This window comes from Botryobacter ruber, assembly GCF_003347595.2.
Taxonomy (GTDB): Bacteria; Bacteroidota; Bacteroidia; order Cytophagales; family Hymenobacteraceae; genus Pontibacter; species Pontibacter ruber_A.
Map to the genome: position 1 here is coordinate 115,344 of NZ_QCZK02000061.1, position 57,671 is coordinate 173,014.

Genomic DNA, 57,671 nt, shown 5'->3' on the forward strand with positions numbered 1-57,671 from the left:
AACCACGGTAGAGGACATTACCAAAGTGCTGAACCGGGTACACAGTTACCTCGATGCTACCACCCCGATGAAGCTGGTCGACAAAGACACCGGAGCGGAGGTGAAGAATTATAAGAAGCCGGGCAATAACGCCATCTTCCAGAAAGGGGATTACCGCCTCATCAGCTACGAGTGGGGCGTAACCTATGCCGGCATGCTCCTCGCTGCCGAAGCCACCGGCGACAAGCGTTATTCCGATTACACTGCCAACCGCCTGAAGTTTATCAACGACCTGGTGCCGTATTACAAAGAGCAGCACAAAAAAGACCCGAAAGCCAGTAACCCTGTGCACTCGGTGCTGGAGCCACGCGCCCTCGACGATGCAGGCGCCATGGCTGCTGCCATGATAAAGGCCACACGAGCCAACATCACGCCCGACATGCGGCCTATCATCCAGAACTACGTGGACTATATCAGCCAGAAAGAGTTCCGTTTAGCGGATGGCACCCTGGCCCGTAACCGTCCGCTGCCCAACACCATCTGGCTCGACGACCTGTTCATGAGCGTGCCAGCCCTGGCGCAAATGGGCAAAATGACCGGCGAGCGGAAGTACTACGACGATGCCGTGAAGCAGGTGGTGCAGTTCTCGGAGCGTATGTTCAACAAGGAAAAAGGCCTCTTTATGCACGGTTGGGTACAGGACATGAACCCGCATCCGCAGTTCCACTGGGCCCGCGCCAACGGCTGGGCCGTGATGACGATGGTAGAACTGCTCGACGTACTGCCGCAGGACCACCCCGGCTATAATAAAGTACTCGACCAGCTGCGCGCCCACATCCAGGGACTGGCAAAATACCAGTCAGGCCCCGGTTTCTGGCACCAGCTCATCGACCGCAACGATACGTACCTCGAAACATCCGCAACCGCCATCTACACCTACGCCATAGCCCGCGCCATCAACCGCGGCTGGATAGACAAGCAGGCCTACGGCCCGATGGTGCTCCTAGCCTGGAACGCTGTTTCTACCAAAGTAAACGATAAAGGCCAGGTAGAAGGAACCTGCGTTGGCACCGGTATGGGCTTCGACCCGGCGTTTTACTACTACCGTCCTGTGAACGTGTATGCCGCCCACAGCTATGGTCCGGTGTTATTGGCAGGCGCCGAAATGATTAATCTTCTGAAAGCCAACAAACACGAAATAAACGACAGCTCTGTGCAGTTTCCGGCAGCCCGGAAATAAGTATTTGTCTGAATCAGGATTTACAGGATTTTAGGATTAGCAGGATTTGTTGATTGATAACAATCCATAAATCCTAAAATCCCACGAATCCCAATTCAGACAAATTACAGCATTCATTGCCTAACCAGTGAACCAATGCAGGCTGCTGGTGCGAGCTTGTAGCTCGTACCTTCTTCTACAGGATAATTCTGTTTTGCAAGTACGAGCTACAAGCTCGCACCAGCGAATAATATAATAATTCAAATCCTGTAAATTCTAAAATTCTGCAAATCCTGATTCAGACAATTTCAGACTAAAGACCTCCTATTTCTACAGCAAAAACAAATGTTCAAAAACAGTTCTTACGTATCTCTTACCCTCCTCTGCCTCTCAGCCCTCACCTTCGGGACGGGCTGCAAAAGTAGCAATACAACACCCGTTGCTGCACAAGAAAACTCCTCTGCTCCTGCCACCACAGCCTCTGCACAGGCAGCAGAAGGCACTTCCTACAAATTCGATTTCGGTACCGGAAAAGTGGCAGCGGGTTACCAGCAGGTGCTGCCCACCACCACCTACACCCCCGAACGCGGCTACGGCATCGTGAGCAAATCGGAAGTGCAGGCGGTGAGCCGCAACGGGAAAGATGCCCTGCGCAGCGACTTCGTCACGAGCCAGGAGCCTTTTTATTTTGTAGCGGATGTGCCGGAAGGAAACTACAAAGTAACGGTAACGCTGGGCGATGCGCAGGGCACTTCCGTTACGACCGTGAAGGCAGAATCGCGCAGGCTGATGCTGGAGGAAGTAAAAACAGCGAATGGCAAAGTGGAGTCGCACACGTTTCTGGTAAACGTGCGCACGCCCCGCATCAATGAGCAGGAAAGGATCCGCCTGAAGCCACGCGAACATAACTACCTCAACTGGGATAATAAACTCACCCTGGAATTCAACAACGCAAAGCCCGCTGTGGCAGCTGTCGAAATAACCAAAGCAGAGGATGTGATTACGATGTTCCTGGCCGGCAATTCTACCGTGGTAGACCAGGAGAACGAGCCCTGGGCGGCCTGGGGACAGATGATTCCGAGGTTCTTTGAAGAAGGCGTAGTCGTAGCCAACTTTGCAGAATCCGGCGAAACACTCAGGGCTTTCGCCGGCGAAAAACGGCTCGACAAAGTTCTCAGCCTCATGAAGCCCGGCGACTACCTCTTCATCGAGTTCGCCCACAACGACCAGAAACCCGGCGGCAACCACCTGGACCCCTTCACCACCTACAAGGAAACGCTGAAACAATACATCAGCAAAGCCCGCGAAAAGGGCGGCAACCCGGTGCTGGTCACCTCCATGCACCGCCGCCGCTTCGACGACAACGGTAAAATCATCAACACCCTGTCCGACTACCCCGAAGCAGTGCGCCAGACGGGAAAGGAAGAAAACGTACCCGTAATCGACCTGAACGCCATGAGCAAGGAGTTCTACGAAGCCATGGGCCCGGAAGAATCGAAAAAAGCCTTTGTACATTACCCGGCAGGCACCTTCCCCGGACAGGCCACGGAGCTGAAAGACGACACCCACTTCAGTACTTACGGCGCTTACCAGCTGGCAAAAGCAGTTGTAGAAGGCATCAAAAAGAACAACCTGAAACTAGTCCAGTACCTCCGCGACGACGTGAAGCCCTACAACCCAGCCCAACCCGACCCGGTGGCAAACTGGAAATTACCGCTAAGCCCGGATGCAACGGTGGTGAAGCCGGATGGGAATTAGTAATAAAGGAGGTGTTGTTTCTGTAGGGGCAGGTCGCGACCTGCCCAATCGTCTGCGAACAAGCCGTGCAGGCACTACGGTAAAGGGAGGCAAACCATTTACCAGCAGAGATAACAGGTGCACGATTCGGACAGGTCACGGCCCAATGTCGCTAATGTAAAAATCCTGCCGCAAGTTTAGCGACAGCGTAACTTGTGGTATTTCATGAGGCCAGTTTGTAACTGGCGAAAGTATTTTGCAGGTAAGCCAGTTACAAACTGGCACCATATCCAACCACCAGTTACCGCTGCGCTCAAACTGGCGGTATGAAAAGATTTTAAGTTGACAGCATTGCCCTCCTGTCCCTACAACAAACAAGCAGCAGTGGCAATGGTGGCAGGTGCAGCAAAACGTTGCAGCGCTAATTGAAATGATAAAAAGATTTTTGATACGCTTTACGCTATAATAACATGAGAAGAAGACTTTTAAACCTTTGCCTTTCCCTGGCGCTGCTGCTAAGCGGCATCGTTCAGGCGCAGGCACAGAAGCAGATGGAAAACCTGGGACGTGGCGTAGTGGCTGTGCCGGAAGGAAACGGGAAAGTGTTCGTGGGCTGGCGCATGCTCGGCACCGACCCCGACGACATTGCCTTCAATCTCTACCGCAGCACAGCAGGTGGCAAAGCAACTAAATTAAATAAGAAGCCCCTTACCCAGAGCACCAGCTACCAAGACCAGGGCGTGGACCTGGCGAAGCAAAACGCGTACTTCGTGAAACCGGTAGTAAAGGGCAAAGAACAGGCAGCCAGCGCTTCATTCACCTTGAAAGCCAATGCCCCGGTGCAGCCATTCCTTTCCATCCCGCTGCAAACCCTGGAAGGCCACACCCCCAACGATGCCGCCGTGGCTGACCTGGACGGCGACGGCGAATACGAAATCGTACTGAAACAGGAGATGCGCCCCCGCGACAACTCCCACCGCGGCCTCACCGGCACAACTAAACTCGAAGCCTATAAACTCGACGGCACTATGCTTTGGCGCGTAGACCTGGGCCCGAACATCCGCGAAGGCGCCCACTACACTCCCTTCGTGGTGTATGATTTCGATGGCGACGGCAAAGCCGAAGTAGCCATCCGCACCGCAGAAGGCACAGTAGACGGCACCGGCACTGCTATCGGCGACACCGACGGCGACGGCCGCACCGACTACCGCAACATGCAAACCGGCTACATTTTGGAAGGCCCGGAATTCCTGTCTGTGTTCGACGGCATGACCGGAAAAGAGGTAGCCCGCACCAACTACATTCCCCGCGGCAACATCTGCGACTATGGTGACTGCTACGGCAACCGTGGCGACCGCTTCCTGATGGCGGTGGCTTACCTCGATGGCGAGCATCCGAGCATCATCATGTGCCGCGGCTACTATGCCCTCACCAAACTCGAAGCGGTGAATTTCCGCAATGGGAAGCTGTCGGAGGTGTGGAAATTCTCCAGCGCTGACTTTCCGGGTTTCGGCGGACAAGGCAACCACAACCTGAGCGTAGCTGACGTAGACGGCGACGGCAAAGACGAAATCATTTACGGCCAGATGACCCTCGACAACGACGGCAAAGGCCTCTACACCACCCGCATCGGCCACGGCGACGCCCTGCACGTATCGGACCTGGACCCGGAGCGACCCGGCCTGGAGGTGTTTGGGATACAGGAGCGCTTCGGCGATGCCGGTGCTAACTTCCGCGACGCCCGCACCGGCGAAATCATCTGGAAAAAAGCATCTGTTAAAGCAGGCGACGACGGCGAAGGTCCGGGTCGCGGCCTGGCACTCGACATTGACCCGCGTTATCCCGGTTACGAATGCTGGGTGGCCGGAGCCGGCATCAGGGGCATGTTCGACAGCAAAGGCAACGTGATCGCCGACCGCACCCCTGCCTGCAACATGGGCATCTTCTGGGACGGCGATGTGCTCAGCGAAATCCTGAACGGCACTAACGTAGAGAAGTGGGACTACCAGAACAGCAAAACCGACCGCCTGCTCAACGCATCTGAGTTTAACTGCGTCCGCAACAACGGCACCAAATCCAACCCCGCCATCTCCGCCGACATCCTGGGCGACTGGCGCGAAGAGGTTATTTACCGCACCACCGACAACAAGGAACTGCGCATCTTCACGACCACCATCCCCACCGAACACCGCTTCTACACCTTCATGCACGACCCGGTGTACCGCATGGGCATCGTGTGGCAGAACGTAGGCTATAACCAGCCGCCCCACACCAGCTTCTACCTGGGCCATGGCATGAAAAAGCCCCCACGCCCCAACATCGTGCTGGTGCCGAACAAATTGAAGGCGGATATTGGGATTAGTAAGCGGTAGGGAAATATAAAACTAAAAATGGCACGGGCGTCCTCGCCCGTGTCTACTATTCCGCGGCCTCTGGCCGCCGTGAACCAAATTATAAAGAATACAATGTTGACAAAAAAGGCACTGCTTACCTTCAGCCTTGCAGCCTGCTTAGGCCTCGGCACCCTAAACACCACCCAGGCACAACGCATCATGGAAAACCTCGGCAGAGGCGTCGTAGCAGTACATGCAGGCAAAGACAGCGTGTACGTCGGCTGGCGCATGCTTGGCACCGATGCCGACGACATCGCCTTTAACCTCTACCGCATTACCGATAAGCAGAAGCCTGTTAAGCTTAACAGCAAACCAATTACCGCCACCACCGATTTTGTCGATACTTCCGCCGACCTCTCCCGCCGGAACAGCTACTACGTGCGCCCGGTGCTGAAGGGAAAAGAGCAGGAAGCAAGTACCGCCTATGCCCTACCCGCTACGGCACCGGCTCAGCCTTACCTGTCCATCCCGCTGCAGGTGCCGGCTCCCAGCGAAATTGACGGCAGAACCTTTACCTACAGCGCCAACGACGCCAGCGCCGCCGACCTCGACGGGGACGGCGAATACGAAATCATCCTGAAATGGGACCCTTCCAACTCCCGGAATCCACCGCAGACCGGGCTGACGGGAAACCAGCTTATTGATGCTTATAAACTCGACGGCACCCGCCTCTGGCGCATCGACCTGGGTAAAAACGTGCGTTCCGGTGCTGCCTACACGCAGTTCCTGGTGTACGACCTCGATGGCGACGGCAAAGCAGAACTGGTGTGCAAAACTGCAGACGGTACCGTGGATGGTGCAGGAAAAATTATTGGCGATGCTACGAAAGACTGGCGCCTGCTCTCCCCTGCCAACAGCTCCATGTACGGCAAAGTAGCCGAAGGCCCGGAGTACCTCACCGTTTTCGACGGCCTGACCGGGGCAGCGCTGGCCTCGCAGGAATACGTGCCCACCCGCTACCCGCTCGATGGCTGGGGTGGCATCGGGGGCAACGGCGGCAACGATAACACCGCCAGCCGCTCCGACCGCTTCACGGCCTGCGTGGCGTACCTCGACGGCAAACTGCCTAGCGTCGTGATGGTCCGGGGCTGGTACGGACGCACTGTAGCTGCCGCCTGGGACTGGCGGGGTAACAAACTAACATCACGTTGGGTGTTCGATTCAGCGAAACCGGAATGGGAAAGTTACTCCGGCATGGCCAACCACTCTGTTACGGTAGCTGATTTTGACTCAGACGGAAAAGACGAAATATGCGTAGGCGCCATGACCATCGACGATAACGGCAAAGGCCTCTACACCACCGGCCTCCGCCACGGCGATGCGCTGCATGCCGGCGACCTGCTCCCCTCCCGCCCCGGCCTGGAAGTGTTTGGCGTGCACGAAAGCGAAGGCCGAACACTGGCGCTTCAAACGCCCGGTTCCGCCATGTTCGACGGGCGCACCGGCGACATCATCTGGTCCAACAACCCGGGCGTGGACGTAGGCCGTGGTATGGCCGCCGACATCGACCCGAACTTTCCCGGAGCCGAATGCTGGGGAGCACCCGGCGGTACTCGTCGTGCCGACACCGGTGAACCCATCTACAAAGAAGTGCCCAACTCCGTCAACTTCGCCGCCTGGTGGGATGCCGACCTGCTGCGCGAGCTGGTGGACAAAACGCAGGTGACCAAATGGGACTGGCAAAACAAAACCACCAAAAACCTGCTGGCCGCCACCGGCGTTTCCTCCAACAACGGCACCAAAGCCACCCCCTGCCTCACCGCCGACATCCTGGGCGACTGGCGCGAGGAAATCATCTGGCGCTCCACCGACAACAAGGAACTGCGCATCTACACCACCACTATTCCGGCTACTAACAGGATGTATACGCTCATGCACGACCCACAGTACCGCCTGGCCATCGCCTGGCAAAACGTATCGTACAACCAGCCACCGCACCCCAGCTTCTTCATTGGCGAAAGCATGAAAAAACCGCCACGTCCTGTTATCGTTTTGCCACAGGTTAGAAAGGAGCAACAGAAGCTGGGTAAGCGTTGAGAGAGGCTTGAAGTAATAATAGCAATAAACAGCTACTTGAAAAGATGTTGGCTTGCCAGCTGAATGTGGATTGTTTTTCTCTATCTACGAAGCACCGCCGCCAGCCAGGTGCGTAAAATGACACTCCACTGTTCGAGCGTTCAGCGAGTTTGGAGGGTCTTGATTTTTTTGGTTCTTTTTTATCAAGAAAAAAAGAACAGAAGGTAGCAATGAAACAGTGAAACTACTTGACATTGAACCGTTGATGACGAAACGTACCCGTAGCAGTAGTATCCATTCTGCAGTTCGCCCACGAGATGCTTTCAGCATGACAAAAATAGAATCTATAGAATGGAGAAAATAGTAACCCAAACATAGAGAATTCAAAGCAGATTTTTTGACCGCTCATTAAACCTTTCTTCCCCAAAACCATCTAACCACCAACACCACAGCACCAACAACCATTCGTTAGTACTATTTATATCAATCGCATGACCAGACTTTTTACCATTATAAATACCCTCTGTTTTACCCTTTTATTTTCCGAAAATATTAGCGCCCAGCGCCAGATGGAATTCCTGAACCGGGGCGTAGTAGCCGTCCAAACCGGCAGCGATTCGGTTTATGTAGGATGGCGCCTGTTAGGCACCGAACCGGAAGACATTGCCTTTAATCTCTACCGCAAATCCGGCAGCGGCAAACCGGTAAAGCTGAACACAAAACCCATTAGCAACAGCACCAACTTCACCGACACTAAAGCAAACCTGAAGGAGAAGCCAGCCTATTTCGTAAAAGCAGTCCTGAAAGGCAAGGAGCAGGAAGCATCGGAACAGGTAGTGGTGTGGGAGAAGAACTACCTGTCTATCCCACTGAAGACGCCACAGGGTTACGCACCAAACGATGCCTCAGTAGGCGACCTGGACGGCGACGGCGAATATGAGGTAATCGTGCACATGGCTGGCCGCGGCCGCGATACCCCTTCCAACGGCTTCACCGACGATCCTATTTTTCATGCCTATAAAATGGACGGCACCCTGCTCTGGGAAATTAACCTCGGCAAAAACATACGCGAAGGTGCCCACTATACCCAGTTTATCGTGGTAGACATGGACGGCGACGGCAAAGCGGAATTTGCCTGCAAAACCGCCGACGGCACCAAAGACGGCAAAGGCAAATTTATTGGGGACGCCACCAAAGACTGGCGCAATGCCAATGGTAAAATCCTGGACGGTCCGGAGTTCTTCACGGTGTTCAGCGGCGAAACGGGCGAAGCGCTGGCAACTGCCGATTACATTGCCCCTCGCGGCGACCTCGGCGGCTGGGGTGGCGTGGGCGGCAACGGCGGCAACGACAATTCCGGCAACCGTTCCGACCGCTTCCTGGCTGGCTCCGCCTATCTTGATGGCAAGCTGCCCAGCGTGCTCATGTGTCGCGGCTACTACGGCCGCTCCGTTATCGCCGCCTGGGATTACCGCGACGGCAAACTAACCTCCCGCTGGGTATTCGATTCTGAAAACGGAAAAAATCCTTTCTCCGGCCAGGGCAACCACGGCCTTAGCATCAACGACATCGACAACGACGGCAAAGACGAAATTGTCTATGGCGCCATGGCCGTTGACGATAACGGCAAAGGCATCTACTCCACCGGCCTCCGCCACGGCGACGCCCTCCATGTCAGCCATTTCGACCCGTCTAACCCTGACCAGTTGGTGTGGGGCGTGCACGAGATTGAAAACGAAGCAGGCCATGTGCAGGAAGGACACGGCGTGGCGCTCTTTAACGCCCGTACCGGTAAAATTTTATGGGGAACTGAAAAGGGCAGAGACGTAGGGCGCGGCATGGCCGCTGACATCGACCCGCGCAACCCCGGGGCAGAGTTCTGGTGGAACGGCGCCGCCGGCCTGCACAACCTGAAAGGCGAACGCATCAGCCAGGCGCCCCGGTCTACCAACTTCGGTATCTGGTGGGATGGCGACCTGCTGCGTGAACTGCTCAACAGCAACTACATCGAAAAATGGGATTACCAGAACGAGAAAGCAAACCGCATTTTCACAGCAGAAGAATGCATGTCGAATAACGGTACCAAGTCAACTCCAGCTTTGAGTGCTGACCTGTTTGGTGATTGGCGCGAAGAGGTAATGCTCCGCACAAGAGACAACAAAGAACTCCGCATCTACACCACCACCATCCCCACGGAGCACCGCCTGGTTACCCTGATGCACGACCCGCAATACCGCATGAGCATTGCCTGGCAGAACGTGGGCTACAACCAGCCGCCGCACACCAGCTATTTCCTGGGCCACGGCATGCAAAAGCCGCCCCGCCCGCACATCGTGGTACTCACACCGCAGGAGCAGCAAAAGAAAAAGCAGGCTGGCAAGGGGCAGGCGAAGAAGTAAAATTCGAAGCGAGAGCCCGGCGGGTTGCGCAGCTTGCCGGCACGCCCTGTTAAGGCTACTGCACCTGCCACCACAGCCTCTGCTTCAGGTTCTTATAAGGAAAAAGAAAAGGTGCTGAAGCAAAAGAAATTTTGCTAGTGCGAGCTTGTAGCTCGTACTTACTTGCCATGATGTAAAGCATGATGCATTGTTTCGTCATGCTGATGTAGGTAGAACTGCAGCAATTTAGTCTGGAAATAAAAGTACGAGCTACAAGCTCGCACTAGCGCACCCGTTTCAGATATTTACCTATAAGAATAGCCTCAAAGGGAGACTTTTCCTGCTATTGTAATTTTTGCACCACAGCAGTAAGTTGAATCTGCATGCAGTTTCACTGCAGGCAAATTTTTATTTCACCATCAGCTCCACCACAGGCTCGATTAATTTCCGGGAGGCTACCGCATCTAAATGCAGCCCATCTGCTGTCATGGTATTGATGTCGAGGCCGGGAGTTTTATAGCCGTTTACAAACAGGCAGCCATTGCGTTTGGCTACTTTCTCGAAAGTTTTGCTCATCTGTTGCACGCGTGCGTCACCACCGGCATACTTTTCTGTAGCCTTTGCTTTTTCGCCGTAAGGAGGAGGCGAAATGATGATGATTTTTGCCTTGCTGATGGTGGGGTAGCGACTGCCTTTTATTTTTTTGATAAGCGTCTCCAGGTTCTGGGGCACTTCCTTTTGCCTGTCAGCAAATACAGCTTTGGCATCGTTGGTACCGAGTTCCAGCACAATGAAATCATACGGACGGTCTTTTGTAAATTCAGCAGCTTTCTTCAGATTTTCGTCCAGTACCAGCAGCGAATTCAGGGTGCTGTCGCCGTTGTTCACAAAACCGATTGTTCTCCCCGACTTACTGATGTTGAAGATTTGCGCCTCCGGCAGCGCCACCTGCAGTTGCTTCGGCCAGCTGTGGGGATAGGTGCCGTTGCTATCGCCAAGAGTAAGGATGTTCAGTTTTCTTTTGGAAGAGGCTGTGTCTTGTGCCGTGAGCACAAACGGAAGCAGGAATAAAAAGGCTAACAGGTACTTCATTTTACGCATCATCATGTCTTTTAAAGGGTACTAGAGATTTTTATGTCATGCAACTTTCCTGCCGAAAGCCTTCGGCGCTTTCGTTGCTGCAACCCAAAGGCAACCGCAGCAGGAGAAAGTACTGGAGTAGGCCACTGCCAGGAGCAGCGGGTTTGGTGACAGCAGCAGAAAGGTAATCAAACTATACAAAAGTAGCACGAAAGTGTGGAAACAAACCGGAAGCAAGCCCTAAACGCTTCCATAAAACGAACAAACGATAGGTTGTATAACTCAGAAAGTATCGGTACTTTTAAGACTAGCTTTTTCTCCGGGATTTCACCTAAAAGAAACAGATTTCCATCAACCAAACAGGCTACGTATGTACCACCTAACCCCGACTCCTTTACCAGCGGCAGAAAACTCTGCAGTACCTGCCACCACAGTCTTTGCAGCTCATCACAAGCCTTGGGCGCTGGTTGTTATGCTGTTGCTCCTGCTGGCATTGCTCCTCGGGCTAACCGCAACAGCACAGGCTCAAAAACAGGCTTCCGCCCGCACCACCACTTCCTTCGACAAGGACTGGCAGTTCCACCAGGGCGAAGCAAAGGGTGCCGAGGCCGCCTCTTTCGACGACAAAGCCTGGCGACGCGTAGATGTACCGCACGACTGGAGCATTGAAGGCACCGTGAGCAAAGACAACCCGACCGGGCGTGGCGGTGGCTATTTTCCTAACGGGGTGGGCTGGTACCGCAAAACGTTTACATTGCCTGACAACTACAACGGCCGCAAAGTGTTTGTAGAGTTCGACGGCATAATGGCCAACAGCGATGTGTGGGTGAACGGGAAGCACCTGGGCAAGCGGCCGTATGGCTATGTGAGCTTTCAGTACGACCTCACGCCGCACCTTAACATTGGCAAGGGTAAAACGAATGTCATCGCCGTACGTGCCGACAACTCCCAGCAACCTGCCTCCCGCTGGTACACCGGTGCCGGCATTTACCGCCACGTGCGCCTGGTGGCGACAGACCCGGTTCATGCCGACCATTGGGGCGTATTTGTCACCACGCCGGAGGTTAGCAAAGAGCAGGCAACCGTACGGGTACAGGCAAAAATTAAGAACGACTCAGGCAAGCAGCAGGAGGTTACGGTGCAAACCACGCTTGTGGATGCAGGAGGTAAAGCCGTGAAGACCGCGGAAGAAACGAAAACGGTTCCAGCCGGCCAGGCGCTGGATTTCCAGAAAGAAGTCGTAGTGGCCAAACCGCAGCTCTGGAACCTGGAGAGCCCGCACCTCTACAAAGCCGTTACACAGGTGCGCGCAGGCAAAACGGTGCTCGACGAAGTAACTACCCCCTTCGGCATCCGCAGTTTCCGATTTGAGCCGGCTACCGGTTTTTACCTGAACGACAAAAACATGAAAATCAAAGGCGCTTGCCTGCACCACGAAGCTGGCGCCCTCGGAGCAGCTGTGCCGTTGCGGGTGTGGGAGAAGCGCCTGGAGCAACTGCGCGAAGCAGGCGTAAATGCCATCCGCACAGCCCACAATCCCTTTGCCCCGGAATTCTACGACCTCTGCGACCGCATGGGCTTCCTGGTGATGAACGAGACCTTCGACACCTGGACCGCCACCAAAAACCACGGCACCTACGGGTACCAGCATTACTTTAAAGACTGGTGGGAAGCCGACACCCGCGATGTGGTGCTCCGCGACCGCAACCATCCCAGTATCATCATCTACAGCGTGGGCAACGAAATCCGCGACAACCTCGACAGCGAAACCGGCTTCAAAACTTTCACCAACCAGCGCGACCTGATTCACCGCCTCGACCCGACGCGTCCCGTCACCATGGCGCTGTTCCGCCCGAACCAGGCCAACGTGTACACCAATGGTTTTGTGGAGCTGATGGATGTGGTGGGGCAGAACTACCGCGAAAACGAACTGGTGCAGGCGCACAAAGACAAGCCGGAGCGCAAGGTCATCGGCACCGAAAACGGGCACACACTCCAGGCCTGGCTGGTGCTGCGCGACAACCCGTTCATGTCCGGGCAGTTTATCTGGACCGGTTTCGACTACCTGGGTGAAGCCGACTGGCCCGCCATTTCCGGCGAGCATGGCATCTACGACCGCGTAGGCGGCACCAAACCTCAAACCTTCGAGCGGCAAAGCTGGTGGTCCGACAAGCCAATGGTGCACATCGCACGCAAAGCCCAGAATGGCGGCGTCGGCAAACTCGTCTCCGACTGGACACCCACCGACTTCGATACCTACGACGAAGCGCACGTCACCATCTTCAGCAACTGCGACGAAGTGGAGCTTTTCCTGAACGGCAAATCGTTAGGCACCAGACCCAAACCCGCAAACGACTCCCCCCGCAACTGGACCCTCACTTTCGAAAAAGGCACCATCAAAGCTGTAGGCCGGAACAAGGGCAAAGAAGTAGCGGTGCACGAGCTGAAAACTGCAGGCGAACCGGCCCGAATCGTAGTAACAGCAGACAAGAAAAAGCTGGCCCACGATTTCGAGGATGTATCCTATGTAACCGCCACCGTGGTAGACGCCAATGGAATCCCCTGCCCCAACGCCACGCCTAAAATCTCCTTCAGCCTGACCGGCCCCGGCACCATCGCCGCTGTCGACAATGGCAATCTTACCAGCCACGAACCTTTCCAGGCAAAGGAAAGAAGTGCTTACCGTGGCGAAGCTGTCGCTATTTTAAAAGCCTCTGCTTCTACCGGTAAAATTGTGCTGAAAGCGACTGCTCCTGGATTGCAGGAAGGCACAGTGGCTATTGAGGCTGGTGCCGGTGAAGGGTTGAGCAGGCGGTAAGGACAAAATGTCTGAATCAGGATTTACAGAATTAACAGGATTGAATTTAAAGCAGAGCAAATCAGGTTAATGATTTTGCTCTGCTTTAGAATGAAAACATTTAAACAAAAGTAACAATACTCCGAATTCTGAAAATCTTAAAATTCTGTAAATCCTGATTCAGACAAAACAATATAAAGTCTCGGCTTCACCCTACTTCCCACTACTCAACAAACTCATCGACTTCACCATATTAATAAACTCAATACGGTAGCCTTCCTTATCTTTACCACGGGCACCTTCGGCCAGTTCCAGCACGGACGCGTAGGTAGCGTTCCCTTTGTGCTCCGAATCGCGGAGGAGCATGCCGAAGGAGGCGACGGCGGCGGCAAAGTTGAAATTTTCTGAAGGTCTTCTATCAATAAGGGCATGATGCCGCACTACTGTTTGCAACAGGCTGCTTTTGTCTCCGTCGGGTTGCTTGTAACGCAGCTTCAGCGTGACGATTTCATCCGTTTTAGCAGCGGCTGTGGTGGCAGGTGCAGTCTGGTATTTTAGGTCGTCAACGGGGTCTGTTTTGGTCGTGCTGTTGGATTTGGCTAATACCAACTCGTAGAGGGCAGTTACGGTGTGGCCGGAGCCGAGGTCGCCGGCGTCTTTTTTGTCGTTGTTAAAGTCTTCGCTCCGTAAAGCGCGGTTTTCGTAGCCAATCAGGCGGTAGGCTTTTACGTTAGCGGGGTTGAACTCCAGTTGCAGCTTCACGTCTTTGGCGGTGGTGAAGAGGGTGCCACCGAACTCGTTTACAAACACCTTCTTCGCCTCCAGCAGGTTATCGACATACGCGTAATTGCCGTTGCCTTTGTCGGCGAGCTTTTCCATTTTGGAATCTTTGTAGTTGCCCATCCCGAAACCCAGCACCGTCAGGAACACACCCGACTCCCGCTTCTCCTCTATCAGCCGCTCCATTTCGGCATCGCTCGACACACCCACGTTAAAATCGCCGTCAGTCGCCAGGATTACCCGGTTGTTGCCTTCTTTTATAAAGTGCTGCTGCGCTATTTTGTAGGCCAGTTTAATCCCCTCGCCTCCGGCAGTGGAACCACCAGCCTCCAGGTTTTCAATCGCTTCCATGATTTTAGCTTTTTCACTACCCGAGGTAGGAGGCAGCACCTGTCCGGCAGCTCCGGCGTATACCACCAGCGCTACCTTGTCCTGCGGCCGCAGCTGCTCTACCAGCAGTTTGAAACCGGCTTTTACAAGCGGCAGCTTCTCCGGCGTGTCCATCGACCCCGACACATCCAGCAGGAAAACCAGGTTGGAAGCAGGCAGGTTTTCCATCGGAATATTTTTCCCCTGCAGGCCAATGTGCAACAGCTGGTTTCCCTTGTTCCAGGGGCAGGGTGCCAATTCGGTCGTCACCGAAAAAGGGTCTTTCCCTTCGGGCTGCGGATATTCGTAGGTGAAGTAGTTCACCAGCTCCTCAATCCGGACCGCATCTTTCGGCGGTCGCTGCCCCATGTTCAGAAAACGGCGGACGTTGCTGTAGGAGGCATTATCCACGTCAATCGAGAACGTAGAGAGCGGGTTCTTCTTTACATCCAGGAAGGAATTCTCATGAATGGCGTCGTAGGCTTCGGTGTTGAAATTCCTGTCATGCAGCACCTCTATGTCAGCGACTTCGACATCGCGAATAACAACAGGTGGCGCAAATTTAACGGCAGGCGCTGGCATAACCATACTGTAAGATTGGGCCTCTTCTTTTAGCAGCTGTGGCTTTTTATGTTTTGTTTCCATACCCACTACCACTACTTCCTCCAGTGCACGCGCATCCGTTTCCAGCTTCACGTTTACCTCTGTGCGGGTCCCGATGTTAACTTCCTTCGTTTTGTAACCGATGAATGAAAAAACCAGCACCTTCCGGTTTTCGGGCACCGACAGCTTGTACTTTCCCTGCTTATCGGTAACAGTACCCGTTTGGGTGCCTTTTACCTGCACACTTACGCCCGGCAGGGGCTTCCCGTCGGCAGTCGAGGTTACCTTACCGGTTACCACGTTGGCTTGTGCCTGAAAATCAAAAAGTAAGTACTCAGCAGGAAAGCACCTACCATAAAGGCGAAGATGTAAACTTGTCTGGTCATGGCTTTAGGTTTTGTTTACAGGTAAGATGCAGAGCCTGAAAAAAATCCATAAAAGAGAGTGCTTTTTATTTTTGATTTTTATTTCTTTAGGATACAATTCTCACCCTGTAAAAAGACTGCACCGGCACCTAACCAGATGTTTATTAAGCTTTTCTCTAAATCGAGGCCGCCCGACGACCTGGAACTGGTGCAGAAGTACCGGCAGACGGGTGACATGCGTATTATCGGGGATTTGTTTGAGCGCCACACCGAAATGGTGTACCTGGTGTGCCTGAAGTACCTGAAAGACGACGAAGACAGCAAAGACGCCACCATGCAGGTGTTCGAAAGCCTGCTCACGCTCCTCAAGAAACACCAGGTAAGCAATTTCAAAAGCTGGCTGCACGCCACCACGCGCAACCACTGCCTCATGCTGCTGCGCTCCCGCAAGTCGAAGAACGGGCAGGAGGAAGAACACCGGGCTTCGCTCGTGGAATCGGCATCGTTTGTGCATCTAATAGAAGAAGACCAGCAAGAGGCCACTTTACAGCTCCTGGAACGGGGGCTGACCGAGCTGCCGCCGGAACAGAAAAATTGCCTGGAGCTGTTTTACCTGCAGCAGAAGAGTTATAAAGAAATTGCCGAAATAACCGGATGGGAGCTAAACAAGGTAAAACGCTACATCCAGAACGGCAGAAGAAACTTAAAAATTTACCTCGAAAGCCATCATGAGAAGCGATAACAGCCAACTCCTCTGGAAAGACGAGGAACACCCACCCCTGGAGGTACTGCGCGAGTACCAGGAAGAGTCGTTGCCTAAACCCGAAAGCCGGGCGGTGGAGCGGCACCTGATTTCCTGCGAACTCTGCACCGACCTGGTGCAGGGCATGAAGCTGTCGGACCGCAAGGCCACCCGGAAAGCCGTGCACGACCTGAACGCGCAGCTCCGCATCCTGGGCCCGAAAAAACGACAGCGCCGCCTCCCCCTCATCCCCCTGCTCGACTGGCGTGCAGCGGCAACCATCCTGGTGCTGCTCTGCTCGGTAGGGCTGGTGGTGTATTTTATTTACGGGGAGATACAGCGCGAACGGTTAGCGGCAGCCCGGAAAGCCGAACTGGCTGCACAGGCAGAACTGCTGGCCATCTCTGCCACAACCGACACCTTATTTATTACGGTTCCGGGGCCGACGGGAAGCACTGCAGCTGCCACCACAGCCACTGCACCTGCAGTGGCTTACCAGAAGCCTGTAACGCGCAAACCATCTGCGGCATCAGCATCAAAAACAGAAGCAAGAGCAGAAGCGTCAGCTAATGCAGCATACTCAGAAGCAGCAGCAGGTATGGTAGCAGGGGTAGCCGTGCAGGACAAAACGGAAGTGAAGCATCCGGATACAGCTTTAAGTAAGAAACCAGGAGAACTGACCGCCTCTGCTCCGGCTGTTGTAAGAAGTAAAACAGAAAGTGTGGGTAACGTTGTGGTAGAAGCCGGAAAGCAGCTGAAGGGCCAGGTGGTATCGGAGCAGGGCGAAGGGATACCGGGGGTGTCGGTTGTGGTGAAGGGCACCAGCAAAGGCACCAGCACCGATAGGAGCGGAAATTTTACGCTTCCGGCCCCGACCGACAACACCACCCTCTCCTTTAACTACATCGGCTACCAGCAGGAGGAAGTGAAGGTGGATCCGAAAACCAACACGGTTAAAATAGAACTCACCCCGGATAACAAAGCCCTGAATGAGGTGGTTGTCATTGGCTACGGCACTACGATGCCAGAAGCCGCCGCTGCCCCTGTTACCGGCATGAAAGCCTATAACCAGTATATCGAAAAAAACCGCAGAACTCCGGCAGCAGCTACATCCGAAAAAATAAGCGGCCGGGTAGTCGTTGGTTTCACGGTTACGGCAAAGGGCACCTTAGAAAACATCCGCATCCTGAAAAGCCTGCATCCTGCCGCAGACGCGGAAGCTTTACGATTGGTAAAAGAAGGGCCACCCTGGAAACCGGCTGTTAAAAACGGGAAAACTGTGCCGCAGGAGGTGAAGATGAGGATCCGGTTCAAGCCCGAGTAAGTGGTTTTGGGATGTGCGGTGGCAGTGGTGGGTGGTGCAATAAACGATTTCTGCCGCTGGTGCGAGTTTGCAACTCGTACCTTTTTGTTGTTGGGCACAATCCATTTATCAACAGGATGATTCCGGTGTTCCAGTTTCCATGTGGTTTGAAAGTACGAGCTAAAAGCTCGCACTAGCGAAAAAACCTTCCCCACAAAAGCTCATCCGGCAAGTAATACCAAATAGTATTTACGCAGTTCCACAAATCATTCCCCGTTGTCATCCCCGAAGGGGATCTTGTGGGCGAACTGCACATTGATTAGCTAAAAGGATCTTCCTTTTAAACCTTCTTATAGCTGGCCTAAGTGCAGCTTGCTCACGAGATCCCTTCCTAATGACAAAAGGAGTGTTTTTTATAGAATAGGTTATTTACTATTTGGTATAAGCTTGTCTTAATATCTTTACAGCTGTAAAAAGTAAAAGCCTCTTACCGGTCTGGTAAGAGGCTTTGTTGCTGTAGGGGGAGGAGTCGAACCTCCACGGAGTAGTTAGGCAAATATCTTTGTACTGGTAAGCTCAAAAAAGCTGCTTTATCCCGGAATCTCCACCCCCGAGAGAGGAGGGCTTGTCTGCCAGTTTCAACACCCTACATTGTGTTGATGATGTTACAAAGGTATACACACCCTCATTTATTTGCAAATTTTTTAAACATTAATTTTTAAATTTATTTTATTTTCAATAAAATCAACATTTCAATATCAAATTCACAAGCAACACTTTAAAACAAAGACTTTTATTGCGAGAAATTCAATGGTGCAACAAAGTAAATCTTTTAAGCCTGTATAGCGCCACCGTTAGAGTTCAACCAGCAGGATTGCAAGAGCAGAGGAAATGGTGGCCGGAGCAGGAAATGTGCTAAACTTTACGAGAGTACGAGGGCTTCGCCGGGGCGTCCATCAGTTGCTGCTGTTTATCCGGGCCATAGCAAAACGCCGGTACAAAAACAATGACAAAATCCCTGTAGCAGGAGGATTTCTGTCCTTTTTCTCCTACAGCCCCGCTCCTACCTTTCGGGTTTGAAACGGCCTGTCCGCAACAGGTATGGCCGGTACATACAGCTTACACATGCGTACTTCTCAAACTGAACTTCTGGCCCCCGTGGGCTCTTACGAATCGTTAACGGCAGCCCTGAAAGCCGGCTGCGACGCTGTCTACTTTGGTGTGGAGCAGCTGAACATGCGGGCGCGCTCGTCAGTTAATTTCACCACCGACGACCTGCAGGAAATAACCCGGCTTTGCCGCCAGGCCAATGTAAAAGCCTATCTTACCCTCAACACCATCCTCTACGACCACGACATCCGCCTGATGAAAACCATCGTGAACCAGGCCAAAGCCAGTGGCGTTTCGGCGGTAATTGCCTCCGACCATGCCGTTATGGCCCACTGCCGCAGCATTGGCATGCCGCTGCACATATCCACACAGGTGAATGTTACGAACATCGAAACGGTGGAATTTTATGCCGCCTTTGCCGATGTGATGGTGCTCTCGCGGGAGCTGAGCCTGCGGCAGGTAAAGGAAATAACCCGCGAAATTGAACGACGTCAAATCAAAGGGCCATCGGGGCAGCTGGTGCGGATTGAGATGTTTGCACATGGCGCACTGTGCATGGCCGTTTCGGGCAAATGCTACCTGAGCCTGCACTCGCACAACGCCTCGGCTAACCGGGGCGCCTGCATCCAGAACTGCCGCAAAAGCTACATCGTGACCGACAAGGAAGAAGGCACGGAACTCGAAATCGACAACGAGTACATCATGAGCGCCAAAGACCTCTGCACCATCGGCTTCCTGGATAAATTAGTGGATGCCGGCGTGCAGCTTCTCAAAATTGAAGGCCGTGGCCGCGCTGCCGATTACGTAGACACGGTGGTGCGTTGCTACCGCGAAGCCCTCATTGCCCTGCAGGAAAACAGCTATACTCCCGAAAAAATTGAGGACTGGACAAACCGGCTTTCCAAGGTGTACAACCGCGGATTCTGGGACGGCTATTACCTGGGCCGGAAAATGGGTGAATGGAACGATTCCTATGGCTCCAAAGCCACCGAAAAGAAAATCCTGATTGGAAGGGGCATCCGCTACTTCAGCAAGCTGCAGGTTGGGGAGTTCAGCCTGGAATCGCACACACTGAAAAAAGGAGACCAGGTGCTCATTACCGGCCCGAACACCGGCGTTATCCGGACAACCGTGGAGGAAATGCGGCTAGACGATGTGGCCGTGGATAACGTAGCCAGGGGCGATGTGTTTTCCATGAAAGTGCCGGAGAAGGTAAAGCCCAACGACAAACTGTATAAAGTAGTGAATGCCTGATGGTCCGGATACTGTTTCAGCGCGGCAGGTGCATCGGGTGCAACGGGTGTGTGGAGGCGGCGCCCCTGCGGTGGCAGGTCTCCAAAAAGGACGGCCGCTGCACCCTCATCGACGGCAAAGAAAAGAAAGGCATTTACCAGGCAGTCGTTCACCCGGACGAGTACCAGGAAAACCTGCAGGCTGCCGCCAACTGCCCCATGCGCATCATCCAGGTAACACTCCTGAAAAAATAATCCTTCCTGGTTTCAGCACCGGCAGCCCCTGGTTCAGCGACAGTTCCGGGGCAAAAACTTTAAGGTGCAGAGGCAAAGGAGGCAGGTGCAGAAGAATTTTTGCATTCAGATTGCTGTTATTTTTGCCATTCCCCCTACTTTATTTCCCTCTAAAGTTAGCTGCTAGCACCCGTCCTCCCACCCCGGGCACAGCAGCACTTCATACATGAAAAAAATCCGAATAAATATTAAAATGCAAACAACTTTTTTCACAAAAAATAGTAACTATCAATATTAGTTTATAACTTAACACACACCCTAAAACTTAAAGCTGTATAGCAACATTGTTGCAATACTGTACCCACTGTTAATTACACGTATGCATTACGCCTGCCTGCGCTCATTATGTTCGCCAGGTAGTATAGTGTGTGCACCTGCTATATAAAATAGCTTTTAGCGTTACCTTTCAAGGCATCGCCTGATTCTACCAACGGTTGCTGCTTTAGTTTAACCGGTAGATTATGTGGTTGCGGATGCGGCAGGCAATGGGGAGGTGGGCCGGTACCAGGAAATCACAGGTAGCTTCGTTTCACAGAATTTATTTCTTTGTTCATTATATATTTTTTTCATCATGGAAATTCTGTTTACAAGAAGCACTAAGCCACACCAGCTTGATCTTAAACTGTTATCGGAAAATGATGCAGCCTCCGCTAGTCAGGCGCTTTCCCAACAAATTCAGGCTGATACTTTCGTTCAGGTTCTTCCCTACCATCCCCCGCTACAGAGTGGTTATAAGCCGGGTGCCAGAAAAAAATACCAGTCGCTTCCGATCAATACTTCGTTTTGAAGGAAGGGCTACCATTTTAAGTACTGCCTGCTTTAAGGGCTGTTAGTTCCCTGCCCGGTAAGGCACCGTATTTTTTTGAATTTCAGAATCAAACATTTTCCATGACTCTCCCTGACTGGTCTGTTAGCCACCCTTCTTACCAGTAAACACCCTCCGGTTTATCAATAGTTAACCGGGAAAATTCTAGCACTAAGTCTTTGTTGACTTAACAATAAAAAAGCTCTGACTGTGTTACCAGTCAGAGCTTTTTTATTTCTTTGTTTGTATTAAGACTGCTTCTCTTTCATCCTGATTATCTCGGAACCGGCCAGCAGGAAGCAACCAAGGCCGTAGTCTTCGAAGTCGGGCTTGCTGGTGTAGGTTACAGGCTGCCCGTCTTTTGGTTCTTTACCGGTGCCCTGCAGGTACCCCAGGAATCCATCCGGGTGCACTGCCTCTGTCGCCATGGCATTCCAGGCTTTGGCAATGATAGGTTTGTAGACTTTCGCATCAAGTAGGCCATTGTTTACACCCCAGGCCATACCGTAGGTAAACAGGGCTGTTCCGGATGTCTCCTTACCACCGTAATGCTCCGGATCTTCGAGGCTGGCATTCCAGAAACCGTCTTCGCGCTGCAGCGGCACGAGTGCTTTCATCATCTCCAGGTAAGTTTTCTTGTACTCTTCGCGGTACGGGTGACCTTCGGGCATTAACTGCATCACGCGCACCAGGGCGCCCACTACCCAACCGTTCCCTCTCGACCAGTAAATATCTTTTCCGGCAGGCGTGGTTACCGGAGGCACAAAGTCTTTGTCGCGCCACCAGAGGCCGTCTTTTTCATTGTACAGGCCGCCACCAATTTCGTTTTTGGTAGCCAGGTACATTTCGTGCATTTTTTTGTAGTAGCTATCGGCGCTGTCGGGGTAAATCTCGGCCAGCTGGGCATAGAGTGGCATGGCCATCATCAGGGCATCAATCCAGTCCCAGTCGTCTACTTTGGTGCTGTTTACCATGTTGTCCATGGCCGCTTTAATCATGCGGATTTTTTCCGGCCTGGGGTCCATTTTATACAGGTCGATGTAGGTCTGGCCTGCGGTCTGGTAGTCGGCGTGGCGTATTTTTTCGCCGCCCGTCAGGCTCCAGTTGTGCTTCTGCCCCCACTCTTCGGCATAATCGATATACCTTTTCTGCGGGTCTACTTTGTAGAACTCCATCAGCCCGATGTAGTAGATGCCGCGTGTCCAGATGTTGCTGGGGCGTGTTTTGTTCGTTACAATTTCCTTGCCCGGGTCAGGCCACTTCTGCATGAAGTAATTGTTGGCCAGGCGCAGTGTTTGCAGTATCTGCTCCTTTTCAGGCAGACTGGCTTCGGCGGATTTGGCAGACTTCTGAGAGGCACAGGCTGCGCCGAACAAGGCAAGCAGGGTTAATAGAGAAACTCTGAAAAGAGAAATCGGTTTTGTTGTCATGTTTATTTGTTGTACTCCTGAATATAAAGTTAGCTATTTTTGTTCTTTGTCAGAAATTATTGGCCGAAGCAGGATTAGTTACCGCTTCATTGCCTCCGATTGGTTTTCTGCTTTCTCGTAGACTTCTATTTCGGTAATGCCCAGCGTTCCTTTGGCTGTTGTGCTTTCTCCTGCCGGTTCTTTCACGCCGGTTATCTCCACAAAGCCAAAAGCATCGCCGTCGATGTTGGCACCTGTCAGTCTGATAGATAGTTTCCTGCCGGTTTTCGGCGCAAACTTAGCCGTAAAGTAGCCCAGGCTGCGCTCGGTGTTGCCGCGGAATACTTCTTTGCCGTCGAGCTCTATCACAATCGGATAGCTGCGGTTGCGCCAGTTGTTCATTTTCATGGTCACTTCGCTCACTGTGGCCGGGCGCTCCAGTTCGTACACAATCCAGCCTGTTGACAGCATACCGTCGTTGGACCAGTTTGATAATTCGTTTTCGTCGAATGATTTTGCTGCATCATCCTGATTGGCGCCGGCGGTTGCTTTTACAATGGCTACCGGGGTACGCGTTACTTCATACGACTGCCCCGGCGGCGTTGGTCCCCGCTCCAGGTACGACGGCAGGTTTTCGCCGGGAAGGAGCGTTGCCAGTCCGTTTTCTACTTTCACAGGTTTGGTTTTTATTTCTGCTGTAGCTGCCTCCAAACCCGCTGCTGTTGCTTTGATGTTGATTTTACCGGCTTTGGTCGTGGAGCGCACCAGCACACGGTTCACACCGCCTTCTACCGGCAAACTTTTGGCCAGGATGTAGTTGTCTGGTCCCTGGGCGATGCCGCCACGCCACTCAGCCGGTCCGTCTAGCGTGAAGTTCACCATGTTCAGGGCTGTCGGGCAGCGGTTGCCTTTGGCATCTACTACCTCCACCTCTACCAGCGCCAGGTCGTGGCCGTCTGCTTTCATGCCTTGCGGGTGCTGCATCACGGTCAGGCGCAGTGCCTCCGGTTTGCCGGCGGTTACTTTTTCGGCTTCGCTTACTTTCTCGCCTGCTGCATTATAGCTTACCGCTTTGAGCGTGCCGGGCTTAAAGCTGATGTTCTTGAAGGTGAAAAGGAAGCGGTGGCTCTGCTCGCCTTTGCCTTTGGATTCGCCGTTAATGAAAAGCTCCACGGCCTGGCCGTTCGATACCACAAAAATATCTTTCGTAACAGTGGGCTCATAATTCCAGTGCCCGATGATGTGCGTGCGTGGCTTTTCCGGTTCTACCCAGCCGTCCCACATTACCTGGTGTGCAAAGAAACCATCTTTGGGAATGCGCATCGGGTCGACTTCGCCGCTGCGGCGGTAGTTCTCTTCGCCGCGGTAGTGGGTGTTGGTATCGGAGAAGACGATGTTTACGCCGCCGGAGCTCACGCGCTTGCCTGTTCCCGGACGCTCTTTCCAGTAGTCGAACCAGCGGATAACGTTTTCTTTGGCGTGCGAATCCTGGTTGCGGTTATAGGCGCGGGCATCCTGACCTTTGTAGAGCGGGCCGTCGCCATCCTTGTGGTACGGAGGCGTGAACTCATCCCAGTACTTGCGCAGGCCTTCGTCGCGGGAGTACTCGGTGGCCCACATCGGGATGTTGCTGCTTTTGTTGATGTAAAGCATCTCGCCGCCGTACTCGGCCACTTTGCTGTCGAGCATCTCGCGGGAGCCGGCCGCGCGGCCGCCATAGGGGTCGTACTTGTCGCGGATGGCTTTCATTTCAGCCATATGTTCTTCGCTGATAGACTCGTTGCCCGATTCGTAGAACACAATGCTGGGATTGTTCTTGTTGTAGATGATGGCATCGCGCATGAGCTGGGTGCGTTGGGTCCAGCGGGTGTCGTTTACGTCTTTTTCCGCATCGCCGGCAGGCATGGCCTGCAGCAGGCCCACCCGGTCACAGCTCTCCACGTCCTGCTTCCAGGGCGTGATGTGCATCCAGCGCACCAGGTTGCCGTTGCTCTTCACCATCAGGCCGTTGCTGTAGTCGCTCAGCCAGGCCGGCACCGACATGCCCACGCCCGGCCACTCGTTGCTTGTGCGCTGGGCGTAGCCGTGTATCATGAGTACGCGGTCGTTGAGGTAAACCATGCCGTTTTTAAACTCAGTTTTGCGGAAGCCGGTAGTTGTTTTCACTTCGTCTACGGGCTTGCCGTCTACTTTCAGGGTAGTATACACGTTGTAGAGGTAGCCGTAGCCCCAGCTCCAGAAGTTGAGGTCATTGACACGGGCGCTGGCTTTTACCGTTTTGGTTTCGCCGGGGGCAATGGTCGTTTTCTCTCCTGCAAAGGTCTTTACCTTTTTGCCCTTCATGTCTTCCACTACCACTTCGTATTGCAGTGTTTTGGCGGTGTTGTGCTCGTTCTTTACTTCTGAGGCAGCGGTAATGGTGGCTGCTTTACCGGGAATATCAAACTCCTGCGCATACACATATACGCCGGTGGTGCCCAGGTTGGAGTAGAGCGGCAGGGTCTGGTAGAGCTTATCGGTGAGGTGCAGGTACACGTTCTTGGGAATGCCACCGTAGTTGGCGTTGAAGTTCTGGTCGCTCCACTGGTACTTGGTGTTGGTGGCTTTTTCGCGGTAGCCCCAGTCGCTGTCGGTGCGCACGGCTACCACGTTAACGGCAGGAGCAGGTTTTACAAGAGCTGTAACATCAAAGCCCACGGCCATAGCGCCGTTTTCGTGCCGACCAATGTGCTGGCCGTTCACGTAAAACTCGCCTCCCTGGCGCACGCCTTCAAACTCGAGGAACACTTTTTTGCCTTCCGACCCTTTGGGCAGCTTGAATTCTTTGCGGTACCAGGCCACACCGGTGGTCAGGTGGTGGATATCTTTCTTGAAGGCTTCGTCTTCGTTCCAGGCCCAGGGCAAGGTGACTTTCTTCCAGGTGGCGTCGTTGAAGTTTGGCGCTTCGGCACCCGACGGGTCGCCTACTACTACTTTCCAGTCGGGGTTAAAATTATACGTAGCCCGACCTGCCGGCTTTGGACCCGCAACTGCCGATAAAGTACAAATTAATAATAAACCAACCAGCAGCTGTAACCTACCAAGGATATCCGTCATGTGCACCATTACTATTTTTGAATTGAATGAAATAACTACCACCGCATCAGCTGAACGAATAGTTGTTCCTGCAATAAACCAAACAACCGAGTAAGATTCCTTCTCTCCTGTTATGGCAATTGCACTACAGTTTCGCAGCTTTTCTTCTTCCCTAAAATTACTGCCTCTGGCGCTATTTTCTATCCTGCTATGTCCTGTAGAAACTGTGCAGGCTGCAGCAGAGGGAATGGTGGGTGGAGCAGTGAGGTTGTCAGAATCAGGATTTACAGAATTTCAGGATTACCAGGATTTAATATGTACTAAATCCCAAATTCATCTTCGCGGCGATACAGCCTAGCACGCACCTTGTGCTATTACAAAAAAATACGCCACTAAAATTCTCGTAATTGTAAAATCCTGATACTGACATTATTTCTAATACTTGCCTTCGGTTTCGCCTTTCCATATGTCGGTGCGGAAGGGGGATGCGGGCAGGCCGGCTTTGTTGTATAAATTGACACGGGGTACATGGCTCCAGCCATAGCGCACTGCTACCGGCTTTTTGACCTGGTCGCTCCAGACAATCACCTCGTTTCCTTCGATCCTGGCCTGGGCCGGTACGAACTGCTGGTCTGGGCCGGCAATGGTGAAGCCTTTCAGATCGCCTCCTTTTGCCTCCAGGCCGCTTTCGGCAAAATCGAAGCTGATTCTGATTTTATCTTTCTGCACCTTCATGGACTTGTACAGCGGGCCGGAAGGCACCAGTTCCTTCTTTCCATAGTGCCTGGCCAGCGCCCACCGGGCCAGCCGCTCCCCTACCACCTGCTTGTTACGCGGGTGAATATCGAGCGAGTCGCCTGCGTCAGTCGTTACCACCATGCCGGTATTGGGCACCGTACGGTAGGTCATCAGCTGTGCTTCTCTGATCTCCGGATGCTGGCTGCGGTGCGGGGCTATCTGCACGAAGTAAAAAGGCAATTGCTTCACCTTCCAGTCTTTGCGCCAGCTCTCTATCATAGCCGGGAACAGCCTGCGGTACTGGTAAGCCCGGTCGGCATTCGACTCGCCCTGGTACCAGAGCACCCCTTTGATAGTATAGGGCACAAGCGGCGCAATCATGGCATTGTACAGCCGCGAGGGCGCCTGATTGTTCCTGGGACTGGAAGCACTTTCGGGGTTAGCGGCCAGCTTTTCCTGGAAACGGTTCAGGATGGGCTGGTAGATGGGGTCTGCGGCCAGTACTTCTTTTTTAGTCCAGGCCTCGGCAGGCGTGCCGCCCCACGACGAATGAATGATACCAACCGGCACCTTCTTCTCTTTCTGGATTTCCCGCGCAAAGAAATAGGCTACGGCCGAAAAGCCGCCTACGGTTTCGGGAGAGGCGGAAACCCATTCGCCGTTTACATCTTTCTGTGGTTCGGCGGCCGATTTCTGCTCTACGGTAAACATCCGGATGGTCGGGTAATTGGCCTGCGCTACTTCCTGCTCATAATTCTCGACGCCGGTGTGCCAGCTTTGTCCTTTTGCCACGTTAAAGTTCATGTTCGACTGGCCGGAGGCCAGCCACACCTCCCCCAGCAGCACATCTTCCAGTTCGATGGTGTTGTTGCCTTTCACCTGTATTTTGTAAGGACCGCCAGCCGTGGCGGTCCGCACGGTTGCCAGCCACTTGCCTTCTGCATCTGCCACCACTTTTACAGGCCTCTTGTCCCAGTCCACGGTTATTTTTATTTTTTCGCCGGGGTCTGCCCACCCCCATAATTTGGCATCGGCTTTTTGCTGCAGCACCATGTTGTTGGCGAACAGCGAAGGCATGGATACATCGGCCCAGCTGAGGTGGCACAGGAGGAGTAACAGCAGGCTGAGTGCTGCCTGCATCATTTTAGGTAATAATCCGGATTTCATTCGTGTTCTTTACTAAACGATTAAAAAATGCCTGAATCAGGGAATATACAATAAAGTGGCCTCAATGCCAGCTTTTCCAGTTTACAAACTTGCACAGCTCGTAAAGCAAACCAAAAAACACAGCATATTCTATAGCTATTATGAATTTTGAATATACTTTAAACAATTGTAAACTACTCTTTTTAAAGTTATCTGATATACTTCCTCCATTTTATTTGGGGTAGCATCCATGGATTGTATAAAAAACTCACCACTGGAATCACATCCTGTTATGGGCTCTCCTGATTCAATATCGACAAACCTTATTTGTACCTGTGCAAAGCCTTTTTCCATTTCGCTGCTCCATGTGGCGGAGAATTCTTTATAGCTTTCCAGGATAGTAACGACTGCCCTGACAGGAGTCCCTGAAGCTAAAGCATTATCCTGTATTACTTTTTCGATAACCGCTTTGTGAGGCGGAGTCAAAAAAGGCCTGTGCCTGATCAGCTGGTCTGGCCTGGACACGATGGGCAGTTTCATCTCTTCTGTAGAACTTTCTACTCTCTCATCAAGTATTTCGATGCTTTGAACATGATAAGCAAGATTTAAGGGGGGCAAAACTTCTTCTTTTGCCCGGGACAAGTATGTTTTGGAAGCGCAACCTGTCAGAAAGGCTATAACTAGTAGAACCAGTGAAAAATTAAAGATTTTAGGATTCATTAAAGGATTTTTAGTTGAAGAAATACAATTGGCTGGAAATTAAATGAATTTTCCTGAAACGAATAGCTGCAGATCAAAAGATTCTGTGTTTTTTATTTTCATATCCCTTCCGAGCGGAGAAACCAACTACCTGCTAAATAAAAGGCTAATATGAAACTTCGCCGTCCTGCATTCCTGTTAAAGGAAAAGCTTCTGCTCATTAATAAAATAGGTTAGCCCTGCAAATACTTCAACTCTCCTCCTCCTCCTCCTCCTGCCGCTCCTGCTCCAGCATCCATTCGATTTGCTCCTGTACCCTTTCCCTGAATTTGCTGTGTCTGAAGGCAAACCAATCGTCGCGGTAATCGCCGGCGTTATCTACAACGTGCCTGAATTCCCGGAACGGCTTTCTTTTCTCTAAAGCTGCCAGAAGCCTGTTTTTCAGGCCTTTGTTTTTCAGGCTATGGGCAAAGTCCTCCATTATCTGGTACGATGCCCCAGACCCGGGCTTTTCGAGTTCCAGGAAATTGTCGCCTTCGGCCTCCACCCGGTCATACTCTTTATCCAGATCGCCTTCGTCATCGTAATAGCCAGGGTCTCTGTTGTCGGGCAGGGAGACCAATTCACCGGTTTTCGTGTTCCAGAAACACCTGAAGCCGCACTCCAGGTTTTCGGCAATCTCGTTTAGTTGTTTGGGGGTTGGTGTTATCATGGTTTATGTGCTTTTGTGTGGCTTTTCTTTCTTTTACTCTTATTCAAGTTCTGCTTGCTCCATCTTTGCTTTCTGTACCTGCTGAAATAAGATGCTCAATAAAAATAAAACAGGTATAGCGAACCAACCAGTAAAGACAAATTCTAATCCATTCTGCCCGTCCGGCCCATAGCAAAGCGTCTTCCCGTTTGTTAAGAAAGACGCAATACTTGCCTGAAGAAATGTATACTCAATTGTATTAAACAGCATTAACCATTTATTCAGCGTCTCATTACTTAATGAAGTTCTTTGGATAAATCGAAAGAATAGCCATGGTGCAAGTATACATCCAGCACTTGTAAATCTAAACAGGACATTCCATGCATCAGAGCATTCAAACCCAAACAGTACTATGAGTGAATTTAAACCTTGGATTCCGATTGCCGTGAATCCAGGTATAAACAATCCTGCGAGAGAGAACCAGCCTGTTGTTTCTACAAAACCTACTTCGGTTTTTCTTGATTTACTCATTATTGGCTGCTCACAACTATTTAGTCGGCACTTGTTAAGTCATACTTTTAATAACTTATAATTGCATTCAACGGGGTGGTATATGCGACTTGCGAGGCTTTAGTCGAAGCATGAAGTATATATTTGGTTATAGTTCGTATATTTTATTATTACACTTATCCCAATAAAATATTTTGTCTCTTTCATAATCAAACCCTTTAAGAAGGCAAGTATCAGTAAAATCGATAGTATCTAATCTAAACTTTTTTACTAAAATGCCTCCCATAACCTTTTTGCGGGCATCAAATACTTCTAAATTACCGAGTGGAATATAGCTTTTCTCAATGTCAGAATAATATTTGCTTTCTACGTTTAGCACACTCCTCTTGGGCTTACTGGCTATCATGTCATATGGGTTTGCTTGCCAGTTAGCGGAATAGAAAAACAGAATAGTGGGTAAATTGATCAGGGTTGCAAATAGAATAAATCTTTTGTTGTTTGTTAATAACCAACAAATAGTGGACACTGAGATTAAAAATAAAATAAATGCTACTGAAAAAATTAAAGGGGTAGAAAATGAGTAATTTGAGAATAATGTAAAGCTGAATGGTAATAGGAAAATAACCGATAAAAGCAGGATTTGCCAGACTTTAAAGTTATACAGCCATTTTCTCAAAAGGAAAGGAACCCATGGAGCCAATACATTTAATATAAATCTTTAAGTATCCATCTTTTATTAATGAACAATAACGGTGCTAGTATATACGACTTGCAAGGCATTAGCCGAAGCATGTAGTATATACAGGGTTAGCACATTTGATTATTAAACTTCTTCTCTCTTTAGAGTTTTAAAGAACACTTATGTTGAACTGACCATCGAACGGTGTTCGGTTTGGCTTTCTCAGGTAATGTATAACCTTAAAAGCTGTACTAAGGACGTTCAAGTTTATTTTTAGCTCGTAATTAATTTGTCGTGATAGCCTTTACTACATGCTAGGTACAATAAAGGGTTCTTCTAATAAAACATCTGAGCGCTTTTTCAGCCCCTCCGGAAGCCGAAACTGATTTAATTTGATAGTGCCTTCAAAAACGTTGGAATAGACTGTATCGCCATTTTGAGCAAGCTTTATTCTTAGCAGTGTCTTGAAACCGCCTACAAAATTAGGGATGCCTAACTTTATGAAGTAACCTGGGGGCAGAAGGAGCATTGGACCTATATATTTTCCCCTTACAAAATCACCGTGCTGAAAATGGGATTTGTTGGCAGAAAAATACTCGATTTGCCTCCAAATCCCTTGCTTATCCTTTGCCTCCACTACAGCCCATAATGTATTGTCATTATCATTAAAATATAATGCTACTGTATCATCTGTAATGTTCTTAATATATACAGGCTTCGCTTCAAATACATCTCTTCTTACATAAACGGTGTCTAACATTCTATCTGTTCCAAATGCTTCTGAACTAATTGTTGCAGCTGTATCAACATTTACTATAATATTCTTAGTCAGACTTACTAGAAAAGAGCCTTTAGAGTTTGGCTGTGATTCAATCAATCTTTGGTAATTTTTATAATTATACGAGATTAAATTATTACTTACTTCTACAATATTATGCGCTTGATTTGACATCTGAGTGGAATCATAAAAAGGCCCAAAGAAATAAGACACTGTATCCATATCATGAACATTGATCCTATTTTCAAAACTTTTATCAGACCTCTTATTACACGAGCAGGCTAGCAGGCAACTGGTAATCAATAAAAAAATGTTTATCAACATATTGGATAGTATCATACCTGTTCTCCTACTTTAACCTTACTTCATGTTTTTATGATATTGATTATTTTCCTGGCCATCTTCTACTACTTATTCACCAGGCGTTGAAAAAATATAACTCTTATTTTCAGTATAAGCTGAGACAGCAAAGACGAGCAGAGATATAGCAACCCTTTTTCATTTTATGATTTTCATTTGTGCTAACTAAAGTGTAAAAGTAATTACTACGTTTATACTCCCAATATGGGAGGCTAAACGTAATACGACCAAACCTACGGTTTACAAACCTACGCTTATCAGCACTATGTGCGCAGGAAGTTCAGCCGCTTGTTGCAATCTTTTTAACTGGAAACGTATTGCTACGGCAGCCTCGTCTTTTCCTTAATCAAGATAGCAATTAGCTAAAAATTTTACAAGAAGCCTTGTTCTATTCTGCCGGATATACAGCAGGGATAATACTACGCTGAACGTCCTCCAATTAAGAGCAGCAGAGGCTGTGGTGGCAGGCGCAGCAGAACAAAACAACTAAAACAAGCACTATACAGGAAGCGAAAAAAGGCAAGCCAGTTACAAAATACCTCTGCACCTGCCACCACACCCTCTGCTGCTCCCAAAATAAAAGCGCCTGCCGCAAAACTGCAGCAGGCGCTTTTCTATACATATTAACGCTATCTACTTCGCATAACTGATGGCGCGCATCTCCCGGATAACGGTGATTTTAATCTGGCCCGGGTACTGCATTTCCTTCTCGATTTTCTGCGAAATGTCGTACGAAATCTGCGATGCTTTTTCGTCGGTTACGTTATCGGCGTCTACCATTACGCGGAGTTCGCGGCCAGCCTGGATGGCGTAGCACTGGTTAACGCCGTCAAACGAAATAGCGGCTTCTTCGAGTTCTTTCAGACGCTTGATGTACGATTCCATTATCTCGCGACGGGCGCCTGGGCGGGAGCCGGAGATGGCGTCGCAGGCTTGTACCAGCGGCGAAATCATGGCCGTCATTTCTACCTCGTCGTGGTGGGCACCGATGGCGTTGCACACATCCGGATGCTCTTTGTACTTCTTGGCCAGTTCCATACCGATGATAGCGTGCGGCAGTTCCGGCTCGTCAGGGGTTACTTTACCGATGTCGTGCAGCAGACCGGCACGTTTGGCGTGCTTCACGTTCAGGCCAAGTTCGGCTGCCATGGTGGCGCAGAGGTTGGCTACTTCGCGGGAGTGCTGCAGCAGGTTCTGGCCATAAGACGAACGGAAACGCATACGACCCACCATCTTGATCAGCTCGGGGTGCAACCCGTGAATACCCAGATCAATGGCGGTGCGCTCCCCTATCTCCACAATCTCTTCTTCGATGTTCTTTCTCGTTTTGGCGACAACTTCCTCGATGCGGGCAGGGTGGATACGGCCATCTGCTACCAGGCGGTGCAGCGACAGGCGGGCCACCTCGCGGCGTACCGGGTCGAAACCGGAAATAATGATGGCTTCAGGCGTATCATCTACGATAATCTCCACGCCGGTTGCCGCTTCCAGGGCGCGGATGTTACGGCCTTCACGACCAATGATTTTCCCTTTGATGTCGTCGCTCTCGATGTTGAAAACCGATACGCAGTTCTCGATAGCGTGCTCAGCAGCCGTACGCTGAATGGTTTCGATAACGATTTTCTTGGCTTCCTTGGTAGCGGTGAGTTTGGCTTGCGCTACAATGTCTTTAATGTGCGATGAGGCGCGCGACTGTGCTTCGCTTTTCAGGGCCTCCACCAGTTGCTCGCGGGCTTCGGCGGCAGTTAAGCCTGCTATTTTTTCGAGCTGGCCAACCACTTCCTCGTGTTGCTGCTCTACTTCTTCTTTGCGTTTTTTCAGTTGCTCCTGGTGCGCGTGCAGCACTTCCTTCTCCTTCTCGACCTGCGCCAGCAGGGTTTCCTTTTCTTTGTCCAGCTCAGTTTCGCGTCGTTTTACCTGCTCCAGCTGCTTGTTTAAGTGCTGTTCGCGCTGCTTTAGTTTGTTTTCATTCTGAATGATGATGTTCTTCTTCTTGCTTGACTCCTCTTCAAATTCAGATTTCAGCTTCAGGTACTTCTCTTTAGCCTCCAGGATTCGGTCTTTCTTGATGCTCTCGGCATTGAGTTCGGCCTCGCGGATAATGGATTTGGCTTTCTGACGGGCTGCTTCTTCTTTCTCCTGGTTGAGCTTGTGCAGCATGTACCGCCCGATGTACACGCCCACTCCGAGCGCTACAACAGCGGTAAGTAAAATGTAAAGGATATTAGGCATCTCTATAAGCTTTTAGGGTTCTAAAAACAGATAGCAGTTACCTGCAGCAGACAGCATTACAGCTTTAGCAGCTTTTGATTACAGCAACCCGGTTTAAATTTCAGGTCAGGGAAAGCAGAACAAAGAACACCCGGCATAAAGTAAAACACACTACTTCTTTATGCAGTTACCTTTCATTCCCTTTCACTTTACTACTTCAAAATAACCAGACATCTGTGTATAAAGCCATGATTCAAACTAACTTACAAAAGTTAATCAAAGTACCTGTCCTGTTTCCCGAACAGGGCACTTCACCGGCATAAAACCTGCTTCCCGTATCCAAACCTTCACGTAACACGGTTAACTACCTGCTGTGATAAAACCGTCCGGCCGGAAGCCTTTTGTAACTTATACTGAATATAACTTATTTAGCTGACGATAAAAGTTCATCGAGAACATGCAACTTCTGGCTTACCTGAGAAAGCTGCGTGCTTTTCTCTTCGTCCATTTTAAGCTTATCCACCATGGTTTCGAATGCGACCATGGCCAGCAGATCCTGCTTATCCTGGATACCAAACTGTTCTTTAAAAAAGCGTACGCGCTCATTCAGCAGCTTACCCACCATCCGGAGCCTTTCTTCCTCGGCTTCCTTTACCCGCATCGGATACTCGCGTTCCGCAATCCGGATCTTTATCGATAATTCACTCATCCGTGCGTAGTTTTAATGGTTTATGGTGATACAAAAGCCTTCTGCCTGTAAAGTTGCTGAAAAAAGTATGTTGCAGCTGTACATGCACCAAGCTAATCCTGTAAGTAAGCGATACACTTATCGATTTCTCTGATATATTCGTTTAACTTCAGCTTTAATTCTGTCGTGTTTGCAGTATTACCTGCTATTGTTTCTACAATTTTAACAATATTCTCCTGATTTTGAAAATTTTTTATTTGCTGATCCTTCTCTTCCACCAGCGCTTCCAGGAACCTGATCTCTTCTTCCGCCTTTATAAGCCGTTGCTGCACGTCGGCAAAGCGGTTTAAGAGCTTGCGCGTTTTGTCTTCAATTGCCTGTAACTGTTGCAGTTGCTTATCCCTTGACATAATTATTTCCGGATAATGGCTCCAAGTTGCTTTTCAAACTGCTGCATCAGGCGATTCATGGTCGCATCAATCACCTTGTCGGTCAGGGTTTGCTGTTTATCCAGCAAGGTAAAGCTCAGGGCGTAGGCTTTTTTGCCTGCCGCTATCTTATCGCCTTCGTACACATCAAACACATTCACCTCCTGCAGCAGCTTCCGCTCAGTGCGCAGGGCAACCTGCTTCACCTGGTCGAAGGAAATGTTCTTGTCGAGCACCAGCGACAGGTCGCGGCGCACTTCCGGGAACTTCGGCAACTCTTCGGCTACCAGGTGGCTCTTGTATTTTTTGAGCAGGTACTCCCAGTTCAGTTCGGCATACCACACCGGCTCTTTTACTTCCACCTGCTTCGTGACGCCGGGCTTCAGCAAACCGAGCGTGGCAATCACGTTATCGTATTTGTGGTAGACAATCCCCTGACTCAACAGGCTGTCGCCCTCCAGCGGCTTTACCGTGTACTCGGCCATCCGCAGCTTCGTGAGCACATTCTGCACCACGCCGGCCAGGTCGTGAAAGGTTACTTTGGCTGCCTGCTGGTTCCAGCTCTCGCTGCTCAGGTTGCCGGTCATGTACATAGCCAGCTTTGTGCTTTCCTGGTACTTGCCTTCTACCTGCTCGTAGGTTTTACCCAGTTCATAAAGCTTCAGGTCGCGCTGACGGCGGTTGATGTTGTGCCGCAACACTTCCAGCCCAGAATACACCATGGACTGGCGCAAGGCATCCAGGTCTTCGCTGTTGTAGTTTACTACCCGCACCAAACCAGCGCCTGCCTCCCCGCCTGCCGTGGCGTAGTATTTTGAGTTGGTGATGGAGTTGGTTATGATCTCATTAAAGCCGTTGGCAGAAATATAATCCAGGATGGTCTGGGTAATCTGCTCCGGGTCGGGTTTCGGGAAATTAGCCAGGAACGCCGCCGACATGTGCTCGCTCACCTCGATGTTGTTGAAGCCGTAAATGCGCAGAATTTCTTCCACCACATCCGACTCCCGCTTCACATCTACTTTAAACGGCGGCACCGACAGCGCCAGGTGCGTTTCCGATTCGCCGGTAATCAGTATTTCCAGGTCTGTCAGGATCGTTTTGATGCGCTCCACGCCAATGTATTTGCCTATGAGGCGGTGCGTGCGGTCGATGTTGAGCGTAACCTCATGGTTCGGGATATGCTCGGGGTAAACATCTACAATCTCGGACGTAACTTCGCCACCGGCTATTTCCTGTATCAGCAGGGCTGCACGCTTCAGGGCGTGCACCACCATGTTCGGATCAGTACCACGCTCAAAGCGGAACGAGGCATCGGTCTTGAGGCCATGTGCCTGCCCGGTTCGGCGTACATAATCCGGGGAGAAGTAAGCGCTTTCGATGAAAACCGCCTTAGTGGCTTCCGTTACGCCAGAGCCTTGTCCGCCAAACACACCGGCGATGCACATGCTTTCCTCGGCATCGCAGATCATCAGGTCGTTGGCTTTGAGTTTGCGCTCCACGCCGTCCAGCGTCACAAAGACTGTCGCTTCGGGCACGGTCTTCACCACGATCTTTCCGCCTTTAATCTTGTCGGCATCGAAGGCGTGCAGCGGCTGCCCCAGCTCGTGCAGCACATAGTTGGTCACGTCTACCACGTTGTTGATAGGCGACAGCCCGATGGCCTTCAGCCTGTTCTGCAGCCAGTCCGGCGAAGGACCTACTTTTACGCCGCTCACCGTTACCCCGGCATAGCGCGGACAAGCCTCGGTGTTTTCCACTTCCACCGCAATGGGGCGGGAGGTGTTGTTTACACGAAAAGTGCTGACATCGGGCACCTGCGCCTGCACTTTCAGGAGCGCCTGCAGGTCGCGGGCCACCCCGAAATGCGAAGCGGCATCGGCCCGGTTTGGCGTAAGCCCAATTTCAAATACTTTATCGGAGGCAAGGCCAAAGTAATCTGCGGCTGGCGAACCGTTGGGCAGGGCTGTGTCAAGCACCATAATACCTTCGTGCGAAGTACCCAGCCCGATTTCATCCTCGGCACAGATCATGCCCTCCGAGGCCACGCCCCTTATTTTCGATTTCTTGATTTTAAAAGCTTCGCCGCCCGCCGGGTAGAGCGTACTGTTTACGGTAGCTACCACCACTTTCTGTCCTGCTGCTACATTGGGCGCACCGCAAACAATCTGGCTGGGCGTAGCTTCCCCGATGTCTACCGTGGTCACGCTCAGGCGATCCGCGTCCGGGTGGCGTTCGCAGGTAAGCACCTCTCCTATCACGATACCCTTTAAGCCGCCTTCTACCACATCAAAATTATGAATACCTTCTACCTCCAGTCCTGCACCTGTCAGCAAGGCACCCACTTCTTCTGCCGTTTTGTCTATATGAATAAGTTGTTTCAGCCAGTCGAATGAAATCAGCATATATAATGTGTCTTGGTTTTTCCGTATAGCCTCAGCCGCTGAAGCTAATTTTCCCAAAATTAAGGATAATTCTGTTACGGGAGGAATGACTCGCGGCGGAAAGGCAAAAGATTTAAGAAGAACCCGATCAGTTGCCTGCCTGTCCTGCACGAAGCAAGGCTTACCCGAAACTTGTACTTAACCAACACCGCCATAACCAAACGCCTTTTCCTGCCTGTAAAGCTACCGTTGTTTACAGTAGCAAACCAAGACCCGCACCCGGAAAACCTCTAAAATTTATCCAATTACTATATATCCTCAAGCTAATAAAATAAAAATATTACAATTTTCTCAGCAACTTTTGAATCAAAATCGTAAAACATACTACCATTCACGATTAAATAATATTTGCTATGAAACGATTATTATACTTAACCTATATAGGACTGCTACTTCCATTTGCATTCGCCTGCCAGGAAGAAAATATAGAACCAAACGGACAGATTATAGAAACGTTCAGCGATACATTGGAAGTAAAAACATTGCCCTGCACCGAGTACTCTTTTTTTCATAAAGACTTTGGGAATGTTGCGTTTGGCAATGCGCGGGGCGATGTACTCTTTGTCGGTTTCTCAACTACATTTCCGCAGCAGGCCAGGACGCCCTTGCTTTTTACATACCACCAGGTTGAAGCTGTTGATAACGCATCCTTTTCAGAATATGGGCCAACAATCAAGATCCAGCTAAAACCCGGCACAACCTGCAACCAGGTAGAACAAATGATACAGAAACTGGAGAAACACCATGCGGTTCAGTTTGCACTGCCAGCTGTCAACGATCCGAACGGCTTTTACTCCTGGCTTGGCTTGACAAACGAATTCCTGGTGTTTTTTTTCGGAGATGAAAACCTCCCGCAGTTTGAAGCGCTTGTCAGAAGCACAAATACGAAAATACTGGCACAAGAAAACTTCGATGGGCTTTATTTCTGTAAGCTAAGTGCCGATAAGCATTCACAGGGGAATGTACTTGCCATGTGCACCTTGTTTAATCAACAGGACTATATTTTTGAAGCGGTTCCGAATTATATTTTACAGTTTCCTCCGTTCGGGCCTTTCGCTGCCCAGGCCACCACCACTACTGCAGAAGAGGTAAAAAAGAAAGGACTTTCTGCCCTGAAAAACCCAAACAAATAACCTGCTTCACAGAGAGACAGGAATAACAAAAGCCCGGTAAACGTTAAAACTTACCGGGCTTAATCTTTTTCACCTACTTCTCATACGCCTTCTCCCCCGCCGGAATACTTACCTGCAGGTAATTCTCTTTGGGCGGCACCAGGCACACATATTCTGCATTATACGCGCAGAAGGGGCTGTAGGCGCGGTTAAAATCCAGCACTACGGTTTCAGCATCCTCCTTAAAGGGCACATCCAGGTAGCGGCCGCCACCATACGTTTCGAAGCCGTTGGTTTTGTCGGTAAAAGGTACAAAAAGTGTTTCTTCGGCTTCTGCTACTTTTTTATACAGCGTCAGTTGCAGGGGCTGGCCCTCCAGCTCGAAACTGGCAAGCGCATAGCGCAGGTACGCCTCGGTGCTGCCGTTGGTCATGGGCATCTGCAGCGTATCCTGCTTGTCCAGCACCTCCACATCGGCTTTCACACGGTAGTCGGGTTTTGGCTCGTAGTACGCCAGGCGCTTAAACGCCCTCCGTTCTGCATCCTCCAGCGGACTGTTCTCCCTGCTCCTGAACGAGAGGTCTTTGTCTTCCCGCTCCTTCAGCAAAGGCTTTGTGTAGTTCTCTTCGTTAAAAAAAGACTCCTTTACAAAGTAAAACAGCACCAGTACGATGCCTGCATATATCACAAGTTTAATGGGTCGTTGCATGTGTTCAGCTAATTTGCCGTAAAGTTCGGAAAAATAGGCGAGAAAGGATTACCCCAACCAGTCCGACCGCAGGAAAAGCAAAGCCAAAGACCTGGGCGGCGATATTTTTATTCATGGCGCCTGCATGACCATTGGCTGCCTGCCCATGACCGACGACAAAATAAAAGAGCTCTACCTGTATGCCGTACTGGCCAGGCAAAGCGGGCAGCAGCACATCCCGGTTTACATTTTTCCGTTCAAAATGACGGATGCCAACATGAAATTATATAAATTGAAGTACGAACATAAAAAGGAGTTGCTCACCTTCTGGAACAACCTGAAAACCGGCTATGATAAATTTGCCAGCACGCGAAGAGAGCTAAATGTAACAGTAGATAAAACTGGAAACTATGGTTTTGAGATTTGTTAGTAACGCAACCAACACCTACTATGCATAAACGTGCAACATGGCTAACGATTAGCTTGACAACGCTGTTGGCAGTAGTGCTTTCAGGTTGCCAGGCTATAATAGCAGGAGTTGCAAAAGAAATGGCCAAGTCCACTAATCCTGTACTTTGGGAAATTCAGTTCCTGACAACATTCATCCGGACAGAAACAGGACAATGGCCAAAAGACAGCACCTCTTACATAATAGCAACCGGCGACAGCACCAACATGCTTTTCGCTGAGTTCAATAAAATTGACTTCCATCTTCTGAATGATACCCTGCTGATTACCTACCTGCTTAAGCCAAAAGCAGAACGGCCCGCGCATACTACTTCGTTTAAAATGGAATTTTTAGATACCGGGACAACGGTAAAAGACACACTGGCATTTAACATCTTCAGTAACGTCCAGCTACGGGAAAAACCAGTACACTTTAGCGTCAACGAAGGTAGGCTCACCTTTTTCGAAGCTGCCGACGATTCGCTTATCATTATACACGAATACGCAACGGGCACAGCAAAAACGAGCATTGCAAAAAAAGCCTGCTAACGGTTAACTTTGGCAGGCAGAACTCGGGGCTTGTAAAAAATAAGCTTCTGCAGCTTCTGCAGCTCCCACCACACCCACTGCTCCTCCTGCAATTTATTCCCCGAACCTGTAACCCTACTTCCGCTGCACCAGTTTGAAAGAGTGCACCTGTACACAACACGACCATGCAGCCAGACAAAAAAAAGCTGGACGAATTGATTACCCAGCTTGAAACCCTGCAAGACGAAGCAAAGCTTCTGGAGAAAAAATTTGCAGCCGTCATCAAAAAAACCCACCCTTCGTTCCGGAAAAGCGCCCGTAACCTGCTGCACTACCTGGCGCTGCGCAAACACGACATCAGGGCATTGCAGGAAAGCCTGGCAGAGTTGGGGCTGTCTTCGCTGGGTAGGGCCGAAGGCCATGTGATGGCCAGTCTGCAGGCTGTTTACCATAATTTAGCCTTCCTGAAAGCACCGCAAAAACGGAATTCCAACAACAACGCATCGTTCCGGGAAAGCAGGGAACTATTAGCCAAAAACACACAGGCCCTGCTCGGACCTAAGCCCGAAAAGCGGCATACACGCATTATGGTTACCTGCTCCAGCGAATTTGCCACCAATTACGACCTTATCTGCCGGTTGCTGAAAGCCGGTATGGATTGCGCCCGCATCAACTGCGCCCACGACGACCAGGAAACCTGGGCCAGCATGATCAAAAACATCCGGCAGGCAGAAAAAGAAATGAAGGTGCCCTGCAAAATACTCATGGACCTGATGGGCCCCAAACTACGCACCGGCCCGCTGGCGCCCGGCCCCAAACTTGTGGTCATTCAGCCTGTAAAGGACCTGCTGGGAAAAACCAGTTCACCTGCCAAAGTCTGGCTGGCTCCCGCCAATGCTGCCCCGCCTTTACCCCTCGATGCCGCCTTACCACTTCCCGCTGCCTGGCTGGCACAGCTCCAGGAAGGCGACAAGCTAACCTTTAAAGATACACGCGGCCGCAAACGCTCGCTCACCATTGTGCGAAAAGAAAAAGACGGGCTGATCGCGCACCTGTTCAAGACCTCGTACATTGCTACCGGCACCCAGCTTTTCCTGAAAGACGAAGCAGCCACCAAACGGTTCACGACAGTCGGGGAGCTGTCGCCCATCGTACTGCCTATCCTCCTCAAACAAGGCGACTTCCTGGAACTGACCCGTGAACCCATACCCGGCGAGCCCGCCCTGTACGATGCCTCAGGCCATACTGTTAAATCGGCGCATATCTCCTGCACCTTGCCGGAAGTTTTCTCGCTGGTAAAGGCTAATGAAACCATCCTGTTCGACGACGGCAAAATTGAAGGTGTTATAGACAAGGTGCGGAAAAACTCCCTGCTGATAAAAATCACCAACGCCCGTGCCAAAGGGAGCAAGCTGCGGGCCGATGCCGGCATTAATTTACCCGAAAGCAAACTCGCCCTGGAAGGCCTGACTGAAAAAGACAAAGAAGACGTCGCCTTTATCTGCAGGCATGCCGATATCGTCAACCTGTCGTTCGTTAACGACACCTCCACCGTAGAGGCGCTGCAAGCGGAACTAGCCCGGCTGAAAGCAAAGAAACTCGCCATCATGCTCAAGATCGAAACCAAAGAAGGCTTTAAAAACCTGCCCCGCCTGCTGCTGGCGTCCATGCAAAGCTACCCGGCCGGCATCATGATTGCCCGCGGGGACCTGGCGGTGGAATGCGGCTGGCAGCGGTTGGCCGAAGTGCAGGAAGAAATACTGTGGCTCTGCGAGGCGGCGCACATGCCCGTGGTGTGGGCCACGCAGGTACTGGAGAGCCTGGCCAAAAAAGGTCGCCCGTCCCGCGCCGAAATCACCGATGCCGCCATGTCGCAGCGTGCCGACTGTGTGATGCTCAATAAAGGGCCTTTCGTGATCCAGGCCATCGAGCTGCTGGACGAGATCCTGCAGCGGATGCAGGAGCACCAGAACAAAAAAACATCCATGCTCCGCAGCCTGCACGTGTCGGATATGTAACTACCCGGGTGCTGCAGGCAAAGGGTAGCGCTTTTCCTCTTTCCAAACACGCAAATAGTTCTGCTGCTCCAGCCACCACAGCCTCAGCTCCTGCTCAGGAGCACTCCACCGGCAAGCAAAACTATTTTTTCTGTAGTTAAACCATTTTGCAAATGCGCCATCCAAGAGTTCAAAACTTATTTAATATATTGCTAAGCTAAAGCAGGTACGGGCGCATACGCAGTACAGGTTTACAGGCTGGCACTTACACACAAGTCCAGGTCAGTTTTAATCATTGATGCTCCGAACCACTTCATGAAAAAGTTAAAGGTACTTTTACTGCTGCTGTCCTTTTCTGCGCTGACTTTTGCTTTTAGAGCAGCTCCCGGCAACGACAACTTTTTTACCACCATTGCCTTTAAGCTCTACGAGTTTTACGCCAAATACCCGCAGGAGAAAATTTACCTGCACCACGACAAAAACCTCTACAGCCTGGGCGAAACCATCTGGTTTAAAACCTACCTGACCCTGGCTCCGTCTGCCGAGGCAGATACCCTGAGCAAAATTGTGTACATCGACCTGGTGAGCCCGGCCAACAAGGTGGTGTTTAACCGGAAACTCCACACGGCAGCAGGCACTGCCCACGGCGACATGTACCTGCCCGATACCCTGGCCGAAGGCACTTACCAGCTACGGGCCTACACCAACTGGATGCGCAACTTCAGCTCCGACTACTTCTTCCGCAGGGAAATAACGATTGTCAACCCCGACGCGGCGGCTGTAAAAGCAGGCATTACCTTCCGCACCCGCCCCCACAGCACCGGCGACTCCATCGTTTCCACGTTAGTTTTTTACCAGCTGCCGTTCGCACCATTGCCTCACCTCAGGCTTAATTTCCAGCTGACCGTAGACGGGAAGAAGCAAAAGAAGCACATCCTCGAAACCGACGAAAAAGGACAGGTACAGTTTGCCGCTAACCTGCCAAAAACAAAAAGCAACACGATGCCTCAGGCGGTTCTACTCGTCGAAGCTGCTACAGGGGGCACGAAGTTCAGCCAGACGTACCAGCTCCCACAGGCCGGCGCTGACCTCGATCTGCAGTTCTTCCCCGAATCAGGCAACTGGCTAACCGGCACCCAAACCCGGCTGGCCTTTAAAGCCATCGGCAGGAGCGGCAAAGGCAAAGACGTGGCAGGCAGCATCTACGACGAAACAGGAAACAAGGTAACTGATTTCAAAAGTGAGCACCTGGGCATGGGGCAGGTCCAACTAACAGCAGAAAAAGGAAAAACATACGAAGCACGCGTAACTCAACCCGATGGCACGGTCTTAACTTTTCCGCTCCCGCAGGCACAGGAAAATGGCGTAAGCCTCAGCCTTGCCCACACGGTAGAAAACGGACTTCAGCTGAAGCTGTTAAACCACCTGGGCAGCAGCACCGACAGCCTTTTTCTGGTAGCCCATGCCCAGGGGAAAATCTTTTATGCAGCCAAGGCGAACCCAAACCGGCAGGAGATTACAGCTTCCCTGCCGCTCAACCGCATACCCGCAGGCCTCGTGTACTTTACCGTTTTCAACAGGGCAGGAAAGCCGCTGGCTGAGCGATTAGCTTTTGTGAACATGCCCGACAAACTGAACGTTGCCATTACCACCAACAAGCAGGTGTACGGGCAGCGTGAGCAGGTAAACATGCAGGTAACGGTAAAAGATGCCGCAGGCAACCCGGTAGCAGGCAACTTTTCGCTGGCCGTCCGCGACAGCCGCAACGCCCCCGAGGCCGCCGCCCTGCACGACGACATCTACACCTACACCTACCTCAGCAGCGAACTGAAGGGGCACATCGAACAGCCCAACTATTACTTCGACACGCGCAACCCCAACGCCATCCCCCACCTCGACCTGCTGCTGCTCACGCAGGGCTGGCGACGCTTTTCCTGGGAGGAGGTGCTGCAGGACAAGCAACCGGCTATCACCCATTTCATCGAGAAGTACATCAGCATTTCGGGTGTCGTCGAAAAGGAATTCGGCAGGAACAAAGAAGCCGGCGTTACCAACCTGAGCATTATTTCCAGCAGTAGTTCGGCTCCTAAAAAAGCGTTTCCTGCCATTTCGGTTGGCCAGACAGCGGCAGATGGCAGCTTTTACATCGGAGGACTGCATTATTACGACACGCTCCAGATGTTTATCCAGGCCCGGACGCCCAAAGGCGGCAAAAACCTCCTCGTTAAACGCAATGTATTTACCTCTCCTGCCACTACCTACTACCCGGAAACAGACACCACGGTGTTTGCAGCCATTCACGAAGCCTACCTCCACAGCATTTCCACCTGGACAAAAGCCGACAAAGCCTTACGCTTAGCATCAGGCGCCATTATGCTGGGCGAAGTAGAAGTAAAAGCAGACAGGGAGAAACCCGACACGCGCCGGCTTCACTCGAAAGATTTTACCGATGCCACTATTAATGTAGCGGCAGATAAAGTGGTACGGGGCAGTATTTTAGAGTACCTGGTAGGTGTAGCCGGCGTGCAGGTGAGCGGCGCAGGCCTGAACACGACAGTATCGATCAGAGGGGGCGGTACGCCTACCTTTATCCTGGATGGCATGCAGGTTGACCTGGAGTTTATTCAATCGCTTCCGCCCACGGATGTAGAAACGATAGAACTGCTGAAGGGCGCCAATGCCTCGGTTTACGGGGGCGCAAACGGCGCTATCGTTATTTTCACGAAACGCGGCAACCCCAACTACGACTATTCGAACGAACCGGCCAGCGGCACCATCTCGTTCAGGCTGCCGGGCTACAACAAAGCCAGCGAATTTTACGTGCCCCGCTACGATGTGCCGGACGAGCGCCACAACCTGCCCGATTTCCGTAACACACTGCACTGGCAGCCCACCCTCACCACCAACGCCGAAGGCAAAGCCGAACTCAGCTTCTTCACCTCCGACGACGTTACCAGCTTTACCGCCACCTGCGAAGGTTTTACAGGACAGGGTGCCGTGGGTGCCGCAGAACATTCTTTTAAGGTGGCGCAGAAGCGGTAGTCCCCGGAAAAACAGTGATTTAACATAAAGAGCAGCAACAGCAGAAAACACCTGCTGTTGCTGCTCTTTTACCTGTTGCTCAGCCTCAAATCTTTTGTCAGGGAAGATTACAGCGTTATTTGATCTGTCCGCGAATCTCCCCGCCGGGAAGCTGGAGGGTATGCACATTCACGTACGTATCGCCAGCCGTCATGTGTAGTAACAAGTCTTCCAGCGACAAGCCGGCCAGGGGGCCAACCAGGTCGGCACTGGTAATGACGCCTGTAGCCAGCACACCACTCGATCTGCCGGGAATCAGCATGGCTGGCGGTCCGGAAGGATACAGCCATACCACAATCGGTCCATTTTCTCCCACAGGAGCACTATGAATGTGTGCCTGCAGAACATTCTGTATGTTGGCAACGATTAGTTTATAATGCAGTTCGGTTCCGTCTTTACTCAGCTGAAATATAGCATTGCCGCTTGCCTTCGAGTTATTAGGTGTAGCTTCCTGGCTCCCATCCATTGGCGCCACAAACACCCCCGGGTAATCGGGTTTCGCAAACGAGCCCAACTGTGAGCTCAACTTTGTTATAACGGGCTCCGGCGCAGTGTCTGTATCACAGCCGGTTATGGCGAAAGGCGAAAAAAAAGAAACCAGTACCAGAAGCTTTAGTCCGGCAGGAAAAATAAAGTTTTTCATAGCGTTGGAAAGGAGTTAAAGTTAGTTTTGAGATAGGGAAACCGAAAATGCAAGCAGCAACGGAACACCAGCAAATCTCCTGCTTCTGTTGTTATCACATCATGCAGGAACAATTACTTGCTGTACTGGAAGCTGTTCCCTGGTGGCAGGAAACAAACAGATGAATTTCAGACGACATCAAATTTGATGCGCTGTTATATATTAGCCTTATATGATATAAAAACTTTTACGTTCGCTGCTGTTATTTGCTGTTATCAGTTGCCAGTCAGGTAGTAAAAATTTGTAAACAATATTAAATTGACAGGGAAGCCAGTTTTTGGAAGTGTAAAATTTTGATGTGCTTTTAACCTGAAGCATACTAGCCAGGCACGTTCTATTTATTTCAAACAACACCACAGGAAAGTGCAGCAGCTGCCACCACAGCCACTGCTCCTTACCCATCAGGATATTCCGCAGAAAAAGATTACCCAAACTTCAAAGTCCGTTTTTCCTGGCTGCTTTGTAGTGCCAGTTCCAGCACCCGGATAGCATTACGTGCCTGTTCGGGCTTTACCTCCAGTTCTGCTTCGCCGGTTAGGGCTTTGTACACATTTTCATACAGCCCCCGGTAATCGCCGTGTTCGCTTTCTATTTTACCGATAACATGCAAGCCGTTGTGGGTGGTGTTAATCCTGCCCCAGATCTCCTCCGGTTCCACTCCCCAGGCCGGCAGATCTTTTGGGCCAATGCCTGCTTTAAGAGTTTCTTCCTGCACATCGAGGCCATACTTCAGGAAAGACCCCTGGTCGCCGAGCAAGGTATACCGTGGCCCCACTTCCCGCACCAGCATGCCGGACCGCAGCGTAACCGTCAGGCGGGGGTAGTGCAGCAGCAGTTTAAAATTATCGATTACTTTACTGCCCTCCCGCTGAATGCGCACCATGCCGGTAACTTCGTCGGGTAAGCCAAAGAGGCAGAGCGCCTGGTCCACCAGGTGTACGCCCAGGTCATAGAGCACACCCGTACCCGGCAGATTTTCTTCTTTCCAGGTGTTGGGCGTAATGGTGTTCCGGAAGCGGTCGAAATGGGCCTCGTACTCCACCAGGTTGCCCAGCATGCCGCTCGCCAGTACTTTTTTCACGGTCAGGAAATCGCTGTCCCACCGGCGGTTCTGGTACACGGTAAGCAACCTCTGCTGTTTTTTCGCCAGCTCTATCAGCTCATCGGCCTCAGCTGACGTGCTGGTAAATGGCTTTTCGACCACCACATGTTTTCCGGCCAGCAGGGCAGCTTTGGTTAACTCGTAATGGGTGGGAGTAGCCGAAGCTACTATTACCAGCTCAACAGCTTCATCCCCGAAAATCTCCTCTACCTGGCTCACCACCTGCGCATCCGGGTACCGCGCCCTTAGTATGTTGATGTTCGCTTCGCGCGTTTCCCGTACTTTTACCAGCCTGAACCCCGGCACACTGTCCAGAAAAGGTACCTGAAAAACTCTGCCCGACATACCGAAGCCAATCAAGCCGACATTTATTATCCTGCTCATCGTGTTGTTTTTTACTACTTTATTTGTTTCTTCTCCACAATATAGGATGAAATTTTATTCGGTGTTTACCCGCCTGCCCAGGAACCAGTTCCTGCTGCACCGGATTGACCTGCTGTGACAGCCCGGCCTGTCAAAAACCTTCACCCGTGACAACCAAAAGAAGCAAAATAGGGAGAAAAAATATATCCATCTTCTATATTAATTTTTTTAACAAATAGTTGTATTTTAATACATGGATTTTTATTTTTACACAAAACAACCTTAAAAAATTGCAGCAATGAAAAAGAAGATCAGGCACGTGTTGCTTTTGGGATTGGCAGCGCTGTTGACTGCAAACTTCACCTTTGCCCAAACCAAAGCCATGCTGGTTGGGGTAACGTACAGGACCAGTGATCTTCAAATCTGCAACGGCGACCTGGGCGATTACTATAAACTCCATGTAAACCAATCGCTTACCACCGATATCTTCTTCGAAAATCTGCAGATTGTTAAGATCAGGGATAAAAAAAGCTTTTACCTGCTGGCCAAAGAACAGAACAGCAGCCGCGCCTATGCCTTTGCGCTGGTAAGGCGTGGCAACGGGCTTTACCTGGACCCGCAGGAGCATGTGCAGGTTACTTCTAAAGGCGAAGCTGTATTAGTGTCTTATCTCAAAAACGAAAACAACGACCAAAGCTGCACAGACTGTGTAGAGACTGTGGTGGCATCTGCTAAACTATAAAGACAACCACTGCTGCTTTATTTACGATACGCGCCTGATGTTATCGGGAAAGACACCAGGAGGCTGGGATAAGATTTATCCCAGCCTCCTGGTTTTATTAGCTTACCTTGTCCCAGCCCGTTGTGCTACGGCACTCTGGCTGCTTCCCGTTCTGCCTGGCAGTGTACGATAAACCTTAGAAGGGCAGCATTAAAAAACTCGCTGTTCTCCAGTTGGGGCATATGCCCGGCACCAGGAACTTCTATGGCAGCATCCGTCCATTTAGGTACAGGCAGGGTTTTCAGGTATTCCGGGTTTCCAAATTGGTCATCAGTGCCAGTAACGATAGCAACAGGAATCTGCACCTTGTTCAGAATAGCAACTTCATCTTCGTAATTCCCTTCAGCAATGCATTGCGCCAACGTGCCTCTCACTTTGGGGTCTGTGTTTTGGAAATCAGTTTTAAAAGATTTTGGAATATCATTATACCCGGCAGCAAATAGTGCATTTGCCAGCGTGCTTATCTCTTCATCGTTGGCATCTTCCTTAAAAATAGTTGCCAGTGCAGGATTTGCCTGAAAAGCTTTCTCTACCATAAATGGTTTGGTGGCAACAGCTGTCGTCACGGCCATTATCCCGATACATTTTTCTAAAGCAGGCAGTGCCTCTATCGCTGCATTACCACCTAGCGAATACCCCACCAGCACAAACTCATCAACCGGTAACTGCTGAATCATTTCTGTTATGGCGGCTGCGTATCCGGGTATGGTGTAATCAGTCGCAGGGGAGGCAGAATTGTCGGACGTGCCATGCCCGGGCAGGTCGATAGCGATTAACTGGTAATCCTGCAGCAGCTCGCTCTCGAGCTGCTTTTTCCAGATTTCCCCGGTCATGGAAACGCCAGGAATAAAAATAATAGCCGGTGATTTGCCCGCCCGCTCCGTTACATTAACTTTCAGGTTATGAAACTGGCAGGTTTTTGATGTTAATTCTGTTGCCATAGCTGTTTATTTAAATTCAATTATTTATTAAAATAACTATACTTGAAGCCTAAATTTTAGTTGCCTCTGTTCCAGGACATTTGCCCCGAACCTGCCATATATTTTGCTACTGCTTTTCAACTGCCTATATTTGAGATCGCAGTAATATGACGTTATGCCCCGGTGCAGGTATAAGAAGCAAACCGGGCAAAGCAACAAAACAGCAACAGCATGTTCAGAAAAATAATCAGCACCAACAAGGCAGCAACCACCATCCTGATTCGCCTGATGGTAGGAGCCGTTTTTCTTTCGGAAGGGATTCAGAAGTTTCTTTTTCCGGGAACAAGAGGAGCAGGCCGCTTTGAGAAGATAGGTTTACCCGACCCGGAATTTTTGGGTTATTTTGTTGGCAGTTTCGAAGCGTTATGCGGTTTGCTGCTGCTCATGGGCTTGTTTACCCGCCTGGCCAGTATACCCCTGCTGATCATCATGCTGACGGCCCTTACCACCACCAAAGCTCCGATGCTGGCGACAGATGGTTTCTGGGAAATGCTGCACGCGAGCCGCACCGACTGGTCCATGCTGCTCGGCAGCCTGTTTCTCTTAATTAAAGGTGGTGGACGATGGTCTGCTGACCGGAGCCTGATGCAGCCAAAGCAGCACCTTTTCCGGGAAGCCCATTATTAATTCAGTGGCCCCAAAACAAACAAAAAAGTCTGCTGCACCAGCCACCACAGCCTCACCTGCACCCAAAAAACTGACACGATCAATTCAACCTCAAAACACACCGCAAATGGACGGAAGAAAACGCGCTAACATAAAACCAGGAATGCATGTAGCCATTGTACTGAAAGAGGACCAGCGCACCGGCTACCTGACCAAAGGGTATGTACAGGACATCCTCACCAACTCCCCCACCCACCCCCACGGCATCAAAGTAAGGCTCGAAACCGGCGAGGTAGGAAGGGTGAAGGAAATTTTGGAGTTAGAAAGTTAGAGAGTTTGGGAGGTTGAGAGGTAGAGAGGTAGAGAGGTAGAGAGGTAGAGAGGGGTGTTATTTATTTTTGTATGCTGATTTTCTGGCTGTAGTTAATATGGCAGTTAGTTCGTGCGCTTCCTGTTTTAGGCTTTGAAGACGGCTAGAGGAAATAATACCAGATTCTTCCAATAGTTCCATCCAGAACAGCGACTCGTCAGCTTCTTCCAGCGCAATCCCAATTTTTGCTGCAAATTCAGCTTTTGACCTTGCACGGCATGCAGCCCGATAATTAGCCCCTACAGATGTAGATGAACGAAGCAGTTGCTTACCCAGAATCTGCGCATCTGCCTGTTTTGGCAAAGCCTGAAACAATCGAATAGCACGCAAAGCAAAGTCTTTGGTGCGTTTCTTAAAACCTTCTCCATGACGAAAAAAATAGCAAAAAACAAAAATAATCCCTCTCTACCTCTCTACCTTTCTACCTCCCAAACTTATAAAACTCCTTCATCGGCAAAGCTATAGTAGTCGTTATCGGTAAAGATGATGTGGTCCAGGATGGGGAGGTCGAGGAACTGTCCGGCTTCTTTCATTTTTTTGGTCAGGGCAATATCGGCTGCGCTGGGTTTTATGTTACCCGACGGGTGGTTGTGCACCAGGATGATAGAACTTGCCAGCTGCTCCAGCGCTTTTTTAAAGATGATTTTCGGGTCGGCAACCGTACCGGCCACACCGCCTATGCTGATGCTCTCTTTCCGCATCACCACGTTGGCCCGGTTTAGTAAAATAACCCAAAACTCCTCGTGGGGCAGGTCGAGCAGTTGCGGCTTAATGTAGTTGTAGATATCGGTGGAACAGGTGATGCGGGTTTTGGCTGCAGCCACAGTCTCTTTACGTCGGCGGCCCAGTTCCAGGGCACTCACAATCGAAATGGCCTTTGCCTCCCCGATACCCGGATGTTTTGTCAGGTCCTTTACCGACAGTTTTGCCAGTTCGTTCAGGTCGTTGCCGACGGCAGCCAGAATAATTTTGCCTACATCTACTGCCGTCAGTTTTGGCGTACCCGAGCCAATCAGGATAGCAATCAGTTCGGCATCGCTCAGGGCTGCTTTGCCTTTCAGGAGCAGTTTTTCACGGGGCCTGTCCTCTTCCGCCCAGGTTTTAATGTTTAGCGATAATGGCTGGTAACCTACAGTTTCAGCAGCAACAGCTAGTTCTTCCACAACGGTATAATATTTGATAAAGAAACGATGCTAGCAGAAGCTTTTACAACAAAAATTAGTTCAGTAAAAAGGCTGGCTTTTCTTTCACTTAAAATAAATTTTAGCAGCCGGATTTGCTGCATTGAGCTACAAATTCCGGCACCCAAACCTATGCAACGTATGATAACTTTCGGGATAGTGCTTCTGATTCTGTTTTTGCTCGACCTTTACGTATTTCAGGCCGTCAGAACAGTTACCCAGCACATTCCCGCCATTGCCCGGAATATAGTCTACTCTATTTACTGGGCTGTTTTTGCCTTAACGGCAGGCACTTTTATCTTTGCTTCTGCCACGAGAGGCACCCCACCCGATACGCTTAAAGTATACCTGTTCAGCGTGCTGTTCATTATCTTTGCTTCCAAACTGGTAGTAGTCCTTTTCTTATTGGTGGATGACGGGCTCCGGCTTGGGAAATTAGCCTGGAGCACAGCAGGAGGCCAGGTTCCTTACGATGCTTCGCGGCACAAATTCCTGAGCCAGCTGGGGCTGTTGGTAGCAGCCGTACCGTTCACAGCTTTTGTGTATGGCATGGCCAGAGGCGCCTACGATTACCGTGTAAAACGCGTAAAGCTCCGCTTCCCGAACCTGCCGCAGGCTTTCGATGGTTTTAAAATGCTGCAGATTTCCGACCTCCACACCGGCAGCTTTATGTCTACGGCCCCTCTGAAAGAAGCCGTGAAGCTCATCAACAAACAGGAAGCCGACCTGGTGTTTTTTACCGGCGATCTGGTAAATAACACCGCTACCGAAGTAGTCAGCCACATCGACTCCCTGAAAGAGATCAAAGCCAAAGCGGGCGTATTTTCCGTGCTGGGCAACCACGACTACGGCGACTATGTGCGCTGGGAGAGCGCCGAACAGAAACGCAGCAACCTGCAGAACCTGATAGGCGCACACGGCCAGATGGGCTGGCAGCTGCTGATGAACGAACACCGCCTGATTGAAAAGGGTGGTGACCAAATTGCGGTACTAGGGGTAGAAAACTGGGGCAACCGGGCAGGCTTTCCAAAATACGGCGACCTGGACAGGGCCTACAAAGGGGCAGAACAAGCACCTTTTAAAGTGCTGCTCTCGCACGACCCGTCGCACTGGGATGGCGAGATAAACCAGAAATACGAGGACATCGACCTGACCCTCTCCGGCCACACCCATGGCATGCAGTTTGGTGTGAATATACCCGGGTTTAAATGGAGCCCGGTGCAGTACGTGTACAAGCAATGGTCTGGCCTGTACCAGAAAGGGCGCCAGTACCTGTATGTAAACACCGGGCTTGGCTTCCTGGGGTATCCTGGCCGTGTTGGTTTTTTACCGGAGATAACCGTTTTTGAGCTTAAAAGAGGCTAAAAGATTTCGTTATAAGAATGAAGAACCGGCAGGTGCAGGAGGAAACACCCCTGACATCTGTCGGTTCATTTATTTTTAAGGTTGCACTTGTACCTGTTTCATTGTTATAACACGAGATACATTCTTCCCTTTTCTGCCCCCCTTCCATTGCTTTAGCTCCCGCATGAGAGCGCCTTCCCTGCTGTACCAGGCACCCTTGCCTCTTGACCTGGAAAGAACTCCCATCCGAAACTTTACTACCTGCTGAAGCTCCCGTGCTCCTGAAACCGGAGGAGAATTCATTTTACAAATCCAATCTACACCCCTGAATATTAGCTACTTATTATTATAAAAAACTTACAATCGTTCTTAAGAATCACCAAACAGCCGCTTGATTTTTACTTGAAAATAAATGAGAAAATTTTTCATATTTTCCATTGTTCCATTATCTTATATTATTATTAATCGTATATCACTTATTATAAACTAAAAATTATTTATTATAATTTTTTAAAGTAAATCAAGTAAAATTAAGTTGGGATTATCAGGCGCATTCGTGAGTTATGAAAAAATAAGCCCTGTAAAGTTCTGTAGCTGTTATAGTTTGCTCTAAACCCATTAATCTAATTATAATATTTTACCAATTATTATATGCGGACACCCTTACTACCCAGAATCCATTTTTTAGCCTTTCTGTTATGTGTTTTCACATTCCTCCAGGCACAAGCCCTTGACAACAGTTGTAAGGCAACCCTATCTGCAAACAATACAGCCCTGTGTGGTCCGGGCACTTCTGTCAGGCTGGCGGTAAACCAAACCGGCTACACGTACACCTGGTACAAAAACGGCACAGTGATAAATGGGCAAAGCGGCGGCACCCTCACGGTTGTTGAACCAGGAAGCTATACTGTCAGAATAAATAACCGCCTGAATTGTAAACCCGAAGACACGCAGTCTGACGAAATAAAAGTAACGGTCAGTACGAAACCGGTAGCCGGCTTCACTTTTAACGCCGGAGACCAATGCGCCGGATCAGAAATAAAGTTCACGAGCACCTCTACCGGCGAGGATCTGAAGTATTCCTGGAACTTCGGAGACCAGGCCTCCGGGGCTAACAACACCAGTACAGACGAGTCGCCGTCGCATGCCTACAGGGGCTTTATTGGCACCTCCCAGAAGTACACCGTTACGTTAAAAGTTACAAACGAAGCTGGTTGCGAAGCTGTAATCACAAAAGAGGTGGTCGTTAGCGAAGGTCCGGATGCAACACTCGAAGAGATAGACGTTCCGCCAGGCAATACTCCTTTTGCGAACTGCTCCACCAACCCGGATAACATTGCCTACACCCTGAAGGTGGAAAACAAAAGCACCACGCCGGAATTAAACAAAAGTTACGCGATTGATTGGGGCGATGGTACTAAAATAGATTTAGGAAGCACCTTTGAAAACGCAACCCACGTCTATGCCGAGCGGGGAATGTATAAACTTGTATTCACGATTACGGGTAACAACGGCTGTGAATCCAAAACATCTTATAAAGTCTACAACGGCAGCAAACCCAGTCTGGCCATCGGTAACCCTGGTCATACCATGGGTTGTGCCCCACAGGTTTACACCTTCCCGATCAGCAGCATAGAAGATAACTCCCCCGGCACCAGGTATATCTTCCAGTTTGATGACGGCACTGACCCTCATATTTATACCCAGGAAAACTTACCTGCCACAATCAGCCATACTTTTACAACAGCCTCCTGCGACAGGCCGAATGGCTCTTTTACGCTGACCGGCCGGGCCGAAAACCCATGCGGCGAAACCACGGTGGTGGTAAGTTCGATTAAAATTGCGGCGAAACCTACCGTTGATTTCAGCACCCCCACCGACTCCGTTTGCCTGGGGCAGGTTGTTCCCCTCCTGAATGAAACCATCAACGGCAGCACCATCACCAATACCGGGCAGTGCGACAGAAGCTCCACTTTCCACTGGGATGTGCAGCCGGCAACCGGTTGGGCGTTTTATCCCGGCAGTACTGCCACCACCGAAGAGCCTAAATTAGTTTTTTCAATACCAGGAAGCTATAAAGTAACGCTTAGCGCAACCAACAGCTGCGGCACCGATGTGATTACAAAAGATGTGTATGTCATCTTCCCGCCTGTAGCTGCTTTCACCATTGGCGAAGCCGAAACCTGTAACAATTTAGTAGCTGTTACCAATGCCTCTACAGGCGACAAGCTGTCCTATACCTGGTCTGTCAGCCCGAATTCAGGCTTCACCTTTGCCAGCGGAACACTTAACAGCAAAAACCCGGTATTTGATTTTGCAGAAACCGGCGATTACACCATTACGCTGGTTACATCAAATCCTTGCAGCACCGCCACCGCCACACAGCAGGTAAAAATCATGAAAAAGCCGCTGGTACAGCTTCCGGAAAACAAAGGCTACTGCAGTCCGCAAACCATTAAATTTGATGCATCCAATGCCCTCCACACCCCCGTCTTCAGGAGCAACAACAGCCCGATCTCGGCTTATACCTGGACCATTTCGGGAGGCGCGGCATTTGTAAACGGAACTACTGCCAACTCGCAAAACCCGGAGATAAGCTTCCCCTCGAATGGCACCTATACCGTAACAGCACAAGCCACTAACGGCTGTGGCGAGTCAGAAATAGCAACCCAGGTCATCACCATTGCGCCACCCGTTACCAATAACATCATCTCCAGCGACCAGACTATTTGCGGCAATACAGCGCCTGCCACACTCACTGGCCCTGTACCATCGGGTGGCTCCGGCTCCTTTACCTATACCTGGGAATACAGCACAACCGACGGCACCTCCGGCTTCCAGGCAGTAACCGACGCTACAGACAGGGAATTTACGCCAACAGCACTCACCCAAAACACCTGGTTCAGGCGGATTGCAAATTCAAATGGCTGTGAAGAAATATCAAACGCCGTCAAGATTACAGTTAATCCTGCCCCGGACGCTCCAATTGTGGCCGGAACAGCCATCTGTACCGGTAGCGCCACCCAACTGACGGTAGAGAACCCGAACGGCACCTATGAATGGTTCAGCGACGACACGGGCACCACCCGCATCCACACCGGATCTACTTTCCCGACAGCTGCGCTTCAGACCACCACTACGTATTATGTACATACCAAAAACGCCCTAGGCTGCCCCAGCCCCTTAACTGCTGTTACCGTAACGGTTGAGCAACAGATAACCAATAACACCGTTTCGCAGGACCAGCTCCTGTGCACGGGAGCTACGCCAGTTGAATTGCTTGGTTCGGTTCCGGAAGGTGGTAACGGGAACTACACCTACCTCTGGGAAAGCAGCACAACAAGTTCATCGGCAGGTTTTGCGCCGGCCCAGGGCAATAATAAAGAACAACATTACTCCCCGGGCGACATCGGCCAGACCACCTGGTTCCGCCGTGTGGTAACCGCAGGCGTCTGCCAGCAAAGCACCAGCGCACCAGTACAGATTTCCGTGGCCGTTCCTATTTCAAATAACCAGATCTCCACACCGCAGGCTGTGTGCGAGGGGACGCAACCTGCCACACTCAAAGGCACCACCCCCACCGGTGGAAATGCCAGTCTCACCATCCTCTGGGAAAGCAGCACCACCGGGCCTAACGGAACCTTTGCTCCTGCTGCAGGCATAAATAACCAGTCCGACTACACCCCCGGCCACCTTACCCAAACAACCTGGTTCAGGAGGGCGCTGTATGCCGGGGGCTGCTCAAACGTTTCGGCAGCCATCCAGATTTCTGTGGTAAAGCCACTCAGCAACAACACCATCAGTTCTGACCAGTTGATCTGTGTGGGTACGGTTCCTGCTCCTTTACAGGGCACCACTCCGAAAGGAGGCAGCGGCACCTATACCTTCCTGTGGGAAATCAGTACCGACAATGTGGCTTTCGTGCCGGCACCAGGCACCAACAACCAGGAACATTACAACCCGAAACTGCTCTCAAAAGATACCTGGTTCCGCCGCACCGTTTCGGGCGGCACTTGTGCCGAACTGCAAAGCAACGTGGTAAAAGTAGCGGTGATGGCGCCTGTTACCTACAACAACATCGGAACTGCGCAACGTATCTGTGCCCAGACGGCTCCGCTAAAACTGAACGGCTCTTTGCCTAATGGCGGAAACGGCTCCTTTACGTATCTCTGGGAATGGAGTGCCGTAAGCGCAACGGATGGTTTTACACCGGCACCCGGCGTTAACAACGACGTGCATTATCAACCCGAAAAGCTTACACGCAACACCTGGTTCCGCCGCAAAGTAATTCTGCCACCCTGCCAGGAAAACATCAGCCCCGCCGTGCTGGTAACCGTTGACCCGCTGCCGGAAGCACCGGATGTAGCGGGAGGCATCACCTGCCCGGGCGGAAACGTAGTAATGAAGGCATCATCGCCCATAGCGGGATATGTAATTGAATGGTACGACCAGGAACAAGGAGGAGTCGTGCTGCACAAAGGCACCACCTATACCACCGAACCGCTCCTGACCACGACCGACTATTATATCCAGACCACGAACCAGTACGGCTGTGCCAGTGAGCGGGTAAAGGCTACGGCGGTTGTCGTAGAACCAAGCGCAAATGCCGGACCGGACATTACCATGATGCAGGGCCGCAGCACGCAGCTGTTAGCCTATGGGGGCGAAACTTATTCCTGGTCGCCTGTTGCAGGGCTTTCCGATCCGAATGTGCACAACCCGGTTGCCAACCCGCAGGAAACCACCACCTATACCGTAACCGTCACCACAAAAGAGGGATGTGTTTTCACGGATGAGGTAACCATAACCGTACTACCACAAATTGAAATCGCCAACGCGATTACCCTTAACGGCGATGGCATTAACGACACCTGGTACATAGGCAATATTCAGCACTACCCTAACTGCCGCGTGCAGATTTTTAACAGGTGGGGGGCGCTGGTATTCGAATCCAAAGGCTACCAGACTCCCTGGAACGGCACCAACCAGGGGCAGCCATTGCCTATGTCGGCTTACTATTACATTATTGACCTGGGAGTAGCAGAAGAACCACTAGCAGGCAGCATTACGCTTATTAAATAACACCTTTACCAGCAGCACTATGAAGTACTTTTATTTTATAGCCATTTTCTGTTTAGCCTTACCTGCCCTGGCCCAGCAGCGGCCGCAGCATACGCAGTATTTCCAGAACAACTACCTGCTTAATCCCGCTGTGGCTGGTATCGAAAGTTTCGCCGATGTCCGTTTCGGCTACCGCAACCAATGGACCGGCATGGAGGGTGCTCCTGTTACGTTCTACGCCAGTGCCCAGACCGCCATCGGGAAAAACGACCGGAACATTGTACCAACCCGGG

General features: G+C 50.9%; 41 protein-coding genes (2 of these 41 cut by a window edge). 21 read left to right on the forward strand and 20 right to left on the reverse strand.

Annotation, left to right across the window (positions count from 1 at the left end; all coding sequences use genetic code 11):
- From DCW36_RS21935 to DCW36_RS21955, 5 genes are all read left to right on the forward strand, one after another.
- On the forward strand, positions 1 to 1,219 hold the 3' portion of the coding sequence (locus tag DCW36_RS21935; protein WP_114780679.1) for a glycoside hydrolase family 88/105 protein. It extends 197 nt beyond the left edge of the window; 1,219 of the gene's 1,416 nt are visible here — the last part of the coding sequence; the start codon falls outside the window, past its left edge; its stop codon occupies positions 1,217 to 1,219.
- A gap of 324 nt (positions 1,220 to 1,543) precedes the next feature.
- Complete coding sequence (locus DCW36_RS21940) at positions 1,544 to 2,956, forward strand: rhamnogalacturonan acetylesterase (protein ID WP_114780680.1); 1,413 nt, start codon at positions 1,544 to 1,546, stop codon at positions 2,954 to 2,956.
- A 449-nt stretch (positions 2,957 to 3,405) separates the two neighbouring features.
- Positions 3,406 to 5,307 carry a rhamnogalacturonan lyase gene (locus tag DCW36_RS21945; RefSeq protein ID WP_114780681.1) on the forward strand — a complete coding sequence of 634 codons (1,902 nt, stop codon included), beginning with the start codon at positions 3,406 to 3,408 and terminating at the stop codon, positions 5,305 to 5,307.
- Between the two features lie 93 nt (positions 5,308 to 5,400).
- Positions 5,401 to 7,365, forward strand: a complete 1,965-nt coding sequence (locus DCW36_RS21950) for a rhamnogalacturonan lyase (RefSeq protein ID WP_205702979.1) — start codon at positions 5,401 to 5,403, stop codon at positions 7,363 to 7,365.
- Between the two features lie 470 nt (positions 7,366 to 7,835).
- Positions 7,836 to 9,743 (forward strand): rhamnogalacturonan lyase, encoded by a 1,908-nt coding sequence (locus DCW36_RS21955; protein ID WP_114780682.1) that lies wholly within the window; start codon positions 7,836 to 7,838, stop codon positions 9,741 to 9,743.
- A gap of 387 nt (positions 9,744 to 10,130) precedes the next feature.
- Here the strand turns inward: DCW36_RS21955 and DCW36_RS21960 are convergent, their stop codons facing one another.
- A complete protein-coding gene (locus DCW36_RS21960; RefSeq protein ID WP_164891211.1) occupies positions 10,131 to 10,814 on the reverse strand; it encodes a GDSL-type esterase/lipase family protein in 684 nt (227 codons plus the stop codon).
- Between the two features lie 358 nt (positions 10,815 to 11,172).
- On the opposite strand from DCW36_RS21960, the gene DCW36_RS21965 reads away from it, so the two are divergent.
- Complete coding sequence (locus DCW36_RS21965; RefSeq protein WP_205702980.1) at positions 11,173 to 13,620, forward strand: sugar-binding domain-containing protein; 2,448 nt, start codon at positions 11,173 to 11,175, stop codon at positions 13,618 to 13,620.
- Positions 13,621 to 13,812: 192 nt separating this feature from the next.
- Here DCW36_RS21965 and DCW36_RS21970 read toward each other — a convergent pair whose 3' ends face one another.
- Entirely contained in the window at positions 13,813 to 15,651 is a 1,839-nt protein-coding gene (locus DCW36_RS21970) for a vWA domain-containing protein (protein ID WP_114780685.1), read from the reverse strand.
- A 222-nt stretch (positions 15,652 to 15,873) separates the two neighbouring features.
- Between DCW36_RS21970 and DCW36_RS21975 the strand changes: the two genes are divergently transcribed.
- The 4 genes from DCW36_RS21975 (at position 15,874) to DCW36_RS21990 (ending at position 20,358) form a co-directional block, all read left to right on the forward strand.
- Positions 15,874 to 16,458, forward strand: a complete 585-nt coding sequence (locus DCW36_RS21975) for an RNA polymerase sigma factor (protein ID WP_114780686.1) — start codon at positions 15,874 to 15,876, stop codon at positions 16,456 to 16,458.
- A complete protein-coding gene (locus DCW36_RS21980; protein WP_114780687.1) occupies positions 16,445 to 17,782 on the forward strand; it encodes an energy transducer TonB in 1,338 nt (445 codons plus the stop codon). The genes DCW36_RS21975 and DCW36_RS21980 overlap by 14 nt, the downstream gene beginning before the upstream one ends.
- Before the next feature lie 1,104 nt (positions 17,783 to 18,886).
- Positions 18,887 to 20,125 (forward strand): U32 family peptidase, encoded by a 1,239-nt coding sequence (locus tag DCW36_RS21985; protein ID WP_114780688.1) that lies wholly within the window; start codon positions 18,887 to 18,889, stop codon positions 20,123 to 20,125.
- Entirely contained in the window at positions 20,125 to 20,358 is a 234-nt protein-coding gene (locus DCW36_RS21990) for a ferredoxin (protein WP_114780689.1), read from the forward strand. The genes DCW36_RS21985 and DCW36_RS21990 overlap by 1 nt, the downstream gene beginning before the upstream one ends.
- Before the next feature lie 1,092 nt (positions 20,359 to 21,450).
- Here the strand turns inward: DCW36_RS21990 and DCW36_RS21995 are convergent.
- The 12 genes from DCW36_RS21995 to pheT form a co-directional block, all read right to left on the reverse strand.
- Positions 21,451 to 22,632, reverse strand: a complete 1,182-nt coding sequence (locus DCW36_RS21995; protein ID WP_114780691.1) for a glycoside hydrolase family 88/105 protein — start codon at positions 22,630 to 22,632, stop codon at positions 21,451 to 21,453.
- 78 nt (positions 22,633 to 22,710) lie between these two features.
- The gene (locus DCW36_RS22000) at positions 22,711 to 25,707 is read right to left on the reverse strand and encodes a glycoside hydrolase family 2 protein (RefSeq protein WP_114780759.1); all 2,997 of its coding nucleotides are present in this window, start codon (positions 25,705 to 25,707) and stop codon (positions 22,711 to 22,713) included.
- Between the two features lie 414 nt (positions 25,708 to 26,121).
- The gene (locus DCW36_RS22005; RefSeq protein ID WP_205702981.1) at positions 26,122 to 27,591 is read right to left on the reverse strand and encodes a sialate O-acetylesterase; all 1,470 of its coding nucleotides are present in this window, start codon (positions 27,589 to 27,591) and stop codon (positions 26,122 to 26,124) included.
- Positions 27,592 to 27,729: 138 nt separating this feature from the next.
- Positions 27,730 to 28,290 carry a hypothetical protein gene (locus DCW36_RS22010; protein ID WP_114780693.1) on the reverse strand — a complete coding sequence of 187 codons (561 nt, stop codon included), beginning with the start codon at positions 28,288 to 28,290 and terminating at the stop codon, positions 27,730 to 27,732.
- 229 nt (positions 28,291 to 28,519) lie between these two features.
- A complete protein-coding gene (locus tag DCW36_RS22015; protein ID WP_114780694.1) occupies positions 28,520 to 28,981 on the reverse strand; it encodes a UPF0158 family protein in 462 nt (153 codons plus the stop codon).
- 39 nt (positions 28,982 to 29,020) lie between these two features.
- A complete protein-coding gene (locus tag DCW36_RS22020; RefSeq protein ID WP_125185270.1) occupies positions 29,021 to 29,491 on the reverse strand; it encodes a hypothetical protein in 471 nt (156 codons plus the stop codon).
- Between the two features lie 127 nt (positions 29,492 to 29,618).
- Positions 29,619 to 29,876 (reverse strand): hypothetical protein, encoded by a 258-nt coding sequence (locus DCW36_RS22025; RefSeq protein WP_114780696.1) that lies wholly within the window; start codon positions 29,874 to 29,876, stop codon positions 29,619 to 29,621.
- Positions 29,877 to 30,456: 580 nt separating this feature from the next.
- On the reverse strand, positions 30,457 to 31,101 hold the full coding sequence (locus DCW36_RS22030) for a hypothetical protein (RefSeq protein WP_128397010.1): 645 nt from the start codon (positions 31,099 to 31,101) through the stop codon (positions 30,457 to 30,459).
- Between the two features lie 819 nt (positions 31,102 to 31,920).
- Positions 31,921 to 33,519 (reverse strand): ribonuclease Y, encoded by a 1,599-nt coding sequence (rny, locus tag DCW36_RS22035; RefSeq protein WP_114780698.1) that lies wholly within the window; start codon positions 33,517 to 33,519, stop codon positions 31,921 to 31,923.
- Between the two features lie 403 nt (positions 33,520 to 33,922).
- Positions 33,923 to 34,207, reverse strand: coding sequence for a cell division protein ZapA (locus DCW36_RS22040; protein ID WP_114780699.1), 285 nt, complete (start codon positions 34,205 to 34,207; stop codon positions 33,923 to 33,925).
- 92 nt (positions 34,208 to 34,299) lie between these two features.
- Positions 34,300 to 34,596 (reverse strand): hypothetical protein, encoded by a 297-nt coding sequence (locus DCW36_RS22045; RefSeq protein ID WP_114780700.1) that lies wholly within the window; start codon positions 34,594 to 34,596, stop codon positions 34,300 to 34,302.
- A 2-nt stretch (positions 34,597 to 34,598) separates the two neighbouring features.
- The gene (pheT, locus tag DCW36_RS22050; RefSeq protein ID WP_114780701.1) at positions 34,599 to 37,016 is read right to left on the reverse strand and encodes a phenylalanine--tRNA ligase subunit beta; all 2,418 of its coding nucleotides are present in this window, start codon (positions 37,014 to 37,016) and stop codon (positions 34,599 to 34,601) included.
- Between the two features lie 392 nt (positions 37,017 to 37,408).
- On the opposite strand from pheT, the gene DCW36_RS22055 reads away from it, so the two are divergent.
- Positions 37,409 to 38,188 carry a hypothetical protein gene (locus DCW36_RS22055; protein WP_114780702.1) on the forward strand — a complete coding sequence of 260 codons (780 nt, stop codon included), beginning with the start codon at positions 37,409 to 37,411 and terminating at the stop codon, positions 38,186 to 38,188.
- A gap of 73 nt (positions 38,189 to 38,261) precedes the next feature.
- On the opposite strand, the gene DCW36_RS22060 is transcribed toward DCW36_RS22055, so the two are convergent.
- Complete coding sequence (locus tag DCW36_RS22060) at positions 38,262 to 38,876, reverse strand: DUF1684 domain-containing protein (RefSeq protein WP_114780703.1); 615 nt, start codon at positions 38,874 to 38,876, stop codon at positions 38,262 to 38,264.
- A 124-nt stretch (positions 38,877 to 39,000) separates the two neighbouring features.
- On the opposite strand from DCW36_RS22060, the gene DCW36_RS22065 reads away from it, so the two are divergent.
- The 4 genes from DCW36_RS22065 to DCW36_RS22080 all read left to right on the forward strand — a co-directional run bounded on the left by DCW36_RS22065 (position 39,001) and on the right by DCW36_RS22080 (position 44,869).
- Positions 39,001 to 39,285 (forward strand): hypothetical protein, encoded by a 285-nt coding sequence (locus DCW36_RS22065; RefSeq protein WP_125185272.1) that lies wholly within the window; start codon positions 39,001 to 39,003, stop codon positions 39,283 to 39,285.
- 119 nt (positions 39,286 to 39,404) lie between these two features.
- Positions 39,405 to 39,851, forward strand: coding sequence for a hypothetical protein (locus tag DCW36_RS22070; protein WP_114780705.1), 447 nt, complete (start codon positions 39,405 to 39,407; stop codon positions 39,849 to 39,851).
- 164 nt (positions 39,852 to 40,015) lie between these two features.
- Positions 40,016 to 41,848, forward strand: coding sequence for a pyruvate kinase (locus tag DCW36_RS22075; protein WP_114780706.1), 1,833 nt, complete (start codon positions 40,016 to 40,018; stop codon positions 41,846 to 41,848).
- A 294-nt stretch (positions 41,849 to 42,142) separates the two neighbouring features.
- Positions 42,143 to 44,869: a TonB-dependent receptor plug domain-containing protein gene (locus tag DCW36_RS22080; RefSeq protein WP_114780707.1), complete on the forward strand. Its 2,727-nt coding sequence runs from the start codon at positions 42,143 to 42,145 to the stop codon at positions 44,867 to 44,869.
- Positions 44,870 to 44,984: 115 nt separating this feature from the next.
- On the opposite strand, the gene DCW36_RS22085 is transcribed toward DCW36_RS22080, so the two are convergent.
- Together DCW36_RS22085 and DCW36_RS22090 are read right to left on the reverse strand one after the other, a co-directional pair.
- The gene (locus tag DCW36_RS22085) at positions 44,985 to 45,551 is read right to left on the reverse strand and encodes a CHRD domain-containing protein (RefSeq protein ID WP_240676275.1); all 567 of its coding nucleotides are present in this window, start codon (positions 45,549 to 45,551) and stop codon (positions 44,985 to 44,987) included.
- A 463-nt stretch (positions 45,552 to 46,014) separates the two neighbouring features.
- Positions 46,015 to 47,076: a Gfo/Idh/MocA family oxidoreductase gene (locus tag DCW36_RS22090; RefSeq protein WP_114780708.1), complete on the reverse strand. Its 1,062-nt coding sequence runs from the start codon at positions 47,074 to 47,076 to the stop codon at positions 46,015 to 46,017.
- A 277-nt stretch (positions 47,077 to 47,353) separates the two neighbouring features.
- Here DCW36_RS22090 and DCW36_RS22095 point away from each other — a divergent pair, with 277 nt between their 5' ends.
- Complete coding sequence (locus DCW36_RS22095) at positions 47,354 to 47,797, forward strand: hypothetical protein (RefSeq protein ID WP_114780709.1); 444 nt, start codon at positions 47,354 to 47,356, stop codon at positions 47,795 to 47,797.
- A gap of 125 nt (positions 47,798 to 47,922) precedes the next feature.
- Here DCW36_RS22095 and DCW36_RS22100 read toward each other — a convergent pair whose 3' ends face one another.
- Positions 47,923 to 48,777, reverse strand: a complete 855-nt coding sequence (locus tag DCW36_RS22100) for an alpha/beta fold hydrolase (RefSeq protein WP_114780710.1) — start codon at positions 48,775 to 48,777, stop codon at positions 47,923 to 47,925.
- A 210-nt stretch (positions 48,778 to 48,987) separates the two neighbouring features.
- Here DCW36_RS22100 and DCW36_RS22105 point away from each other — a divergent pair, with 210 nt between their 5' ends.
- Positions 48,988 to 49,443: a DoxX family protein gene (locus DCW36_RS22105; RefSeq protein ID WP_114780711.1), complete on the forward strand. Its 456-nt coding sequence runs from the start codon at positions 48,988 to 48,990 to the stop codon at positions 49,441 to 49,443.
- 106 nt (positions 49,444 to 49,549) lie between these two features.
- Entirely contained in the window at positions 49,550 to 49,753 is a 204-nt protein-coding gene (locus tag DCW36_RS22110) for a YwbE family protein (RefSeq protein WP_114780712.1), read from the forward strand.
- A gap of 57 nt (positions 49,754 to 49,810) precedes the next feature.
- On the opposite strand, the gene DCW36_RS22115 is transcribed toward DCW36_RS22110, so the two are convergent.
- A complete protein-coding gene (locus DCW36_RS22115) occupies positions 49,811 to 50,191 on the reverse strand; it encodes a four helix bundle protein (RefSeq protein ID WP_317127261.1) in 381 nt (126 codons plus the stop codon).
- Between the two features lie 35 nt (positions 50,192 to 50,226).
- Positions 50,227 to 50,955: a RadC family protein gene (gene radC, locus DCW36_RS22120; protein WP_240676277.1), complete on the reverse strand. Its 729-nt coding sequence runs from the start codon at positions 50,953 to 50,955 to the stop codon at positions 50,227 to 50,229.
- A 150-nt stretch (positions 50,956 to 51,105) separates the two neighbouring features.
- Here radC and DCW36_RS22125 point away from each other — a divergent pair, with 150 nt between their 5' ends.
- From DCW36_RS22125 to DCW36_RS22135, 3 genes are all read left to right on the forward strand, one after another.
- Positions 51,106 to 52,338: a metallophosphoesterase gene (locus DCW36_RS22125; protein ID WP_114780715.1), complete on the forward strand. Its 1,233-nt coding sequence runs from the start codon at positions 51,106 to 51,108 to the stop codon at positions 52,336 to 52,338.
- 831 nt (positions 52,339 to 53,169) lie between these two features.
- Complete coding sequence (locus DCW36_RS22130; protein WP_164891212.1) at positions 53,170 to 57,399, forward strand: gliding motility-associated C-terminal domain-containing protein; 4,230 nt, start codon at positions 53,170 to 53,172, stop codon at positions 57,397 to 57,399.
- Between the two features lie 19 nt (positions 57,400 to 57,418).
- A protein-coding gene (locus tag DCW36_RS22135) for a PorP/SprF family type IX secretion system membrane protein (RefSeq protein ID WP_114780717.1) crosses the window boundary here: on the forward strand, positions 57,419 to 57,671 show its start. It continues 755 nt past the right edge of the window; 253 of the gene's 1,008 nt are visible here — the first part of the coding sequence; its start codon is at positions 57,419 to 57,421; the stop codon falls past the right edge of the window.

Bases quoted from the DNA above. Each gene is read 5' to 3' on its own strand.
- DCW36_RS21940 (WP_114780680.1), top strand. From the start codon at position 1,544: ATGTTCAAAAACAGTTCTTACGTATCTCTTACCCTCCTCTGCCTCTCA.
- DCW36_RS21945 (WP_114780681.1), top strand. From the start codon at position 3,406: ATGAGAAGAAGACTTTTAAACCTTTGCCTTTCCCTGGCGCTGCTGCTA.
- DCW36_RS21950 (WP_205702979.1), top strand. From the start codon at position 5,401: ATGTTGACAAAAAAGGCACTGCTTACCTTCAGCCTTGCAGCCTGCTTA.
- DCW36_RS21955 (WP_114780682.1), top strand. From the start codon at position 7,836: ATGACCAGACTTTTTACCATTATAAATACCCTCTGTTTTACCCTTTTA.
- DCW36_RS21960 (WP_164891211.1), bottom strand. From the start codon at position 10,814: ATGAAGTACCTGTTAGCCTTTTTATTCCTGCTTCCGTTTGTGCTCACG.
- DCW36_RS21965 (WP_205702980.1), top strand. From the start codon at position 11,173: ATGTACCACCTAACCCCGACTCCTTTACCAGCGGCAGAAAACTCTGCA.
- DCW36_RS21975 (WP_114780686.1), top strand. From the start codon at position 15,874: ATGTTTATTAAGCTTTTCTCTAAATCGAGGCCGCCCGACGACCTGGAA.
- DCW36_RS21980 (WP_114780687.1), top strand. From the start codon at position 16,445: ATGAGAAGCGATAACAGCCAACTCCTCTGGAAAGACGAGGAACACCCA.
- DCW36_RS21985 (WP_114780688.1), top strand. From the start codon at position 18,887: ATGCGTACTTCTCAAACTGAACTTCTGGCCCCCGTGGGCTCTTACGAA.
- DCW36_RS21990 (WP_114780689.1), top strand. From the start codon at position 20,125: ATGGTCCGGATACTGTTTCAGCGCGGCAGGTGCATCGGGTGCAACGGG.
- DCW36_RS21995 (WP_114780691.1), bottom strand. From the start codon at position 22,632: ATGACAACAAAACCGATTTCTCTTTTCAGAGTTTCTCTATTAACCCTG.
- DCW36_RS22000 (WP_114780759.1), bottom strand. From the start codon at position 25,707: ATGACGGATATCCTTGGTAGGTTACAGCTGCTGGTTGGTTTATTATTA.
- DCW36_RS22005 (WP_205702981.1), bottom strand. From the start codon at position 27,591: ATGAAATCCGGATTATTACCTAAAATGATGCAGGCAGCACTCAGCCTG.
- DCW36_RS22010 (WP_114780693.1), bottom strand. From the start codon at position 28,290: ATGAATCCTAAAATCTTTAATTTTTCACTGGTTCTACTAGTTATAGCC.
- DCW36_RS22015 (WP_114780694.1), bottom strand. From the start codon at position 28,981: ATGATAACACCAACCCCCAAACAACTAAACGAGATTGCCGAAAACCTG.
- DCW36_RS22020 (WP_125185270.1), bottom strand. From the start codon at position 29,491: ATGAGTAAATCAAGAAAAACCGAAGTAGGTTTTGTAGAAACAACAGGC.
- DCW36_RS22025 (WP_114780696.1), bottom strand. From the start codon at position 29,876: ATGATAGCCAGTAAGCCCAAGAGGAGTGTGCTAAACGTAGAAAGCAAA.
- DCW36_RS22030 (WP_128397010.1), bottom strand. From the start codon at position 31,101: ATGTCAAATCAAGCGCATAATATTGTAGAAGTAAGTAATAATTTAATC.
- rny (WP_114780698.1), bottom strand. From the start codon at position 33,519: ATGCCTAATATCCTTTACATTTTACTTACCGCTGTTGTAGCGCTCGGA.
- DCW36_RS22040 (WP_114780699.1), bottom strand. From the start codon at position 34,207: ATGAGTGAATTATCGATAAAGATCCGGATTGCGGAACGCGAGTATCCG.
- DCW36_RS22045 (WP_114780700.1), bottom strand. From the start codon at position 34,596: ATGTCAAGGGATAAGCAACTGCAACAGTTACAGGCAATTGAAGACAAA.
- pheT (WP_114780701.1), bottom strand. From the start codon at position 37,016: ATGCTGATTTCATTCGACTGGCTGAAACAACTTATTCATATAGACAAA.
- DCW36_RS22055 (WP_114780702.1), top strand. From the start codon at position 37,409: ATGAAACGATTATTATACTTAACCTATATAGGACTGCTACTTCCATTT.
- DCW36_RS22060 (WP_114780703.1), bottom strand. From the start codon at position 38,876: ATGCAACGACCCATTAAACTTGTGATATATGCAGGCATCGTACTGGTG.
- DCW36_RS22065 (WP_125185272.1), top strand. From the start codon at position 39,001: ATGACCATTGGCTGCCTGCCCATGACCGACGACAAAATAAAAGAGCTC.
- DCW36_RS22070 (WP_114780705.1), top strand. From the start codon at position 39,405: ATGGCCAAGTCCACTAATCCTGTACTTTGGGAAATTCAGTTCCTGACA.
- DCW36_RS22075 (WP_114780706.1), top strand. From the start codon at position 40,016: ATGCAGCCAGACAAAAAAAAGCTGGACGAATTGATTACCCAGCTTGAA.
- DCW36_RS22080 (WP_114780707.1), top strand. From the start codon at position 42,143: ATGAAAAAGTTAAAGGTACTTTTACTGCTGCTGTCCTTTTCTGCGCTG.
- DCW36_RS22085 (WP_240676275.1), bottom strand. From the start codon at position 45,551: ATGAAAAACTTTATTTTTCCTGCCGGACTAAAGCTTCTGGTACTGGTT.
- DCW36_RS22090 (WP_114780708.1), bottom strand. From the start codon at position 47,076: ATGAGCAGGATAATAAATGTCGGCTTGATTGGCTTCGGTATGTCGGGC.
- DCW36_RS22095 (WP_114780709.1), top strand. From the start codon at position 47,354: ATGAAAAAGAAGATCAGGCACGTGTTGCTTTTGGGATTGGCAGCGCTG.
- DCW36_RS22100 (WP_114780710.1), bottom strand. From the start codon at position 48,777: ATGGCAACAGAATTAACATCAAAAACCTGCCAGTTTCATAACCTGAAA.
- DCW36_RS22105 (WP_114780711.1), top strand. From the start codon at position 48,988: ATGTTCAGAAAAATAATCAGCACCAACAAGGCAGCAACCACCATCCTG.
- DCW36_RS22110 (WP_114780712.1), top strand. From the start codon at position 49,550: ATGGACGGAAGAAAACGCGCTAACATAAAACCAGGAATGCATGTAGCC.
- DCW36_RS22125 (WP_114780715.1), top strand. From the start codon at position 51,106: ATGCAACGTATGATAACTTTCGGGATAGTGCTTCTGATTCTGTTTTTG.